A 56,023-nucleotide genomic window follows, 5' to 3' on the forward strand; every position below is an offset into this window, starting at 1 on the left:
TCGGCCGCCGCCCTGGCCTCGGCGAGGTCGGCGGGCAGGACGAGCCCGCGCCCGCTCAGCAGCCGCTCGCGGCCGACCAGCACCTCGTGGCCCTCGACGACACCGCGCACGCCGAGGCCGGGGACGTTCTCGAAGTCCGTGACCCGCGGCAGGTCACCGGCCGCCTCGCGCGCCCCGGCGGCGACGGCCCGCGCGATCGGGTGCTCGGAGGCGTCCTCCAGGGCGCCCGCCAGCCGCAGGACGTCGGCCTCCTCGGCTCCCGACACATGCACCCCGGTCAGCGTCATCGACCCGGTCGTGACCGTCCCGGTCTTGTCCAGCACGACCGTGTCGACGGCCCGCGTCGACTCCAGCACCTCGGGCCCCTTGATGAGGATGCCGAGTTGCGCGCCGCGCCCGGTGCCGACCATGAGCGCGGTCGGCGTGGCGAGCCCGAGCGCGCACGGGCAGGCGATGATCAGGACGGAGACGGCCGCGGTGAAGGCGGCGGTCGCGCCCTCCCCGGTCAGCAGCCAGAAGGCGAGCGTGCCGAGCGCCAGCACGATCACCACGGGCACGAAGACGGCCGAGATCCGGTCGGCGAGCCGCTGCGCGGCGGCCTTGCCGTTCTGCGCGTCCGCCACCAGCCGTGCCATACGGGCGAGTTGGGTGTCGGCGCCGATCCGCTCGGCCTCGACGACGATGCGCCCGCCCGCGTTGACGGTGGCGCCGGTGACCCGCGAGCCCGGCCCGACCTCGACCGGTACGGACTCCCCGGTGAGCATCGACGCGTCGACGGCCGAGCCACCGTCGCGTACGACGCCGTCGGTGGCGATCTTCTCGCCAGGACGTACGACGAAGCGGTCGCCGACCGCCAACTCGCCGACCGGGACACGTACTTCCTTCCCGTCACGGAGCACCGCGACGTCCCGGGCGCCGAGTTCGAGCAGCGCGCGCAGCGCCGCCCCCGCCTTCCGCTTGGCGCGGGCCTCGAAGTACCGCCCGGCCAGGATGAACGCGGTGACCCCGGCCGCCGCCTCCAGATAGATGTGGCCGCTGCCGCCGCCGCGCGAGACGGTGAGGTCGAAGGAGTCCTTCATGCCGGACATGCCCGCGTCGCCGAAGAACAGCGCCCACAGGGACCAGCCGTACGCGGCGAGCGTGCCGACCGACACCAGGGTGTCCATGGTCGCGGCGCCGTGCCGCAGATTCGTCCAGGCGGCCCGGTGGAAGGGCCAGCCGGCGTAGACGACGACCGGCGAGGCGAGCGTCAGCGCCAGCCACTGCCAGTTGTCGAATTGCAGCGCCGGGATCATCGACATCGCGACGACCGGCACGGCGAGGACGACGGCGGTGATCAACCGCTCGCGCAGGGAGGCCAGTTCGGGGTCGCGGGCCGTGGCTGCGGCGGTCCCGTCGGCGTCGGCCGGGGGCGCGAGCGGGGGCGGGGGGAGCGCGGCGGTGTACCCGGTGGCCTCGACGGTCGCGATGAGATCGCCGACCGCGACTCCCTCGGCGTACGCCACCTTGGCCTTCTCGGTCGCGTAGTTGACGGTGGCGCTGACGCCGTCCATCCGGTTGAGCTTCTTCTCGATCCGCGCGGCGCAGGACGCGCACGTCATGCCGCCGATCTCCAGCTCGACCGCCTGCCCGGCCGCCGCCGTCCCGCCGTCCTTCGCCGCCGTGGTCATCGCCACTTCCGCTCCCCTCGTGTCCCCTTCTCGCCTTCTTCTTACCTTCGGGACCCCCTGCCCCGGCCCCGCCGTGGGGGCCGCGAAGCGCCGGTCAGGCGCGGCCGACCAGTTCGTAACCCGCCTCGTCCACGGCGGCGCGCACCGACTCGTCGTCCACCGGCTGCTCGGACGCGACGGTCAGCAGACCGGTCGAGGCGACCGCCTTGACGGAGGTGACACCGGGAATCGCGGTGACCTCCTTGGTGATCGCGGACTCGCAGTGACCGCAGCTCATCCCGGACACGGAGTAGACGGCCTCGCTCATGGGGTTCTCCTCGATACGTGCGTGCGTGCGTGTATGCCTGCATGTGCGGACGTGCTTTCGCGGACGTACGTCCGCGGACGTACTTCTCCGTTCGTTGGGAACAACCTTATACCCCCTAGGGGTATTCCGCGAAGCTGAGATCTTCCGCACTCCGGGCGCCCGGCCGGTCCCGGTGCGCCGGGCGCTCGCCTAGGCTGGGCGCGTCGGCGCGTACCCGTGGCAGGGACGCGACCAGCTCTTTCACCAGGAGGCGGCAGCGTGCTGCGCACCATGTTCAAGTCGAAGATCCACCGGGCCACCGTGACCCAGGCGGATCTGCACTATGTGGGCTCCGTGACCGTGGACGCCGATCTGATGGACGCCGCGGACCTGCTGCCCGGCGAACTCGTCCACATCGTCGACATCACCAACGGCGCCCGGCTGGAGACCTATGTCATCGAGGGCGAGCGCGGCTCCGGCGTCATCGGCATCAACGGCGCCGCCGCCCACCTCGTGCACCCCGGCGACCTGGTCATCCTGATCAGCTACGCGCAGGTCGAGGACGCCGAGGCCAGGGCGCTGCGCCCGGCCGTCGTCCATGTGGACGCCGGCAACCGGATCATCACGGTCGGCGGCGACCCGTCGGAGCCCGCCCCCGGCGCGGACACGCTCCGCCCCCCGCACGCCGTGGCGCGGGTCTGACGTCCGAAGCCGGATGACTGGTGTGGCTGGTGCGGCCGGGTGCCCGCTCGCTGATCGCGGGGTGTGCGCGGACCGCTCGCGGTTCGTCGCGCGCCGTGCGTCCGGCGGTGAGCGTTGTGCGGCGGTGAGCGTTACGCGGCGGTGACGACCGCCGCGCCGCTCACCGGGCCGACGGCCGGGCCCTGGACCGGGCGTATCGGCATCTGGGTACCACGCGCGGCGGCGGTCCACTCGGCGCGCAGCCGCGCGAGCTCCGTGAGCTCTTCGGCCGTCCAAGGCCGGTCGCCGTGCTCCTGCACATAGGCGCGCAGGGCCGCGTTCGCTTGATCGAGACTTCCCCCGTACATGCGAACCACAGTAGACGGCGGCACTGACAATCCCGAATCCGTTAAACACCGCGCGTGACCGTGTCGATGCGGCACGACACCTTCCGTTTCGCCCGCCAAGGCGGTGACCTGCGCACGAACGGCGATTGTCGGGACCGGCTGCCATGCTGGGTGTGAGAGAGGACACTGCGTCCCAATCGGACAAAAGGCCCGGCACCCCCGATTGGCCCGGCGCCCCCCCGACGCGCCCGGCACCCGCCAGATCCGCCCCGCGCCCGCGATCCGCCCGGCAGCCCCGGCAGCCCCGGCGACCGCACGACAGCTCCAGGAGGAAGGCACCCATGCTCACCAACGACTACGTGCCCGGCGCGCCCGACTGGATCGACCTGGGCAGCCGCGACACCACGGCCGCCGCCGCGTACTACGGCTCGCTCTTCGGCTGGGAGTTCGAGCCGGGCGGCCCCGCGTCCGGCGGGTACGGCACCTTCGTACGGGACGGCGGGACGGTCGCCGCGCTGGGCCCGCTCCAGGACACCGGCGCGCACCCGGCCTGGACGGTCTACTTCGAGACCGCCGACGCCGACGCCACCACGGCTGCCGTCCAGGAGAACGGCGGTACCGTACGGGTGCCGCCGATGGACGTCTTCGACAAGGGCCGCCTCGCCGCCTGCACCGACCCGACCGGCGGCGAATTCGGCGTCTGGCAGCCCGGCACCAACAAGGGCCTGGACCACGTCGGCCCCTGGGGCCTGTGCTGGACCGAGCTGTACACACCGCAGGCCCAGCGCGCCAAGGACTTCTACGCCGCGGTCCTGGCCTGGGACTACGAGGACATGCCACTGCCCGGCGACGCGTCCGCCGACGTCTACACCGTGGTGTCCCGCTCCGGCGGCGGCCAGGACGGCTCGCACGGCGGCATCCTCCAGCTCGGCCCCGACCTGCTCCCCACCGGTACGGCCTACTGGCAGCCCTACTTCGGCGTGGACGACTGCGACGCCGTCGTCGCCAGGGCCACCGAGGGCGGCGGCACGGCCCTCATGCCCCCCACCGACATGGAGGGCGTCGGCCGCCTCGCCCTGCTGACCGACCCCGAGGGCGCCTTCTTCGCCGTGCTCACCCCGGCGGCCTCGATGACGTCCTGAGCCGTACAGCCAGCACAGCCCGTACACCTCGTACGGCCAGCACAGCCAGCACGGCCAGCACAGCCCGCGCACCGCTCAGGCCCGCGGGTCCTGGCCCGTGGAGGGGGCGGCCTGCTCGGCGACGGCCTGCTCGGCGGCGGACGGCTCCGCCGTACCGGCCCCGGTCGCGGGAGGCGCCGTCAGATGGGCGAGCGTGCCGGTGATCGTCAGCAGCCGCTCCAGCGCGGAGGACCGGTCGTCCAGGTGGAGCCGGACACCGGCCTCGTCGGTGCGGCGGCGGATCATCAGCAGGGCCGAGAGCCCGCTGGAATCCGTGCTGCCGAGCCCGGCGCAGTGCAGGTGCAGGTCCGCCAGGCGCGGGTTGTCGGCGAGCTTGTCGCTGACGACGGTCAGCAGCCGGTCGGCGTTGTCGTAGTCGAGGTCGCCGTGCAGGTCGATCCGCACGGTGGTCTCGGTGTCGACGGCCGTCAGCCGCAGATGGCTCGGGGGAATCGTGGTCATGCGGTGTTCCTGGCGGTGGTGAGTACGGACGAGGACAGACAGTCGGCGCCGAGCCGGAGAATCCGGACCGCGCGCGGGAAGTCCTTCAGTTCGTCGGACAGGATCCGCAGCGCGGGCGGCAGGCTGTGCGCGGGAACGCCGCGGGCGGCGAGGATCCCGGCGGTCCAGGTGAGGAAGTCGGCGAAGAGGTCCTCGTCGCCCGTGTAGAGGGCGATGGTGAGGAAGTCCACGATGTGCGCGAGGTCCTGCGCGGTGTGCTCGCGCTGGAGTTCGCTGTACGCGCGCATCGCGGGGAAGTCGGCCTCCAGCCCGCTGAAGACGGTCCGCACCAGGGCCGTACGGGCGCGCGCGACCATCGTGTACTCCTGGTCGGCCAGGTGCGGCAGATCGTCTATCGGCTGGTGCTCGGGCTGCGGGCTCGGCAGCGGGCCGCGCGCGAGGCGCTCCGCGGCCGTACGGGCGTCAGGGGCCCAGGCGTCGGCGCCCAGCAGCCGCGCGTGCCGGCCGTCCGGGCCGAAGGCGGCGCCGCCGACGAGGACCGGCACCCCGACGGCCTGGCAGGCGGTGATCGCGGCGTGCGCGGTCGGCAGCCGGGTGGCCAGCGAACTGGAGAGCGCCACCGCGTCGCACTTCGTGCGGTGCAGGTGGGTGATGAGGTGCGGTGTGGGCACCTGGGCGCCGAGGAAGTCGACGCGCCAGCCGCGCAGTTTCAGCACCTCGGCCAGTATCCGGGCGGGCAGCGCGTGCCACTCGCCCTCGACGCAGGCCACCGTGATCCTGCCCCGCCAGGGTTCGGTACGGACGGCCGGGTGCAGGGACAGCGCGGCCACGGCCCGGTCGTTGATCGCGGTGGCGGCGTGCTCCTGGGCGACGCTCAGCCGGTTGGCCGCCCACTCCTCGCCCACTTTGCCCTGCACGGGCGCGATGACGTCGAGCAGCACGCTCTCCGGGTCCACCCCCGTGTCCAGCGCGCCGAGCACCACACCGGCCGCCGCGTGCTCGTCGCCGTGCGCGACGGCCTCCCACAGCTCCGTCACGCGCCGCCCGAGCCCCTGGTCACGGCCGGAGCGGGCTCCGGACGGCAGTTCTGGCGGGGGTTCCGACAGCGGTTCTGACAGCGGTTCGTGCGGCGGTTCTGGCGGCAGTTCTGACGGCGACGCCGCGCGGTGCGGCGAGGGTGCGGACGGTTCGGTGTCGGTGCTCACGCTGTGTACCTGCCCCGAGTACGGCCGTTCACCGCACTCAGGTGATGCGTCCGGGGCGCGGAGATCACGACGACGGCCATGTCGTCGTGACGCCCCGCGCCGACCCACTCGGCGGCGAGCATCTGGACCCGCTCCACGATTCCCTCCGCGGGCATGCCCGCGCACTCCGACAGCACGCGCCGCAGCCGCTTCTCGCCGAACAGCGCACCGCCCAGGGGGCCGCCGCGCGCCTCGGTGATCCCGTCCGTGTACAGCACGCAGGTCTCGCCGGGCGCCAGGGACAGCGTGACGGTACGGGAGACGGCGTCGGGGATCGCGCCGACCAGGGTGCCCTTGGTGTCGGCCTCCTCCACCTCGCCGCCGGCCCGCACGATCAGCGGCGCGAGGTGCCCCGCGCTGGTCAGCCGCAGCCGCACCTGATGCCCGTCGCGGAGCGCGGAGGCCAGGATCAGCGTCGCGAAGCGGGTGTGGTGGGAGTTCAGCAGCGCCGTGTTCAGCAGGCTGAGCATCCGCTGGTGGTCGTCGGCCATGGGCAGCAGCGCGTGCAGGGTGTTGCGGATCTTGCCGGTCAGCACGGCCGCTTCGAGGCCCTTGCCGCACACGTCCCCCAGCACCGCCAGCGACGCCTCGCCCTCGGTCACCGACGGGTGCACGTCGTAGAAGTCCCCGCCGATCCGCTCGTGGTCCTGCGAGGGCCGGTAGCCACCGGCGAAGTCCACCCCGCCGACCTGGTGCAGCGACGGCGGCAGCAGTTCCCGCATCAGGACGTCGGTGATCGCCGACTGCTCCGCGTACAGCCGGGCCGCCGACATGGCGGCGCCCGCGCGCGCGGCGAACAGCCGGGCGAAGACCTCTTCGCGTTCGGTGAAGGCGGCCGTCTCCGAGCGCCGCAGCAGGACGAGGGCGCCCGCCGACACCCCGTGCCCCGGCAGCGGGGTGATCACTATCGAACCGAGCGTGCCGAATCCCTCGGGCACCAGCCACGCGGGCGCCGTCGCGGGGTCGAGCCAGCGCGAGGGCACCGGCGGGAAACCGCGCAGCGCCTCGCCGAGCCCCGGCACCTCGTCCGGATCGACGCCCAGGTGGAACTGCGACGGGCTGCCGCCGCGCACACAGGAGACCACCGGCAGCCGGTCGGCCCGCGACGGGGCGATGACCATGGCGGCGTCGGCCAGGTGCTCGGCGGCCATCTGCGCGGTGACGTCCATGCACCGGTCCAGGTTGAGCGAGGAGAGCAGCAGGTTGGACGAACGGCTGAGGAATTCGGTGCGCTCGCGTTCCATCCGCAACGCCTCGCGCGCCAGCCGCCGGTCGGTGTCCTCGACCAGCCACCACACGGCGCTTCCGTCGGCCAGGACCGTCGGATGCGCCTCGAAGGTGCGCCCGCCGACGGCGCCGGAGGCCACGTCCGTGCCCGCGGTCGCGGCCAGGCCCGGCGACGCGGTCGTGTCCGGTGACGCGGTCGTGTCCGGCGACGCGGCCGTGTCCGGCGACGCGTCCCTGTCCGCCGCGCCGTCCGCGTCGCCTTCCGGGGACTCCTCCGTCGGGGCGTGCAGCGTTTCGTGGGCCCGGGACAGCCAGCGTGGTGCCACGTCCGCGAGCGCCACCCCTTCCCCGGCCCCCGGCAGCAGGACCCCGGCCGCCTCGTTCGCGAGTATCAGCCTGCCGCCGGCCTCGACCACGAGCACCGGGTAGGGCGCCGACAGGGGGTACGGGGCATCGCTGCTCGAAACGCTCACCGGCGCGTCCGCACCGGCTGCCGTCGTGACGGGACCAACCACACATTCAGGATCCGCTGAGCGAATCCCTCACCTCATCGACTAGGGGACAGTTGCCGTTCGGCACCCACGAGACTGTTGCCGTCCAGCAACCATCCCGTACTTCCCCGCGGCCCCGCAACCAGCTCACCGGACCGTGATCGACCGGTCACAGGGCCTCCCGCCACCCCCCGAGCTCCCGCGCGCTGTCGAACCGCAGCGCCCGTCCGGTCACCGGATCGGTGAACTCCAGCGTCCGCGCGAGCAGTTGCAGCGGCCGGGTGAAGTCCTCCCGGCCGCCCTCCGGTTCCGGCTCGGGCAGCACCCGCGGATAGACCGGGTCGTACAGCAGCGGCAGGCCGAGCGCGCTCATGTGCAGCCGCAGCTGGTGGGTGCGGCCGGTCGCGGGCAGCAGCCGGTAGCGGCCCCACGCGCCGCGCCGCTCCAGCAGTTCGACCCGGCTCTCCGCGTTCGGCGGCCCCGGCTCCTCCCACGCCGCGATCCGCCCGCGCTCCTTCACGATCCGGCTCCGTACCGTCCTCGGCAGCTCCACCCGCGGGTCGTACGCGGCGACCGCCTCGTACTCCTTGCGCACCCGCCGGTCCCGGAAGAGCGTCTGGTACGCGCCCCGGTCCCCGGGGCGGATCACGAACAGCACCAGGCCCGCCGTCAGCCGGTCGAGCCGGTGCGCGGGCGACAGTTCGGGCAGCCCGCAGTCCCGCCGCAGCCGCGCCAGGGCGGTGTCGGTGATGTGCCGCCCGCGCGGGGTCGTCGCCAGGAAGTGCGGTTTGTCCGCCACCACGATCCGCTCGTCGCGGTACACCACCGTCACCTCGAACGGCACGGCCGTCTCGGGCGCCACATCGCGGTGGAACCATACGTACGCGCCCGCCTCGTACGCCGTCCCCGCCGTCACCGGGCCGCCGTCCGCGGTCACGAAACGCCCCTCGGCCAGCATCGATCCGACGCGCTCCGCGCCCACCGCCCCCGCGTACCGCTCCAGCAGATACTCCGCCACCGTCCGCGGCTCCCGGCCCCCGCCGGGCAGCCGCAGCCGCACCGGGTCCACGCCGTCCCGCTGCTCCAACGGCGACGGCGGCGCCTTGCGCCCGCCCCTGCCTGCCATGTCCCCGCCCCCCCCGTCAGCGCGCGACCGGGTAGCCGATCCGCTCCAGCTCCCCGGCCACCGCCTCGAAAGGAGCCGCCGGATTCAGCGCGGCGACGGCCTCACGGTCCAGTGGCCGCAGCCCGTACACCCCGCGCACGGCCCCGGCGGCAAGCCCGCTCTCGCGCGCGTACGCCTCGGGATCGGGATCGGTGAGCGGCGCGAACAGCCAGGCCGCGCCGTCCGGTTGGTCCCGCACGCCGGACTCGGCGGCCGGGAAGACGATGCCGTCGCCGGTACGCCACCGGTCGTCGTCCGCCGTACGCCACGCGCAGGCCGTGACCAGCGGCACCTCGGCGGCCAGGAACTCCGGCGGCTCCGCCGCATAGGGCGCGAACACCGGCGGCACCGCGTCCAGCACCCCCGGCCAGTTCCGCGGCGGCGGCCCCGAGGCGTACGGGCTCATCGGCGACTCGTGGTCGAAGCCCAGCACGATCGCTCCGTAACACGTGAACGCCACCGCATATCCGTCACCGCTCCCCGTCCGCCACACCCCCGCGTCGGCGCCCGTCCGCCAGCCGCGCACGAAATCCCGCTCCCGTACCCCCCGGCCGTCCCCCTGAACCTCCCCCGCCCCCGGATACCGCACGATCTCCAACGCGGCCAGCGCCCGGCACACATCCCGCAGCCCCGCGATCGACGGCAGCCCGCGGGCGACGTCATGGATCGTCACACGCTCAGTCATGCCCCATCCCTATCAAGCCGCACTGACAATCCCGCGCACACCTCGCACTCCCCGCACACCTCGCACCCCCGCACCGTCCCTCGCGTGTCACAGGCGCCCGCGCTGTCCCGTCCCGTGACAGAGAGCCCCGCGACGAGCCGGGGAACAACGAGCCGGGGAACGACCGGAAACAGAAGGACGGTGGCGGTCATGCGGGTGTTCGTGGCGGGCGGGAGCGGGGTATTGGGACGGCGGCTGGTGCCGCTGCTCGTGGACGGGGGCCACCAGGTGACGGCCACGACGACGAGCGCGGCCAAACTGGACTCGCTGAAGGCGCTGGGCGCCGACGGCGTCGTGATGGACGGCCTGGACGCGGCGTCGGTCGGCGAGGCGGTGGCCACGGCGCGGCCGGACGTCATCGTGCACCAGATGACGGCGATCGCCACCGAACACGCGGGCAAGCCCGACCTCAAGCACATGGACCGCTGGTTCGCCCCCACCATCCGGCTCCGCACGGAAGGCACCGACCACCTCCTGGCGGCGGCCCAGGCGACCGGCGTGAGCCATGTCGTCGCCCAGGGCTACGCCTCCTGGAACGGCGTCCGCGAGGGCGGCTGGGTCAAGACGGAACAGGACCCGCTCGACCTGATGGAGGGAACGCCCGCGCAGGCGGGGATGCGGGCGATCCGGCACGTCGAGGACGTGGTGGCGGACTTCGGCGGCGCGGTCATGCGCTACGGCAGTTTCTACGGCCCCGGCGTCACCGACGACATGGCCGAACTCCTGCGCAAGCGGCAGCTCCCGCTCGTCGGCGCCGGCGCGGGCCACACCTCGTGGATCCACCTGGACGACGCGGCGAGCGCCACCGCCCTGGCCGTCGAGCGGCGCGCGACCGGCCTGTTCAACATCGTCGACGACGAACCGGCGCCGGCCGCCGAGTGGCTGCCGTATCTGGCCCGGTGCGCGGGCGCGAAACGGCCGATGCGGGTGCCCGCGTGGCTGGCCCGTTTGCTCGCCGGGGAGGTGGCGGTGACGATGATGACCGAGGGCCGCGGCTTCTCCAATGCCAAGGCCCGGCGGGAACTGGGCTGGGAGCCGCGCTACGCGTCGTGGCGCGAGGGGTTCGAGAAGGGGCTGAAGTGATGCGGGCCGAATCGGCGCGGGCGGAATCGGTGGGGGCGGAATCGGCGCGGGCGGCGGAGTTCGAGGACCTGCGGCCGCTGCTGTTCTCGATCGCGTACCGGATCCTGGGCAGCGTGAGCGAGGCGGAGGACGCGGTCCAGGACACCTGGCTGCGCTACGAGGCCGCCGGGACCTCGCCCGCCTCGCCCAAGGCGTACCTGTCGGCCGCCGTCACCCGCGTCTCCATCGACGTGCTGCGCTCCGCCCGCTTCCGGCGCGAGGAGTACGTGGGGGAGTGGCTGCCGGAGCCGCTGCTCGCCGACCCCTACGACGACCCGGCGCGCTCGGCGGAACTGGCCGACTCCGTCTCGACGGCCGCCCTGTTGCTGCTGGAACGGCTCAGCCCGCTGGAGCGCGCCGTCTTCGTGCTGCGCGAGGTCTTCGGTTTCGGCTTCCCCGAGGTCGCCTCCGCCGTCGGCCGCTCCGAGGCGGCCTGCCGTCAGCTCGCGGTACGGGCCAGGCGGCACATGGACGAGGGCCGCCCGCGCTTCGAGGCCGACCGGCGGGAGCGGGAGAAACTGGCGGGACGGTTCTTCGACGCGCTGCGCGAGGGCGACGTCGAGGCGCTGCGTGACGTGCTTGCCGCGGACGTCCAGGTCGTCGGCGACGGCGGCGGCAAGACCCCGCAGTTCGCCCGCGCCATCAGCGGCGTCGAGAATGTGACGCGCCTGCTCGCCACCACCTTCCCCTGGTTCTTCCGCATCGACGTGACCATCGAGTCCCACGAGATCAACGGCCAGCCGGGCATGATCTTCCGCGACCGCGACCGCAAGGTGCTCAACGTGTGGACGCTCGACGTGCTCGACGGCCGCATCCAGATGATCAACTCCGTCAGCAACCCCGACAAGCTCGGGCACCTGGGCCCGGTCGGCGACGCGTGGGCGGTCTACCGCGAGTGGAACGCGGCCCGCCGCCCGTAGCGCCCCCGCCCTTGTCGCCCCCGCCCTTGTCGCCCCGGCTCCGTCGTCCCGGCTCCGTCGGCCCCCGTCACCTACGGTCCAGGTCGAGGTCGCGGCGCAGACGCGTCAGGGCGCTGCGGACACGGGACTTGGCCGTGCCCAGCGGGATGCCGAGCGTCTCCGCGACCTCCTGGTGGCTGCGCTCGGCGTAGAACGCGAGGTGGATCGCCTCCCGTTGCAGATCGGTCAGCACGCTCACCCCGCGCCGTACCGCCGCCTGCCGCATGCGCCGCTCGACGATGTCCAGGACGTTGTCGCCGGCCGGCAGCCGCGTCCTGCGGGCCGCCAGGTCCTCACTGCGCAGCAGTACGGCGTTGCGCCGGATCCAGTCGACGGCACGGCGGTGCGCGATGGTGACGATCCAGCCGCGTACGCTCCCCTGCTCCGGCCGGTACAGCGACGCCTTCGCCCACACCTCGGCCATGACGTCCTGGGCGATGTCCTCGGCTTCGGCGCGCAGCCGCACCCGCCGCTGGACCAGCGACCTGACCATGGGAAAGAGCAGCGTGTACAGCGCGGTGAACGCCTCCTGGTCGCCGCGCCCCGCCGCCAGCATGTGCTGTTCGAGGCCGTCGCTCTCCCAGGACGCCGCCTCCGGCGGCAACGGCGGACGCGTCGGACCTGCGTCCGGCATTCGGCTCACCTCCTCAGCGCCCGGCGCTGAACCGGGTGCCGTGCGGACCAAGGGGAGTTCGTAGCCCGGGTCCTCAGGTATGGCCGCTGCGCCCGATGGCCACCTGAAAGGAGGTACGGACGTACGGATGTACGGGCGCCGTGGCATGGTGCCCGTCGGCCGTCCGCCGGGGTCATGGGCGGAGTCGGGGGCCGGTGGCGCGCTCAGCGCCGGGTGAGGTCGCCGTAGAGGGTGTCCCAGGCGTCGTCCTGACGGCTGGCCGGTTTTCCGTCGCAATAGGGCAGCGCGTGCTGGGCCGTGTAGTAGCGGAGCATCGACAGTACGGCCATCGGGTCGCTGTTCTTGCCCGCCGTGTAGTCGCGGTCGGGCAGCGTCGCCTGGTGGACGCGGCAGGTCGGGCGCGGGCTCGCGGGGCCGGTGACCAGCGCTCCCGTGTGCCGGTCGGCGGTGCAGGAGGTGAGCGCGAGCGCGAGGACGGCGGCGGTCAGGGCGGCGCCGAGGAGGGCGGCCGGGCGGGAGGCCGTACGCGGTGTCGTACGCGTGGCCGTGCGGGAGGCCGTGCGGGTGGTCGTAGGCGAGGTTGTGCGCATGGTTCTGTCCTTGTGGCGTCCGTGGGACAACGGGTTCGGGTGTTGTCGATCCGTCAGAGGGGCATCGCACGCAGGGCGGTTCCCACGCCCACGGCGAGAATGAGCAGCGCGGTGCCCAGGGGGGTGAGGCGACCGCTCCACGCGCCGACGGCGTGCCATCTCCCGCCGTTCAGCGCGGGGAAGCGGTCCCTGAGCGTCAGCAGGAGCAGGCCCGCGGCGGCGAGGGTGGCGGCCATGCCGAGGCCGTAACAGACGACGAGCAGCACGCCGAACGCCGTACGGCCGAGGGCGATCGAGCCCAGCAGGACGACCAGCGCCGAGGGGCTGGGGACCAGGCCGCCCGCGATGCCGATGCCGATGAGACCGCCGCGCTTGCGGGTGCCGCCCGCGGAGTGGGAGTGGTGATGGTGGCCGTGGCCGAAGAGGCCGTGGCGGTGCGGGTGTTCGTGGGCGGTGTGATCGTCGGTGTGGTGCGGGTGGTGACCGTCGTGGCCGTGGCCGTGGTCGTGCTCGTGCTCATGGCCGTGGTCGTGTTCGGGGGCCTCCGGTTCGTCCAGGACCGCGACCGGCGTGGTGGCGACGGCCGTGGCCACCGTGGCCGCGCTCTGCTGGGTGACGACCTCGGCGCCCTCGGGGACCTCGACGAGCGGACCGGACGACGGGTGCGGGTGCTGGTGCTCAGCCCCGTGTCCGTGTCCGTGATCGTGGCCGTGGCCGTGGCCGTGCCCGTGCCCGTGGCCGTGTGAACCGTGAGCGCCGTCCCCCGCGTGCCCGTGCTCCGCCTGCCGCGCCCGGAAGACCCGGATCGCCGACGGCAGCAGCCACAGACCGGCCGCGGTGATGACGATCCCGCTGACCGTACCGAGCCAGGCCAGGACGTCCTCGCCGACGAGCGCGGAGGACACGCTGAGCGCGATGCCGAGGACGAGCACGGAGGCGGTGTGGGTCAGCGTCACGGTGCCCGCGACCGTGACGGCGTCGCGCGGACGTCCCTGACGGCCCGCCAGATACGCGGCCATGATGGTCTTGCCGTGACCGGGCAGCGCCGCGTGCCCCGCGCCCAGCACCATGGCCATCAGCACGGCGAGCAGCCCGACGGGAAGGGTGAGCCGGTCGTGGTCGGTGAGCGCGCCCAGCCGCCGGTCGAGGGCGGCGTACCAGGACGAGGGCCAGCCGGTGCCGGGCGCGACGGCCGCGGCGGCCCCGGGCCCCGAGCCCAGGACGAGCCGCGTACTGCGCTGGTCCAGCGGGTCGGCGAGCAGGTCCGCCGGATACGCGCGCAGCTCGCGCGAGACCGAGACGGCCGGGACGTCGGAGGAGCCGATGCGTACGCCGTCCCCGTGCGCGGTGATCTCGTGCCAGCCGATCCGGCTGCTGTCCACGCCGGTGGCCAGCGCGATCGTGTCACCGCGGCCGGGGGAGGCGGGCGCGGACAGCCGGCACTCCAGCCGTCCGGTGTCGAGCCCGGCCTGTCCGGGCACCAGCCGGAAGGACGCGGCCGTCAGCCCGAACCGCAGGGCCTTCGCCCGCCGCGCGTCCCCCGCGCCGCCCCCGTTCCCCGAACCGTCTGTCCCGCCGGTACCGTCGCTGAGCGTCGCGACGATGCCGCGCGCCAGGCCGGTGCAGGCGGTGTGCGCGTGGGCCGCGGCCTCCGCCGCGCTCAGGGTGCCGTCGTGGTCGGTGTCCATGGCGGCCTTGGCCTGGAGCGTGGGGATCTCGGCGGTGTCCACGACGGCGAGGTCGTCGATCCGGTCGGGGCGTACGGTCAGACCGTCGTACCGGTTGACGGTGAAGTTGCCCAGCGGGTGGGCGGAGACGGCCGGGGCGGCCAGCCACAGCAGCGAGGGCACCGCCACCAGCAGCAGGGCCGCGGCGCGCCGGGCACGGATCGGGGTCGTCATCGCTGTCCCTGCCGTCCTCGCGGTGGTTGTGCCGCCGGTTCCTTCTGATCCTTCCGAAGGGCGGTCAGCCGGGCGCGCGCGTCCGGCGCGTACAGCGGCGAGAAGGCCGGATTGGCGGCCAGCGCCCCGGCCAGGTCCGTACGCGCCGCCTCGTCGTCGCCGAGCGACTGCTCGATCACGCCCCGGTGGTAGCGCAGCAGCGCGTCCCGCCAGCCGAGCCGGTTCGCCTGCTCGGCCAGCGGCAGCGCGTCGCCGTCACGGCCCGCCCGGTGCAGCGCCCAGCTCAGCGCGTCCGCGACCAGCACACTGTGCCGCCGGTCCCACTCGGAACTCAGCAGCTTCACCGCGAGGTCCGCGTCGCCGTGATCGGCCTGGTACTGGCCGAGGTTGAGGTCGTCCACCACGCCATTGGCCGCGAACAGCTTCTGCTCCGCCTCCAGCACCCCGTACTGCGCCCTGGCTTCCGGCGCCCGGCCCAGCGACTCCAGCAATTCGCCGAACTCCAGCACATATTGCGGCTGCGGCACTCGGTCGATCGCCGTCCGGTAGTCCGTGACCGCCTGGTCCGTCCGCCCGAGCGCCGCCTCCGCCCTGGCCGCGCCCGCCAGCGACGCGGTGTACGTCGGATCCAGCGCGAGCGCCGTCCGGTACTCCCGCAACGCTTCACCCGTACGGCCGGTGTTGAAGGCCAGTTCGCCCAAGTAGTGGTGGCAGAAAGCCTGATCGGCCGCCGTCGTCGCGTCCTGGAGCGCCCGCCGCAGCGCCTGCTCCGCGTCCGCGGTCTGTCCGTGCAGCTCGAAGGTGTACGACGCCCGGGTGAACGACGCCGTCGACGGGTGCAGATCGAGCATCCGCTGTACGGCGTCCTGCGCCGCGCTGTCCTCACCCAACTGGGTGAGCGCGTCATTGAGCGCGCCGTACGGCGCCCAGGCGTACGGGTCGTCGCTGATCGCCTTGTCCGCCCACGTCCTGGCCTGCGCGAACTGGTGCCGTGCGTTGGCCAGTCCGGCCATTCCGGTGAGCGCGGCGGTGTTGTGCAGCGGCTGGAGCGCGAGCGACTTGCGCAGCGCCGCCTCGGACTTCGGGTACAGCGTCGGATCGACGTCGAGCCGGGCCTGTTCGACGTATTCGGAGCCGAGCTGGGCCCAGGAGGAGGCGTCGTTCGGCTGTGCGCGCAGCGTGCTCTGGAGCTTGGCGACGATGGCGTCCACGCTCAACGGCGCCGCCCGCGTGCCGGAGTCCTGGCCGGAACCCGTACCGGAACCCGTACCGGAACTCGTACCGGAGTTCTGGCCCGGGACCGCGTCGGAAGGCGGCGGGGACGAGGTGCCGCCCGAGCGCTCCAGCGCTGCGAAGCCGGTCAGGCCCGCACAGAGCACGGCGGTGGTGGCGATCAGGGCGAGGCGGCGCATGGGGGTCTGTTTTCTCCGCTCGGGACGAACAGGGGCTCCGGCCGGTCGGACGGGTGGGGCGGTCGGACCGGAGGAGAGGGACCCGGCGTGGGCCTGTCAGGTGCCCACGCCGGGTGGCTTGCTCAGCCGGCCTGGTTGACCGAGCCGGTGTAGGGCAGCGCGACGTACGGGAAGGTGCCGGCGAAGGGGACGCCGGGTCCGTTCACGCCGTCACCCGCGGCGAGCGCCTGGATCAGGTGGCCGGGGGTCGCGCCCTCCAGCGCCTGGATCGCGATGTCCACGACGTCGTCACCGAGGCGGCGGCCGTTGGGGTAGCCCTGGAAATCGCCGTTCAGCACGCCGAGACGGTCCGGCTTCGCGGTGACCGGGGTGGACATGTTCAGCCGCAGCTCCTCGGCGGGGACGAACCGCTTCTTGTTGACGTCCTGGTTCATGAGCTGCGAGTTGAGGTCCACGGCCAGCGGGCCGTTCGCCGCCTTCGCGATACCGGTCAGGAAGATCTCCTGAAGGTCCTTGCGCGGCGTCGCGGGCGCCGGGATCCCGTAGATCGACTGGATCAGCATCGGCAGCTCGGGGTCGAGCACCTTCGCCACGATCTTGGGCTGGTTGTGGTCCTGCGACGGCGGCAGCGCGTTGAACGCGTTCTTCAGACCCGCGGGCACCACCGCCTCGTTCACCAGCGGGTTGCCGAGCCGCGAGACCTGCACGTACGGGCCGCTGGCCGTCTGCTTGCCCGGGGAGAGGTTCATGGTGCGGCGCGAGGTGGTGCTCCACACGCCGATCACCGGGTTGCGCTTGGGGTTGCAGTTGAGCGCCAGCGCGGACTTCGGGACCTGGATCGCCAGGGTGTTGACGTTGTAGCCCTTGAGCGTGTTGTGCCCGGTCTCCGACAGATTCCCGCCGTAGAGCAGGTCGAAGACGCGCAGGTCGAGGAAGAACGGGTCCGCGGCCTGCGAGGCCACCGTCTGCCCGCCGCCGGGCAGCTTCCGCGTCGCCTGGCCGCGCAGCCGCCCGTAGTTCGGCATCGACGCCTTGCCGACGTTCGACGGCGTGGCGATGCCGTCCTTCACCAGCGTGACCGGGCGCTTGCCCGCGCGCAGTTCCTGGAGCGTGTAGTGCTGGCGGAACAGCAGCGTCTTGTCGTTGAGGTTGTTCACCACGCCGTTGTTGTACAGGAATGTCTTGTCACCGCGCCGGTCCTCGTTGCGGAAGGTCCAGCGGTACGTGAGGTCCGCCTTGCCGGTGCCCTGGCTGTCGATATTGATGTCGTACTGGGCGTCGGTGGCGAACGGGTAGAAGTTCGGCCCGCCGTTGGGCTCCTGGAACGGGTACCAGTTCGCGACCAGCGTCACCGTGTCCGACTTGTCAGGACTGGAGAACGCGTAGAGGTCGGTGTTGTCGACCTGTGGGTCCGCCGCGATCAGCGGCGCCTCGCGGTGGCTGGACGCCTGGCCGACGCCCGTACCGGGACCGGCCAGCGCCGCTCCCGCGATCGCCGTGCCGAGCGTCAGCAGCAGCGCTGCCGACTTCCACCGGCCGACGATGCCCGGTGTTCTGCGTGAACTCATGGGTGGTCTTTCTGTGGGGGTGAAGAGTCCGGCCTCGGGACCGGTCCCTGCACCCCGTTCGTCTCCAAGGGAGGTGCCGGATTGCCCGAAAGAGGTTTTTGTCCCCGATCGGGCGAATATGCGGATACGGATACCGGAGATGCGCCGTCCGGCTTGGCGATGGTGCCGACGTTGACGACGCGTCATGTCGTGCGCGGCGCAGGGCGTCTCCGGTGGTGCGCGGCGCAAGGCGCTCCGGGTGTCCCGGGCATACGGACATACGTATGCCATATGTCCGTATGCCCGAACGCGGAGTTACCACCGTAAAGAGGTCATGCGCACACCCGTACCAATCCGCGCCCCCCGCCGCTCCGAATGCCAGTGCGGAGGCACCCGCCTCCGGTCGCGGAGCCGACGCCACGCCGACTCCGCGGGTCCGCGAGTGAAGGGCAGCACCACCATGCGATCCACCAGCGCACGTGTCGTGACCGCGATAGCAGTCGCCGCGATCCCGTTGGCTTTCCCGGCGGCGGCGTGGGCGGCACCGACGGACACCGACGTCCCCTGGACCACGTACCAGGCGTCGCTGGACCCGATCACCGCCAACCACGTCACGGGCAGCGGTACGGCGATGATCCAGCTCTCCGGCAACACCGCGAAGATCACCGTCACCGCTTCGGGCCTGGTCGGCGGCGGCTCCCCGCACGCCATGCACGTCCACGTCGACGGCGCCGGTGTGTGTCCCAAGCCGTCCGAGGCCAAGGACCACAACGGCCACAGCTCGATCAACGTCGCCGACGCCATGAAGGACTACGGCATGATCGGCACCTCGCTCACCACCAGCGGCGACAGCACCCCCAAGAGCGCCCTGGCCGTCGACCGCTTCCCGGCCGGTTCGAGCTTCAAGTACAGCCGCACCCTCGAAGTCACCGACAACGTCGCCGCGAACCTCAAGTCCGGCAAGGCCGTCCTCGTCGTCCACGGCATCGACTACAACGGCAACGGCAAGTACGACAACGTGCTCGGCGCGAGCGAACTCGACAAGACCCTGCCCGCCGAGGCCACCGACCCCGCCCTGTGCGGCGCCTTCAACGTCTCCCAGATGACCTCGATGCCCGGCGGCGGCGCGGACACCGGTGACGGCGCCACGCAGGCCGGCACCGGCATCCACACCGGCATGGTCGCGGGCGGCAGCGCCGCCGCCCTGGTCGGCCTCGGCATCGGCGGCTTCGCCCTGCGCCGCAGGGGCGTCACGACCCGATGAGTGACGACGCCGCCGCTCCGCACGAGGACGGCCCGGACGACGCCGGCCGTACGGACGACACCGTACGTACGACCGGCGCCGGCCGCACCGGCCGTGTGGGCCGCACACGACGTACGGCGGTCATGCTCGTCGTCCTCGCGGTGGCCTGCGTCGCCGCGGGGGTCACCGCCGTACTCGCCGGGACCAGCGGGGGCGGCGGCAACCCGCCGCCGCAGCCGGGCCCGGCCGTCGCCGGGAGCACACCGCAGGACGACATGTCAGGTCACGAGATGTCCGGCCACGACATGACGGCGATGCCCGCCCCGCCGAGCGGCGGCGCCTCGGCCGACCCGGCCAGCCCGACACCCACCCGGCCCGGCACGCTGCCCGCGTCCAAGCCGGTCGCCCTCGACATCCCGTCCATCGGCGTCCACTCCGACCTGCTGGACCTGGGCCTCAACAAGGACGGCAGCCTGGAGGTCCCCTCCAAGCCGCTGCGCGCGGGCTGGTACCGCAACTCGCCCACCCCCGGCCAGACCGGACCCTCCGTCATCCTCGGCCACGTCGACTCCAAGGAGACCGGCCCCGCCGTCTTCTACCGGCTCGGCGCGATGAAGCCCAAGCAGCAGATCCGCGTCACCCGCGCCGACCACAAAGTCGCCGTCTTCACCGTTGACGCCGTCCGCTCCTACGAGAAGGCCCAGTTCCCGACCCTCGACGTCTACGGCAACACCGCCGACGCCGAACTCCGGCTCATCACCTGCTCCGACTGGAACGCGCGCACTCACTCGTACGAGGGAAACACCGTCGTCTTCGCACACCTCGCGACCTGACGCCCGTGCGACGCCGTATTGACATCCTCTGATCATCTGACCGCGTTGACCGCGGAGCACAACCAACCCGACGGGTCGACTGTCGGACGGGGTGGGACACCACGGGCGGTGTCCCACCCCGTTTCGCACAGGAGGAACGTTCCTTGGTCTCCTTGGTCTCCCTGGTCTGTCTGCTGTCTCTCCGCACCGGGCGCCGCCGTCTCGTCGCCGCGACCGCCACCGTCCTCGCCGCCACTCTTGGCGCGGGTGCGCTGACCGCCACGGCCACGGCCACGGCCTCCGTGGGTGCGACGCGGGCGCCCGCCGTGCCGTCCGGGGTGAGCGGCCCGCTCCCGCTGCCGATGACGCCCGGCGCCACGCTGGCGTCCGCGGGCACCCAGGGCTTCTGGACGTACATCCCGCACGACGCGGACGACGGCAAGCTCCGCTGGACCCCGTACGGCGGCGGCCCGATCCGCGACCTGCGCTTCGACACCGTCAACGGCATCGCCGAGATCTCGGGGGACACGGTCGTCACCACGAGCGACAGGCTCGGGAGCAACGTGCTGGACATGCCCACCGGCACCTCCTTCGCACTGCGGCCGGTCGGCGACGGAATCGACAGCCTCTACGGGGGCGTCGCGGGCCGGGCGCTGTTCGTCCGCGGCGCCACGAAGCTGTGGGTCGAGACCGCGGACGGGTCAACCCGCGCCGTGCGGGGCCTGCCCGAGGGGACCGACTACGGGCGGGTGCGGCCGGGCGACGCGACCCACGGCCTGGTCCCCACCGGGACCGGGGAGGGCGAACGGCGCGTCGGCCTCATCGACCTGACCACCGCTGCCCTCACCTTCCCCTACCCGCGGCAGGCGCGGAATCCGGTGATCTCCGGCAACCGCCTCGCCTGGGTCGAGGACGACACCGCCGCGAACACGCTCCGGGTGGTCGTCCGCGACCGGACCACCGGCACCGACACCACGGTCCCCGTGCCGGGCGTGAAAGCCGGTACGGACCTGGCCGTCGGACTGCTCGGCGACTGGGTGACGTACGGGACGACGGCCCTGCGCGTCGGGACCGGCCAGAAGGTCGCCTTCCTCGACCGCGCCGACGCCTCGTACGCCGTCCCCGACGGCGCCGCGCGGATCGTCCAGGGCAGCGACTCCGCCCAGGGAGCGGGCGTCTTCCGCGTCGCCCTCGACCCGAACGGCCGGCCGGCCGCGCGGCTCCTCGCGCACGCGGGTACCCCGACCTCCGCCCTGCACGACTTCGACAACGACGGTCTCCCCGACCTGCTGGGCCGCGACGCCTCGGGCGGGCTGTGGCGGGACAGCGCAGCGGACGGGCGCCGGCGGGCGCGGATCGGCGGCGGCTGGCAGATCTACGACAAGCTCGAGACCGTCGGCGACATCGCGGGGAAGAACAGCCCCGACTACCTTCCCGAACTCGTCGCCCGCGACAAGGACGGGGTCCTCTGGCTCTACTCGGGCCGCGAGGACGGCGGTCTCACCCCGCGCGTCCGCGTCGGCGGCTGGCAGACGTACACCCGTCTCACCGGCGGCAGCGACCTCACCGGCGACGGCCGCCCGGATCTCGTCGCGGTCGACACGACCGGAATCCTCTGGCTCTACCGCAGCACCGGCAGCACGGCGCGCCCCTTCGAGCCCCGCGTGCGCGTCGGCACCGGCTGGACCGGCTACGACCAGCTCACCGCCGTCGGCGACCTCGCGGGCGGACCCGCGGGCGACCTCGTCGCCCGCGACAAGGACGGCGTCCTGTGGCTCTACCTCGGCACGCCCGACGGCACCTTCGAACGCCGCACCCGGATCGGCTCAGGCTGGCAGACGTACTCCCAGCTCATCGGCGCCGGCGACGTCGACCACGACGGCAAGGCCGACCTCTTCGCCTACCAGGCCGCCACCAAAACCGTCTTCCTCTACTCCGGCACCGGCGACCCCGCCCGCCCCTTCGCCCCCCGCGCGATCTCCGACGCCCACACGGGCAACGCGTACGACAACATGAGCTGACCGGCCGGATCCCCCTACGGCGGGCAGCCTCCGTGCGGACTTCGTGCAGCCTCCGTGCAGCCTTCCGCGATCAAAAAGGCCCTCCCGCTCGCCAGCGGGAGGGCCTCTCATGGCTGTGACCTGCTACTTCCGATGTGCCCCAGGCAGGATTCGAACCTGCGACACCAGCTTTAGGAGAGCTGTGCTCTATCCCCTGAGCTACTGGGGCGGGGACAGGCGCCAGTGTAGCGGGTCGGCGGTGGCCGGTCGGGGGCCCGGGGGCGGGGGCGGAAGGCCGGTTCGTCAGCCGAGGGCCTTGAGGATTTCGGCGGCCAGGGGACCGGCGGAGGCGGGGTTCTGGCCGGTGTGCAGATTGCGGTCGGTGACGGTGTGCGGCGCCCAGGGCGCGCCTTCCTGGAAGTCGGCGCCGAGCTGGACGAGCCGGTCCTGGAGGAGCCAGCGGGCCTTGTCGGCGAAGCCCGCCTGGGTCTCCTCGACGTTGGTGAAGCCGGTCAGCCGGTAACCGGCGAAGGGGGAGGCGCCGCCGGGCCCCGTGGCGGTGGCGAGCAGCGCGGCGGGCGCGTGGCAGACGATGCCGAGCGGCTTGCCCGAGGCGAGGGCCGCGTTGAGCAGGGCGCCGGACACGGCGTCGGCCGACAGGTCCTCCATCGGGCCGTGGCCGCCGGGGTAGAAGACGGCGTCGTAGCCGTCGAGCGAGACGTCCGCCAGCTCCACGGGGTGCTGGAAGGCGGCGATCCCGGCCAGTTCGGCCTCCATCGCCGCCGCGCCCTCCTCACCGCCGTTGAACTCGGGCGCGAGGCTCCCCCGGTCCACCGTCGGTACGACCCCGCCCGGCGTCGCGGCGACGACCTCGTGGCCCGCCTCGGTGAAGACCCGGTACGGGACCACGGCCTCCTCGGCCCAGAAGCCGGTCGGGTGCGCGCTGCCGTCTGCGAGCGTCCAGTGGGTGGCTCCGGTCAGGACGAACAGGATCCTTGCCATGGAGGTGGTTCTCTCTTCCGTGTCGCTGGGGGCGGGTGGGCTGGGTGGGGGCGGCCGTTCCCAACGTACGCCGAGGCGGGGGCTTACGCCGGGGGTGGCGGGGGCCAGGGTGCGGCGGGGCCCGGGTGCGGGGGGCCGGGTGCGGCGGGGAGGGGGGAATAGGTAGGGTGGCCGGAATGTTCGGGATGTTGAATGCTCAACCAAACAGGGTGAGTGGGACAGGACGGTGGGTGTGATGCAGTTCGGGATCTTCACGGTCGGCGACGTCACGACGGACCCGACCAACGGACGGACGCCGAGCGAGCACGAGCGGATCAAGGCGATGGTGACCATCGCGCGCAAGGCCGAGGAGGTCGGCCTGGACGTCTTCGCGACCGGCGAGCACCACAATCCGCCCTTCGTGCCGTCCTCGCCCACCACCATGCTCGGCTACATCGCGGCCCGCACCGAGCGCATCGTGCTGTCCACCTCCACCACGCTGATCACCACGAACGACCCGGTGAAGATCGCCGAGGACTACGCGATGCTCCAGCACCTGGCGGACGGCCGCGTCGACCTGATGATGGGCCGCGGCAACACCGGGCCGGTCTACCCGTGGTTCGGCAAGGACATCCGGCAGGGCATCCCGCTCGCCGTCGAGAACTACGCGCTGTTGCACAAGCTGTGGCGCGAGGACGTCGTCGACTGGGCGGGCAAGTTCCGTACGCCGCTCCAGTCGTTCACCTCGACGCCCCGCCCGCTGGACGGCGTGCCCCCCTTCGTCTGGCACGGCTCCATCCGCAGCCCGGAGATCGCCGAGCAGGCCGCGTACTACGGCGACGGCTTCTTCCACAACAACATCTTCTGGCCCATGGAACACACCAAGAAGATGGTCGACCTCTACCGCCGCCGCTTCGCGCACTACGGGCACGGCACCGAGCAGCAGGCCGTCGTCGGCCTCGGCGGCCAGGTGTTCATGCGCCGCGACTCCCAGGCCGCGGTACGGGAATTCCGGCCGTATTTCGACAACGCCCCGGTCTACGGGCACGGGCCGTCGCTGGAGGACTTCGCCGAGCAGACACCGCTGACCGTCGGCTCCCCGCAGCAGGTCATCGAACGCACCCTGACCTTCCGCGACGCCGTCGGCGACTACCAGCGCCAGCTCTTCCTCATGGACCACGCCGGTCTGCCCCTCAAGACCGTCCTCGAACAGCTCGACCTGCTCGGCGAGGAGGTCGTCCCCGTCCTGCGCGCCGAATTCGCCAAGGGCCGCCCGGCCGAGGTGCCCGACGCCCCCACCCACGCCTCGCTGCTCGCCCGCCGCGACGCCGACACCACCGACGACGTCCTGGAGGTCCGGGCATGACGCACCACCCGATCGAGCGCCGCCAGCTCGCCGTCGTCACCGCCGGTCTCAGCCAGCCGTCGTCCACCCGGCTGCTGGCCGACCGGCTGACGGAGGCGGTACGCCGCCACGTAGACGTCGACGGTGCCGTGGACAGTGACGTGGACGTACGGGTCATCGAGCTGCGGGGCCTGGCCAACGACATCGCGCACAACATGCTCACTGGCTTCCCGGCGCATCATCTGCGCGACGCAATCGATTCGGTGACCGGCGCTGACGGCCTGATCGCCGTCACCCCGGTGTTCACCGGTTCCTACAGCGGCCTGTTCAAGTCGTTCTTCGACATTGTCGACAAAGATGCACTGGCGGGCACCCCGGTACTGGCCGCCGCCACCGGCGGCACCGCCCGCCACTCCCTCGTCCTCGAACACGCCATGCGCCCGCTGTTCGCCTACCTGCGCGCGATTGTCGTACCGACCGCCGTATACGCGGCCTCCGAGGACTGGGGCACGGCAGACAGCGGCAGCGGCAATGGGAGCAGCAGCGCCATCGACGGCACCCTCGCCGCCCGCATCGACCGCGCGGGAGCCGAACTCGCCGCACTGATGAACTCCCGACCGTCCCGCCCGGCGCAGGCCGGGGGCGCGACCGCGGACGCCGATACGGGCGCCGATACGGACGCCGGCACGGATGCCGGTGCCGACGACGAGGTCGTGCCGTTCGCCGAGCAGTTGGCGGCACTCGGCGTGCGAGGGTGACGGCGCCACAAGGGTGACCGCGCGACGGACCCGGGGCGATGGATACGACGACGGCGTCAACTACGACGTCAACGCCCCGGATCCGCGCTCAGCCCCGTCGGTCGTATCAACGGCCGGACGCTCGTCCAGGAACTCGATGACCGCGAGCCCCGCCACCGCCACCACCACGATCCAGAAGATCACCATGCCGGTCGGATACGGCCACAGCGCCAGGACCACCGACGCGACCGCGACGACGACCCACCGCAGCCAGACGCGGAAACGGCCCACCCACGGCCCCACCGGCCCGGTCGACCGCACCCCCGCCGCCTCCCGCACCGCCGCGATCCCCGACTCCCACATCGTCCGCACCCGTACCGCCCACTGCCCCGAACCGCTCAGCCACGCCCCCAGCGCCACCACCACCCCCAGTGTGATCACCATCCGAACGCTCGCCCGCAGAAAACGCACCACCTGGTCGTAGATCGCCGCGGCGGCCGCATGGTGCACATCGGGAGAGAGGTGGTCGAGGTAGAAGGTGCGGAAGAGGGCGAGCGCGATGCCGAGCACGGCCACCCCCGCCGCGACGCCCAGCGCGGCGGCGACCAACGCGCGGCGACGCCGGGCGGCCAGCAGCACCCCGACGCCCGCGATGACGACGGTGATCACCGGCAGCCAGTCCCCGGCCAGTTGCAGCGCCCGGAAACCGGTCTTCACCCGCCCGATCTCGTCCGACTTCAGCAACGTGAAGTCGGTGTGCACGTCGGGCAGCCGCCCGGCGACCTTCAGCCCGCGGTCCACCAACTGCTGCTTCACCCCGGCCACCACCGGCGCGAGATCGAGCGTCACGGTGTTGTGCTCGACCTGCACCGCCGAATCGTTACTGCCGGTCAGCGCGTCGACGACCGTCGCATGCGCCTTCCGGTTCAGCTCCTCCCAGATCGTCGAGAAGGCACTGCTCGACACGAACGTCGCCACCGTGCCGTGCACGAAATCCGTCACCCCCGACGAGATCGGGCCGCTGATTCCGCCCAGCGCCGCCTTCACCCCCGGCAGATCCGAGGGCGCCACGCTCGACAACAGCGAGTCGAGATCGATCCGCTCCATGACGGCCGACGTCACCTGATCGGTGACGGCCGCCCGCACCTGCGGGTTGTCGGCGAGCGGCGCCATCGTCGCCACATAGCGGTCGGTGTCGCCGACAATGTCGGCGGCCCACACCGCCACCGCGCTGAGCGGCGCCAGCACCGCGGCCAGTGTGATGAGCAGCGCGGAGAAGAACGACCGCACCCGGTGCCGCGACCGCGTCCCCGCCAACCGCGCCCGCAGCGCCGTCAACTCCGCGCGCTCGTCGTCACCCAACGGCCCCGACCCTGACGCGCCGTCCCCGGCGGCGGGTCCGTCGGCGGTCGCCGCCATCCACGTACCCCCTGCCTGTGCGGTTGCCGCCCGACCGGGCCGGTTCCTCTCAGGGAACGTGCTGCCGGGCGGGTGCGCGCGCGGAGCTGGTACGTCAGGGTTGTCGCTAAATCGCCTTTCGCGCGGTGTGTGACGGTGTGCGGCGCTACCTCAGCGCACGCGGTCGCGCTCATCGGGTCGCGCCATCCGGGTGACGCAGCGTTAGTCGTATGGGATGGGCGGTTACTGATCGTTGTGTCGGTGCCGCAGACCCGGTGAAGCGCGGGTCGCGCGGCGGTCAGGTTCGTGAAGGGCGTACCGCGTGATCACCACCCGTCTGCTGCTGGACAGGACAGGCACGGCCACCGCCGTGCGGGTCCCGGCCGTGCGGACGACGCCCGCCCACGCCGCCACCGCGGACCGCGGAGCGGCCGACCACTCCGTGACCGTCATCGCCACCCGGGACGGTCGTCCGATGGCGGTCGCGGTGGACTCCGAGGCCCGGCGGGCGACCACCGCCGCGGACGCGACGACCGACACCGAAGACGGAGGAGCCGCCGCGGCTCCGGTACGGGGATCGGACCGCGGCGGCTCCTCGGCACTCTCCCGGGGCCCTTGCGCCTTCCGGGCGACGGCTTCCCGCGTGGCGAGGCCGCTGAGCTGCGCCTAGCGTGGAATCGCCGGGGGGTGGTCGCGCCAAGGGAGATCTCCGTCATGGCCCGTAGCAGCCCGGACACCTCCGCTTCCGCCGCCGGCCTCGGCGGCGGCCCGCAGCCCCGTGGGAAGCCGGGCCGCAGCAGTGTCGTCGGCACCCCCTCCCACCGCTGGTGGGTGCTCGGCGTGATCGGCCTGGCGCAGCTCATGGTGGTCCTCGACGCCACCATCGTGAACATCGCGCTGCCCTCCGCCCAGACGGCCCTCGGCTTCACCGACGGCAACCGTCAGTGGATCGTGACGGCGTACGCCCTCGCCTTCGGCTCGCTGCTGCTGCTCGGCGGCCGTCTCGCCGACCTGGTCGGCCGCAAGAGAATCTTCCTGATCGGCCTGACGGGCTTCGCGCTCGCCTCCGCGATCGGCGGCGCCGCCCCCAACTTCGGCGTGCTGGTCACCGCCCGCGCCCTCCAGGGCATGTTCGGCGCCCTGCTCGCCCCCGCGGCCCTCTCCTTGCTCACCACGACCTTCACCATCCCCAAGGAGCGCGCCAAGGCGTTCGGCATCTACGGCGCCATCGCGGGCGCGGGCGGCGCCGTAGGTCTGCTGCTCGGCGGTGTGCTGACCGAATACCTCGACTGGCGCTGGTGCCTGTACGTCAATCTGATCTTCGCCACGATCGCGTTCATCGGCGGCGTACGACTGCTGCAAGGCGGCACCCTGCCCGACCGTCCCAAGCTCGACATCCCCGGCACCGCCCTGGTGTCGGCCGGCCTGTTCTGCATCGTCTACGGCTTCTCCAACGCCGAGAAGCACCCTTGGAGCTCGCCGCAGACCTGGGGCTTCCTGGTGGCGAGCGTCGTCCTGCTGCTCGCCTTCGTCACCTGGCAGCGCCGTGCGGCGCACCCCTTGCTGCCGCTTCGGGTGGTGACCGACCGGGACCGGGGCGCGTCGTTCCTGGCGATGTTCATCTCCGGCGGCGGGATGTTCGGCGTCTTCCTGTTCCTGACGTACTACCTCCAGCAGAGCCTGCACTACTCGCCGGTCTCCACCGGACTCGCCTTTCTTCCGATGATCGCCGTGATGGTGGTGACATCGGTGACCACCACCAATGTGCTGGTGCCGCGCTTCGGCGCCAAGCCGATCGTGCCGACCGGCATGGCCCTGGCCGGCATCGCCATGGCGTGGATGACCGCGCTCGACCTGCACAGCACCTATCCCGCGCACGTACTGCCGCCGCTGCTGATCCTCGGCCTCGGCCTCGGCTCGATCTTCGCCACGGCGATGAACCTCGCCACCGCGGGCGTACAAGCGCGGGACGCCGGTGTCGCGTCCGCCATGGTGAACACCTCGCAGCAGGTCGGCGGCTCCGTCGGCACCTCGCTGTTGAACACCCTCGCCACCAGCGCCGCCGCTAGCTACGTGGTCGGCAAGCAGAACACTCCCGCCGTCGCCGCGCAGGCTCAGCTGCACAGCTATTCGACCGCCTATTGGTGGGCGGCGGGCTTCTTCGCCGTCGGCACCGTGGTGACGGCCTTCCTCTACCGGCGCGGCAAGCCGCGCGCCCTGGCGCAGCCCAGCACGCTGCCCGACGATTCGCCCGCACCTGGTGACGCCGAACCCGACGCCCCGCCCGCCGCACATATGTGACGCCTCCCTCCCGCGTACAGCCGCTCACATCGTGGAATCCCGGGGCGGGAAGGTGGCGGATACAGCTACCGTGCCGTCATGACAGCCAACACCGTCGTGGCCGCTCTCGACGCCGTCAGCGTCCGCCGCTTCACCACCGGCCAGGTCATCCTCGACGACGTCAACTGGACCGTACGGTCCGGCGAGCACTGGGCGCTGCTCGGCGCCAATGGCGCGGGCAAGACGACGATGCTGCGCCTCATCGGCGCCCTCATGCATCCCACCTCCGGCACGGTCGACGTGCTCGGCCACCGTCTCGGCCGTGTCGACATGCGCGAATTGCGCGCGCACATCGGCCTGGTGTCGTCCTCGCAGAAGGTGCCGCTCGACGCCACCGCCCACACCGTCGTCCTGACCGGTCACACGGGCACGGTGCAGCCGCTGTGGCGCAAGTACGACGACGAGGTCCGCGAGCGCGCACACGAACTGCTGGCGGAGCTGGAGATCAAGGATCTGGCGGACCGGGCGTACGGGGTCTGCTCCGGCGGTCAGCGGGCCCGCGTCCTGGTGGCGCGGGCGCTGATGGCCGACCCGGCGCTGATGCTCCTCGACGAGCCCTTCAACGCGCTCGACCTGCCCTCCCGCGAGGACCTGATCGACGCCATGCACCGCCTCGCGCTCACCCGTACGGGTCTGGCGACCATCACCGTCACCCACCACCTGGAGGAGCTGTCGCCCGCGATCGGGCACGTACTGCTGCTCAAGGAAGGACGGGTGCTGACCTCGGGGTCCGCGCGGCAGGTGCTCACGGCCGAGTCGATGACCCACTGCTTCGGGCGGCCGATCGAGGTCAGCAGGCACGAGGGACGGTGGCTCGCCCGCTCCGGACGGCGCTGACCGTATGGGGTGACTTCACGGGCGCGAGGTTGACGTTCCCGCGGGTCGGTGACCGACCGTTTCAGCGCAGCCAGGGCAGGTCCGCCCGGTCCGGCTGGTGCAGGCCCTCGGCGATGACGCGGGAGATCTCCCCGAGTTGCGCCGTCTGCTCGGGGGTGAGCCGGTCGAAGATCGCGGAGCGGACGGCGGCGACGTGACCGGGCGCCGTACGCACCACCTCGTCGTAACCGGCGTCGGTGAGGACCGCGATCTGCCCGCGGCGGTCGGAGGGGCAGTCCTCGCGGCGCAGCCAGCCGTTCCCCTCCAGGCGGGCGACGGCGTGCGACAGCCGGGAGCGGGTGATCTTGGCGCGCTCGGCGAGCTCTGTCATGCGCATACTGCGGCCGGGCGTCTCGGAGAGCGTGCTGAGCAACGCGTAGTACATGTGCGGCATGCCCGCGTCGCGCTGGAGCTGACGGTCGAGGTGGTCTTCCAGCAACGTCGTGGCGTGCAGGTACGCCCGCCAGGTCGCCTGCTCGTCTTCGGTCAGCCATGTCATGGCGTTCATGGTACGTGCACTTCTTGAAGCTTCAATAAAACAGCGTGTCACGCCGTCGGTTCGCGACCGGGCGCGTCCGGCTCGCGCGACCGGACACCTCTCTGGTGAAGCCTTCCATCAAACCTGCCGGTGGTGTGACGTAGGTCACAAGCGTGACGGGAAATATCCGGGGACGCGCTCCCCGTTTAGACCAGGTGACCGCGAAACGGGGAGTGCTTGTCCGTTTCAACTGCGGGGCCCGTACCCCGTGAACGACCGCTGGATCGATCGGAAGGAGCCGCCCGCCGTGAGCCTCGACACTGTTGGTACGACCAGCGCCACCGCAACAACCAGCAGCACCAGGCCGCGTGCCGTGCGGCTGCGCGCGGACGCCACACGCAACCGCGAGCGCATCGTCGCCGCCGCCCGCGAGGCCATCGTGGAGTTCGGCCCGGACGTGCCGCTCGACGACGTGGCGCGCCGCGCGGGAGTGGGGAACGCCACGCTCTACCGGCACTTCACCGACCGCGCCGAACTGATCCGCCAGGTCACGCTCACCGTCATGGCCACGACCGCCGAGCGGGCCGAAGACGCCCTCGCTCAGGAGCCCGACGCCTTCGCCGCGCTGCGCCGCTTCGTCTTCGAAGCGGCCGAAGAGCGGATCGGGGCGCTGTGCCCGATGCTGTCGGACGCCTTCGACCGCCAGGACCCCGCCGTCACCCAGCAGATGGAACGGCTGGAGCGGTCGGTCAACGCCATCATGGAACGCGCGCAGAGCGCGGGCCTGCTCCGTACCGACATCGCCGTCGGTGACCTGATGGTCGCCCTGACGCAGCTCACCCGGCCGCTGCCGGGCACCGGCTGCATGGGCTTCGACCGCTTCGTCCACCGCCACCTGCAGCTCTTCCTCGACGGGCTGCGTGCCCCCGCCGGATCGGTACTCGCCGGGACGGCGGCCACCCTGGAGGATCTCAAAGCCGGAAACAAATAGTTCGCAACGCCCATGAACCGGGCGATAACGTAGGGAAGTTCACCGACTTACCGAAGCGCAGTTCACGGCCGCTCGACCGATGAACACCGCGACCGGACCCCGGATCCCGGACCACGATCCGCATCGTCCGGCGCCAGCTCGCTGACACACGTCCCCACGTCCTGTCACTCCGCATCCATTAGTGAGATCAGTTATGCCTGAAACACGCTTGCCCGATCCGAAGCGCTGGACAGCGCTGATATTCATCGCCATCGCTCAGCTCATGGTCGTGCTCGACGCGACCGTGGTGAACATCGCACTTCCCTCCGCCCAGGCCGACCTCGGCATCTCGGACGGCAACCGCCAGTGGGTCGTCACGGCCTACACCCTCGCCTTCGGTGGCCTGCTGCTATTCGGCGGCCGGATCGCGGACCTGTGGGGACGCAGGAACACCTTCATCGTCGGTCTGCTCGGCTTCGCCGCGGCCTCCGCACTCGGCGGCGCCGCCGTCAACACGGCGATGCTGCTCGGCGCCCGCGCCCTCCAGGGTGTCTTCGGCGCCCTGCTCGCGCCCGCCGCGCTGTCCCTGATCTCGGTGATGTTCACCGACGCCAAGGAGCGCGCCAAGGCGTTCGGCATCTACGGCGCCATCGCCGGCGCCGGCGCGGCCGTCGGCCTCATCCTCGGCGGTGTCCTCACCGAGTACCTGAACTGGCGCTGGGCGCTGTTCGTCAACATCTTCTTCGCCGTTGCCGCCGTCCTCGGCGCCATCGCCTTCATCCGCGAACCCGCCGAAGGCCGCAACCGCAACCGCCTGGACATCCCCGGCGTGGTCCTCGCCAGCACCGGTCTGGTCGCGCTCGTCTACGGCTTCAGCCGCGCCGAGTCCGACGGCTGGTCGTCCGGTGTGACCATCAGCCTGTTCGTCGCCTCCGTGGTGCTGCTCGCCTCGTTCGTGGCTGTCGAAGGCCGCGTCAAGGCCCCGCTGCTGCCGCTGCGCGTCATCACCGAGCGGAACCGGGGCGGCGTCTACCTGTCGCTGGGTCTCGCCATCATCGGCATGTTCGGCCTGTTCCTGTTCCTGACCTACTACCTCCAGCAGGTCATGGGCTACTCGGCGCTCAAGTCGGGCTTCGCGTTCCTGCCCATGGTCGGCGGTATGATCATCGGCTCCACGCAGATCGGCACCCGGCTGATGCTGCGGGTCCGGCCGCGCTTCCTGATGGCGCCCGGCTTCCTCGTCGCCGCCGTCGGCATGGGCATCCTCGCCCAGATCAAGGTCGACTCCAACTACGCCGAAATCCTGCTGCCCGGCCTGGTCCTGATGGGCCTCGGCATGGGTACGGCGTTCATGCCCGCCATGAGCCTTTCCGCGCACGGTGTGCGTCCCGAGGACGCGGGCGTCGCGTCCGCCATGGTCAACACCTCGCAGCAGGTCGGCGGCTCCATCGGCACCGCGCTGCTGAACACCCTCGCGGCCAGCGCCACCACCACGTGGATCGGCTCGCACGCCAAGAGCCCGGCCGACCTGAAGAACCAGTTGTTCGTCAACCAGGCCGCCGTCCACGGCTACTCGGTCGCCATCTACTGGGCCACCGCCATCCTGGCGCTCTCCGCCGTCCTGGCCTTCGTCCTGGTCGACGCGGGTGTCCAGAACACCGGAGAGAGGGTCGCCGAAGGCGACTCGATCGAGGACATGCCGATCCCGGTCATCGCACACTGACCCGGCACGGCACTCACCCGATGGGGTGAGCGCGTGAAAACGGCAGGGCCGCGCCTCGTGAAGCACGAGGCGGGGCCCTGCCGTTGGTCATTCGTCATTCCATACGCAGCCCTGCGCGGCGACCGTCAGAGCCCCTCGGGCCACTTGTACGAGCTGGGCACCGTCACCTTGTCCGAAGGCGCGCCGTACACGAGTGCGATCTCCTCGTGCGCGGCCAGCTTGATCGCCGCCGGGTCGCCGGTCTGCTCCTTGCCGTTCACGTATACGTGCAGCTCCTTGCCGCCGCCGGTCTTGAGCGACCCGACCGTGTCCTTCGTGAGCGGCACGTTCCACTCGGTCATGAACTCGCCGAGCGTGAAGTCGGCCTGCACCGGCGACTCGATGTGCACGACGCCACTGGTGTCGTGCGTGTGCAGCGGGCTGATCGACTGCTTCGCCTCGTCGATGCCGATCAGGGCGGGCACGACGACGGCCTTGCCGTCCACGAACACATCCAGGTGACTGTGGATGTGCAACACCTGCCCCTCCTGCCCGAGCATTGGCAGCCCCGCCGCCTTGACCTGCGCGGAGGCGTCGGCGGGCGCGGGCCACGAGACGGCACTGGCCGCTGGCTTGCTGTCACCGCCGCCCGCGGTCGTCGCCGTGTCGCTCGCCCCCTTGCCGCTGGCGGAGCTGGATCCGGAGCCGCAGGCGGCCAGCGTCACCGCGCTGACCACTACGGCCACGCCGATCCCGATGCGTCGTTTCTGCATGAGCGTGGGGTCTCCCTGTTCAGCCGAACTGGACGGAACGCTTGGCGAGCCCCATCCAGAATCCGTCGATGATGCTGCGCTGGCTGCCGAGCTCGGACTCGGCGGCGCCGAGCGTAACGAACAGCGGGGCGAAGTGCTCGGTCCGCGGGTGCGCCAACCGCCCGGCGGGCGAGGTGTGTTCAAAGTCCAGCAGCGCGTCCACGTCCTGGGCGTCCAGCGCCCGGTGACCCCAGTCGTCGAACTCCGCCGACCAGCTCGGCGGCTGCGGACCCGCGTTGCGCAACGCCGCCAGATTGTGCGTGAAGAATCCGCTGCCCACGATCAGCACACCCTCGTCGCGCAGCGGCGTCAACTTGCGGCCGATGTCCAGCAGCTTCTCCGGGTCGAGCGTCGGCATCGACACCTGGAGCACCGGAATGTCGGCGGCGGGGAACATCTCCACCAGCGGTACGTACGCGCCGTGGTCGAGACCGCGGTCAGGCACGTCCTGCACGGGATTACCTGCGCCGCGCAGCAGTTTCCGTACGGAGTCGGCGAGCGCGGGCGCGCCGGGCGCCGTGTACCGCACCTGGTAGTAGTGCTCGGGGAAGCCCCAGAAGTCGTACACCAGGGGGACGGTGGTGGTCGCGCCGATCGCCAGCGGGGCCTCCTCCCAGTGCGCCGAGACCATCAGGATCGCCTTGGGGCGCGGCAGGCCGGCCGACCAGGCCGCCAGCTCGCCGGGCCACACCGGGTCGTCGGCGAGCGGCGGGGCGCCGTGCGAGAGGTAGAGCGCGGGCATGCGCTCCGGGGTTGCCGTGGTCATCGCGCACCCTCCTTGAAGTTTCAAGCGTACGGGAGCACTACCGTAACTCCATATCCTTGAATCTTCAAATAAGCCGTGCGTGTCCGCACTGTCCGCACGTATCAGCATGCGAGAACGGCGTCAGCCCAGGCGCTTCTCGAACCACGCCACATCGTGGTAGTCGCCGAATTTGTGGCCGACCTCCTCGTGCACCCCGACCGGCCGGAAGCCGAAACGCTCATGCAGGCGTAGCGACGCCGCATTCGGCAGCGTGACGCCCGCGTACGCGCGATGCAGGTTCTCCTCCGCCAGCGCCTCGAAGAGCCCCGTATAGAGCAGCGTGCCGATGCCGCGCCCGCCCGCGTCGTGCGCGAGATAGATCGTCGTCTCCACCGACGTCGCGTACGCGGCCTTCGGTCGGAAGGGGCTGCTGGTCGCATAACCCAGGATTCGTCCCGACGGGCCGGGAAAGTGAGCAACCAAGAGCCGGTGCGGGCCGTCTTTCGGGTGGGAGAGCAACCACGGACGACGTTGTTCGACCGTGAAGGGAACTACGTCGAACGTGATCGACGTTTCACGAATGTAGTGGTTGTAGATGTCGGTAAGAGCGGCCAGATCGCCCTCGCTACCTGGTCTGACCTGGACTTCTGGACGTTCCGGCACCCTTTGGCCTCCCTGTGTGGCGAGACAGGGTACTGCATGATCACAAAATTCAGGTCACGAGATGGGAATTGTGTCCGGATTCCAATCGTTATCCCGATCAGGACGGGGCAACCGCAAGGCAAGAGCCGCACCTGACGGAACCATCCGGCAAGCGGCCCGACCGCCCGGTCCGACCGAGACCCGACCGCACCTTCGTAAGGGAGCACGCATGGCAACCCGTGCCGTCGCCCGTCGTCACGCTGGCGGGACCAGTAGCGTTCGCGCCGCAGGCGGGGAAGTCGCCGACCGCGACCTCGTCGGCATGTACCTGGACGAGATCGCGCGCACCCCGCTGCTCGACGCCGCCAGGGAAGTGGAACTGTCCCGCGACATCGAAGCGGGCGTCTACGCAGAACGCATACTCGCAACCGATCCCGGACTGCCCGCAAAGGCCGGCGGTGACGCCCGCCGCGAGGAGCTCGAGGCCATCGTCGCCGCGGGCGAGCAGGCCAAGGACGTCTTCATCCGTTCCAACCTCCGGCTCGTCGTGGCCGTGGCCCGCCGCTACCCGCGCAGCGGACTGCCGCTCCTCGACCTGATCCAGGAGGGGAACGCGGGCCTGGTACGCGCCGTCGAGAAGTTCGACTACGCCAAGGGCTTCAAGTTCTCCACCTACGCGACCTGGTGGATCCGTCAGGCCATCACCCGCTCCATCGCCGACCAGTCCCGCACCATCCGGCTGCCCGTCCACCTCGTCGAGGAACTGGGCCGCATCCGCCGCGTGCAGCGCGAGTTCAACCGCGAGCACGGCCGCGACGCGGAGCCCGCGGAGATCGCCACCGAGCTGGCATCCACTCCCGGGCGCGTCACCGACGTCCTCGACTGGGCCCGCGACCCGGTGTCGCTCAACATGTCCGTCGACGCCGAGGGCGAGACCGAATTCGGTGACCTGGTGGAAGACGGCGCCGCGCCGTCCCCCGAGGACTCCGTGCTCGTCATGCTCCGCCGCGAGGAACTGGACGGACTGATCGACCGCCTCGACGACCGCACCGCCTCCATCATCCGCGCCCGCTACGGCATCGTCGACGGCCGCGAGCGCACCCTCACCGAGGTCGGCAAGCAGCACGGACTGACGCGCGAGCGCATCCGGCAGATCGAGAAGCACGCACTGGCCGACCTCAAGCGGATGGCCCGCGCGACCGGCCTCGACCAATACGAAGCCGCCTGACCGGCTCGCTTCCCCACAGACCCGAACCCCGGTGCATTCCCCCCCGCACCGGGGTTCGGCCTGTCCGCGACACCCACAACCGCCTGACCGGGCACTGCCGCCGCGGGTGAGACGCTTCCGCCTATGGACGATCAGACCGACGCCGAAGCCGGGCCCCACAAGAACGAGCCCCACCACGACGGACTCGGCACCCGGCTCAACTGGCTGCGAGCCGCCGTACTCGGCGCCAACGACGGCATCGTGTCCACCGCGGGCCTGGTCGTCGGCGTCGCGGGAGCCACCGACTCCCGCTCCACACTCCTGACCGCGGGCATGGCCGGACTCCTCGCGGGATCCCTGTCCATGGCAGCGGGCGAATACGTCTCCGTCAGCACACAACGCGACTCCGAACAGGCCGCCCTCGCCCTGGAACGCGAAGAACTCGCCACCACCCCCCAAGCCGAACTCGACGAACTCACCGGCCTCCTCGAAGACCGCGGCATCAGCCAGGAACTCGCCCGCGAAGTTGCCGAGCAACTCACCGAACGCGACGCCCTCGGCGCCCACGCCCGCGTCGAACTCGGCATCAACCCCGATGAACTCGCCAACCCCTGGCACGCCGCCGGCGCCAGCTTCGTCTCCTTCACCATCGGCGCCCTGCTCCCGCTCCTGGCCATCGTCCTGCCACCCACCTCATGGCGCCTGGCCGTCACAGTCGTCTCCGTCCTGCTGGCCCTCGTCGGCTGCGGCTGGGCGAGCGCCCGCCTCGGCAGCGCACCGACCGGCCCCGCCATCCTCCGCAACGCCGCTGGCGGCGCCATCGCGATGGCCATCACCTACGCAGTCGGCGAGCTCCTCGGCGCGACCGGCGCCGTCTGACCACCCCGCGCCTGCAATGTCACCGCCACCGCCACCGTGACCGCACACACCACCCCCGCCCACAACACGGCATGCGACCCCGTGAAGGTGCACGCCAACACCACCACCCCCGAGACCGGCAGCGTGAGCTGCTGCGCGAGACCCCGCTTGTAGTGCCGTGAGTGCAACAGCCAGACGGTGATGAGAAACACCGCGGCGGGAACCGTGACCCAGGCCGCTGCCACCCTTGTCGAGATCTCCGCTTTCCCGACCGCCTGCTCGACGGCGATCTCCATCCCCGCCCCGATCGCCGCCGCCGAACCGAACACCGCGAAGTGGCCGTAACCCCACAGGAATGCCTGCCTGTTGGACACCAGGTGGTCATGGATCGGCACCGCGAAGTAGATCCACCATGCGGCGAATACAATCAGCAACCCACCGACCGCGATCGGCAACAACTCACCGAGCGCGTCGTGCTCGTCGGCCGCCGACTGTACGGCGATGGTCGCCGAGGACACCGACTCCCCGAGCACGATGATCGTGAACAATCCGTACCGCTCCGCGATGTGATGCGGATGCCACGTCGTCGGTGCCGCCCGCTCCGCCAGCACAGGAACCGACATCTCCGCCACCGCCAACAGCACGAATGCCCACACCGGCGGCGCCCCGTGCGGCAACAGCAGTGTCATCCAGCCCACTTGGCACAATGTCACCCCGAACGCGTAGCGCAGAGCCGTCCCCCGGGCCGCGCCCGTCTCGGCCCTGGCCGCCCGCAGCCACTGCGTCACCAACGCCAGCCGCATTACCGCGTATCCGCACACCGCCAACCGGAAGTCACCGCTGTCGAAGGCGCGCGGCACACCCGCCGCAAGCATCAGCACACCGACGATCTGCACCAGCGTGGTGATCCGGTATGGCACATCGTCCGTGTCGTACGCGGAGGCGAACCATGAGAAGTTGACCCACGCCCACCAGATGGCGAAGAAAACCAACAGGTAACCAGTCACGCCGTGCCCCGGATGCCCCTCCACAGCGGCATGCACCAGCCGGACGCCCGCCTGCGCGACCGCGACCACGAAACACAGGTCGAAGAACAGTTCAAGTGGCGTCGAGGCACGGTGTTCCTCATCGCGGCTGCGTGCCGTCATCCGGCGCAACGCGCCGCTGGTCCTGGCCACCGGACCTGCCGGATTCGTCGGTTCAGTCATGGAGGACACCATGGAGGACGGCAGGCACTACGCGCAGCGCGCCGCGCGGAATTCCAGGCCGCTCAGCCCCGACTCGCCTGCCCGCTCGGCGAATCCGCCCGCGCCAGCTCCCCCGTGGTCAGGAAACGCTCGACGCGCTCCACATAAGGGCCGATCCGGATGCCTTGCTCGGCCAGCCAGCCATCCGAGTAGTACTTCTCCAGGTAACGCTCACCCGGATCACACAACAGGCCCACCACGCTGCCCTGTTCACCGCGTTCGCGCATCTCGGAGATGATCCGGAAAGCGGCCCACAACCCGGTGCCGGTTGACGCGCCCGCCCGGCGGCCGAGCAGGCGCTCCAGGACGCGCACGCACGCGACGGAAGCGGCGTCCGGGACCCGCATCATGCGGTCGATCGCGCCCGGCACGAAACTCGGCTCCACCCGCTGGCGGCCGATCCCCTCGATACGCGACCCCGCTCCGGTCGTCACCGCCGGATCGTGATCCCGCCAGCCCGGAAAGAACGCTGAGTTCTCCGGATCCGCGACGCAGATCCCCGTCGTCGCCTGGGCGTACCGCACGTACCTGGCCAGTGTCGCCGACGTCCCCCCGGTGCCGGCCGTCGCCACGATCCACGTCGGGACTGGGAACCGCTCGACCGCCATCTGCCGGAAGATCGACTCGGCGATGTTGTTGTTGCCCCGCCAATCCGTCGCCCGCTCCGCGTACGTGAACTGATCCATGTAGTGGCCGCCGGTCTCCCGCGCCAGCCGCGCCGCCGTCCCGTACACCTCGCACGGGTCGTCGACCAGATGACATCGGCCCCCGTGGAACTCGATCAGCTCGATCTTCGACCGCACCGTCCCATGTGCCATCACGGCCACAAAGGGGACACCGATCAGCCGGGCGAAGTACGCCTCCGAGACCGCCGTCGATCCACTGGACGCCTCGATCACCGGCCGCCCCGGCCGGATCCAGCCGTTGCACAGGGCGTACAGGAACAGCGAGCGCGCCAGGCGGTGCTTCAGCGAGCCTGTCGGGTGCGTGGACTCGTCCTTCAGATAGAGGTCGACGCCCCAGTCCGCCGGGAGCGGAACTGACAGCAAATGGGTATCGGCGGACCGATTGGCGTCGGCATGGACCTTCCCCACAGCCTCGCTCAACCAGCGACGGTACGCGAGGTCGCTTCGGTCGAGATCCTGTTCTCGCGCCTGCGCCTCTACGTGGTCCCGCTCCGGTACGTGTGTCTGTGCGCGTTGCTGTTCCACGCTCTCCGCGTCCGGGCGTACGGCTGCCGGTGCGGGCGAGGGCGTCGAGTCCGGTGTCTGCATGCGGCCAGGTATATCCGGCCCTTTGCCTCAAACGGACACTTGGGGTATCTCCCTCCGGCAGCTTGAGCAGGGACGACAGCCCGGCCGCCAGCGCCCCGCCGTATCCTGGGGGCATGAGCAGCGCCCCCGATCGCACCTCGGCCGAGAACCCAGGCGACGAGCCCGCCCCGGCCGTCGTACCCCCGGTGGGACCCTCGGGCCTCGTCTTCGACGATCCGCTCGACCGCCCCTCGTCTGACGACACCGACCGTGGCTGGGGCGAGCGGCCCTCCGGTTCGGCGGCCGATGACGACGACTTCACGCGCTTCCTGAACGAGAAGCCGCCGCACCACCTCTGAGCCGAGCGGACGATCAGTTCCCGCCCCCGCTGCGCGGCGAGACCAGCGCGTCGCGGATGTCGCGCAGCAGTGTGATCTCCTCGACCTCGGCCGCCTTCTCCACCACCTCGTCGTGCTTGCGCTTGCTCGCCTGCCGCGCCAGGTAGCGGGACATCGGTACGACCATCAAGAAGTACACGACCGCCGCGGTGATCAGGAACGTCAGGACGGCGCTCAGCACCGAGCCCCACAGGATGTGGATCCCGCTGATCGTCTCGCCCTTGTCGTTGACGACGCACGGGCCTTTCAGACAGGACGAGTACCCAACGAGATCCTTCGTACCGAAGGCACCGACCAGGGGATTGATCACGCCGTTCACCACGGAGTTCACGATGTTGGTGAACGCGGCACCGATGACGACCGCGACCGCGAGGTCGATCACGTTCCCACGCGTGATGAATTCCTTGAAGCCTGCCAGCACGCCCGGCTTGTTCTTGTCGGTCACCGCTTTGCCTCTTCCGTGACGCCGATGTGGCGGAATGATGGGTTCCGCCATAGAAGGCAATGCGGGTTCGGCGTGTCCAATCGCCTTCCACGAACGGGTGATTCAGCACAAGGTCACCGCCAGAGGTGACGAGACGGCCGCGCCGGAGAGTGCCGCCGCCGTAAGGCGTGGCACGGCGAGGACGACCAGCGCCCCGCCGCCTCCACTGCCACTGGCATCGGGCGCGGCGGACTCTCCTGCGGGCTTCGAGTCGTCCGCGCGGCCCGGCACGGCCACAACGGTCGCGTTCGACGCCACCACCCGCGAACTGGCCAGCACATCGATCCGATCGCCGGGATGCAGCAGGGCAACGGCCGCTGCGTCGGCGATCCGCACCGGTGCCCTGACCAGCACCTCGGCCACGTCATGGGGCACCGGTACCGTCGTTGCGTGGGCGCTGCCGCTGTCCGTCGCCAGCGCGGGTCCGCGTGGGGCCGCCGCGTCATGACGCGGGCCGGTCCCGTGCGCCGCGGACGCCGCCAGCGCGGCGGCCGTCAGCGCCAGACCGAAGGCCAACGAGCGTCGTCGGCGCCCCGGCGACCGCCGCAGGAACTGCCGTCGGCCGCCCGCCCGGATCGGCGGGAAGTCCGGCACCGCGCAACGCGGCGGCGTGTACGGCTCGGGGGATGCCGGAGCCGAATAGGGAGTGGGGGAGCAGGACATGACGGACCACCGCCTGATGTGAGGTGCTCGATACCGGGAAGTCCGGTCGTTGCATCCACCATCGCGCACGGCGCCGACAGCGCTTCGATCCCTGTGGACAACTCCCGGCTTGTGGATAACTCGGCCACCCAGAGGCGTGAATTACCGCTTCTCGGAAGCCAGGAGCTATGGGATACGGGAGTCCGCGTGCTAGGGGAGGATGATCCCCGGGTCCTGGCCCCCCAGCGAGTCCACGCACAGACAGTCCCGCGCGTCGTTGTTCGGCAGTTCGCCGATCAGGTCGAAGAGCACGTCCCGCATCCGGCCGACATTAGCCGCGAAGACCTCCAGCACCTCCTCGTGGGAGACGCCCTCTCCGGTGTCGGCGCCCGCGTCCAGATCGGTGACCAGTGTCAACGACGTGTAGCAAAGCCCCAGTTCGCGGGCGAGCACGGCCTCGGGGTGGCCGGTCATCCCGACCACGGACCAGCCCTGTGCCGCGTGCCAGAGCGATTCCGCGCGGGTCGAGAAGCGAGGACCCTCGACCACCACCAGCGTTCCGCCGTCGACCGCCTCCCAGCCGCCCGACCGTGCCGTGTCGACGGCGGCCTTCCGGCCCACCGGGCAGTACGGGTCGGCGAAGGTCACATGCACCACGTTCGGTACCTGACCGTCGGCTCGTGTCTCGCCGTCGAAGTACGACTGGGCGCGCCACTTCGTACGGTCCACGAGTTGGTCGGGCACCAGCAGCGTGCCGGGACCGAACTCGGTGCGCAGACCGCCCACCGCGCATGGACCGAGCACCTGGCGCGCGCCGACGGACCGCAACGCCCACAAATTGGCGCGGTAATTGATCTTGTGCGGTGGTAGATGGTGCTTGCGGCCGTGTCGGGGCAGGAACGCCACCCGGCGCCCCGCTACCTCACCGACGAACAGCGAGTCGCTCGGCGGGCCGTAGGGAGTCTCGACCGTGATTTCGCTCACATCGTCGAGGAAGGAGTAGAAGCCGGATCCGCCGATGACGCCGATCTCGGCCTGCGCGTCCGTCGCACTGCTGCTCTGCACCATGTCGATCACCCTATTGCGGTGCCGGGCACACCACGAAACCCCCACCGTGAAAACGGCGGGGGTTCGTAAAATCCGCGGAAGCCTCGGAAGGGCTCAGGCCGCCGACGTGCTGTTCGAGGACGAGGAGCCCGTGCCGGAACCCGAAGAGGAGCCGGACGATGAACCCGACGACGAGCCGGAGGACGGCTTGCTGTCGGACTTGCTCTCCGAGTTGCCGCTCTTGGCGGCAGGCGCGCTGCTCGTGGACGAGCCGCGGCTGTCGGTCCGGTAGAAACCGGAGCCCTTGAAGACCACGCCCACGGCGGAGAAGACCTTGCGCAGGCGTCCGCCGCAGTTGGGGCACTCGGTCAACGCGTCATCGCTGAACTTCTGCACCGCCTCGAGGCCCTCGCCGCACTCGGTGCACTGGTACTGGTACGTCGGCACTTGCTCCTCCTGGCACTCTCACTCATTGAGTGCTAACGACGCTCAATAGTGCAGTATTTCCCGGCGTCAGTCCACCGGGACCGCCGCACGGTGACCGATCACACCCGACGTGACCACTCCTCGCGATTGTGGCACCAGCCTCTCGCGGAGCCCCACCAGCACCACGAGTGCCAGCGCGGTACCGGCCAACGGCACCGTGAAACCGGCGTGCGAGCCAGCGTGGTCGGCCAGCAGCCCGGCCGTCGTGACGGCGGCCGCCTGCCCGAGCGCGACCGCCCCCGTCAGCCACGTGAACGCCTCCGTCCGGGACTCGCCCGGCACGAGGGCGTCCACCATCGTGTAGCCAGTGATGAGCGTGGGTGCGATGCACAGGCCCACCAGCAGCCCGAGCGGCGCCAGCACTGGTACGGCGTGGACGGCCCACAGCGGGGCGCAGGCGAGTGTCAGGGCCGCGTATGCCGCGAGCAGCCGGGCACGGGGGCTGCGGCGCCAGGCGACCGCGCCGTAGACGACGCCCGCCAGCATGTTCCCTGCCGCGAAGGTCCCGTACAGCAGGCCGCTGATGCCGGGCCGGCCGATTTCCTGGGTGAAGGCGGTCAGCGACACCTGCATGCCGCCGAAGACGGCGCCGATGCCGAGGAAGGCGACGGCAAGCGCGCGCACTCCGGGTACGGACAAGGCGGAGACGGGCTTTGCGCTGACGCCCGCTCTGGTGGGGTGCGGGCGCGGCGCGGTACTTCTCTGCGCGGCGAAGAGGATTCCTCCCCCAAGGGTCAGCGCCGCCTCGGTGATCAGTCCGGCGGCCGGGTGCACCGCGGTGCACAGCGCGGTGGCGAGTACAGGGCCGATGACGAAGGTGAACTCGTCGGTCACCGACTCGAAGGCCGCGGCCGTTGTCATCAGGGGAGAGGCAGCGCTGGACGGCGCGGTGGCCGAGCCGTTCAACGCCACCGCCCAGCGGGCGCGCACCATGGGCCCGATCTGCGGCACGGTGGCACCCGCGGGCACGGCCGCCGCGAACAGCGTCCAGGTAGGCGCATGGGTCAGCGCGAGAGTCACCAGCCCGATGACGGAGGCGGTGTGCAGGGCGACGCCTGGTACGAGGACGGCGCGTTGCCCGAAGCGGTCGGCCAATCGGCCGCTCCTCGGGGCGCACAGGGCCATCGCGACCCCGGTGACGGCTGCGGCGGCTCCCGCTGTGCCGTAGGAGCCAGTGGTGTGCTCGACGAGCAGCACCATGCCGATGGTGAGCATCGCGAATGGCTGCCGGGCGGCGAAGCCGGGGAGCAGGAAGGCCCACGCGCCGGGGGTGCGCAGTAGTTGCCGGTAGCCGGTCTTTGCTTCGACAGCGGACGGCGTGGGCGTTGTCCCGGGTGGGGACGTGGACGGTGAGGTGGGCACCTTGGATGCCACAGCCTGGACTTTCTGCCGCCTGGTAGCGCGTGCGCGGATCCAGGTCCGCGAATGACCGCGCCGAGAGCCGTCCGCTCAGCGCGGAAATCCGCGCCGGCTCTGCGTCAGACAGAGGTTGAACTCGACAAATACCTCACCATGATACGCGGAGACCGAAGCCGTTTTCGCGCACCTGGTGCGGTCCGGACGTTGATCGGATTTATCGGTCGCCTGGTCGGCCGCGTTGCCGACCAGGCGACTTCTCCCCGAGCCACCCGGCGAGTTTGCCGCCTCGGCCCACGGCCCGCAGCCGGTCCTCGGCAGCGTCCCGTACTGGATCGGTGGTCACGACGAGCAGTTCGTCGCCGCGCCGCAGCACGGTCGACGGCAGCGGTACGAAACTGGAGCCCTCGCGTACCACCAGGGTGACGGCAGCTCCGGTAGGCAGCCGCAGTTCGTCCACCTCGACGCCGTGCATGCGCGAGCCGTTGGGGATGGCGACGGACAACAGGTGACCCTGGAGCCGTTCCAGCGGAGCGGATTCGATGCCGAGGTCGGCGGCGTCGCCGTTGCTGTCGCCGGACAGCCGCAGTCGGCGGGCGACCCATGGCAAGGTCGGCCCCTGCACGATGGTGTAGACGATCACCAGGACGAAGACGATGTTGAAGATCCGCTTGCTGTCGGTGATTCCCGCCACCATGGGGATGGTGGCGAGCACGATCGGCACCGCGCCGCGCAGCCCCGCCCAGGACATCAGCGCCTGTTCGCGCCAGGGGATGCGGAAGGGGAGCAGGCTGGCGATCACGGAGGCGGGCCGGGCGACCGCGGTCAGGAACAGTCCGATGATCAGGGCGGGGACGACATCGTCACCCAGCTCGTGGGGTGTGATGAGCAGACCAAGCAGGACGAACAGGCCGATCTGAGCGATCCAGCCGAGTCCTTCGGCGAAACCGCGAGTCGCGGGCCGGTGGGGAAGTTTGGCGTTGCCCAGGATGAGTGAGGCGATGTAGACGGCGAGGAAACCGGAGCCATGTGCCATGGCACCTGCGGCGTAGGCGGTGACGGCGATGGCCATGACGGCGATCGGATAGAGGCCGGAGGCGGGCAGGGCGACGTGTCTGAGGCCGTAGGCGCCGCACCAGCCGACCGCGAGCCCGATCGCCGCACCGATGACCAACTCCAGCGCGATCTCGCCCACCAGGTGGTACCAGTGGTCGACAGGGCCCGCCGCGGAGAAGGCGACCACCAGGATCACGACAGGGGCGTCGTTGAAGCCCGACTCGGCTTCCAGGACGCCGGTCACGCGCTTGGGGAGCGCCACATTGCGGAGCACGGAGAAGACTGCGGCCGCGTCCGTCGATGACACCACCGCGCCGATGATCAGCGCCTGCCGCCAGTCGAGGCCCACCAGATAGTGCGCGGCGCCGGCCGTGACCAAGACGCTCAGCATCAGGCCGAATGTCGACAACACCGCGGCGGCGGGCAGTACCGGTTTGATTTCCTGCCATTTCGTACCAAGTCCGCCTTCGGCGAGGATCACCACCAGTGCGGCATAACCCAGGACTTGGGTGAGCTGGACGTCGTTGAAGGTGAAGCCGAAAACGCCGTCCTGGCCCATGATGACGCCAATGCCCAGGTAGATGAGCAGAGTGGGAAGGCCACTGCGTGAGGCGAGGCGCACGGCCACGACCGCGACCAGCAGTACTGAGGCGCCGACCAGCAGGATCTCGTTGAGATGGTGGACAGTCAGGGTGCCGGTCCTTTCAACTTCGTTGCCTTACCTAACATTTTACGCTCTCTTGACATTCCACGGCCCACCGGCCGCCGACCGCTGGGCTGCCCCTATGGTTGCCCTTGCACAACGAGCACCTTGATCACCGGTCCGCCCTGCCCCTCGAAGGACAGCGATGCCCGCACGGAAGAAATCCCGCCGCGTACGCTTCATCGTGATCGCGTTCGTGCTGCTGCTCGTAGCGGGCATCGGATTCGGGTCCTACTGGAGCGTGAGCACCGTCCGCGCCTCCTTCCCGCAGACATCGGGCTCCCTGAAGCTCAAGGGCCTGTCAGGGCCCGTCGACGTCATGCGCGACGCGAACGGCATCCCCCAGGTCTACGCCGACAGCCCCGAGGACCTTTTCCGCGCCCAGGGCTTCGTCCAGGCGCAGGATCGGTTCTACGAGATGGACGTACGCCGCCACCTCACCTCGGGGCGGCTGTCCGAGATGTTCGGCAAGGGCCAGGTCGAGACCGACGCTTTCCTGCGCACCCTGAACTGGCGCGGCGTCGCGCAGAAGGAATACGACACCAAGCTCGACGCCACCACCAAGAAGTACCTCCAGGCGTACTCCGACGGTGTCAACGCCTACCTCAAGGACCACAGCGGCGCCGGACTGTCGGTCGAGTACGCGGCGCTGTCGTTGAGCAACGACTACAAACCCGCGCCCTGGACACCGGTCGACTCCGTTGCCTGGCTCAAGGCGATGGCCTGGGACCTGCGCGGCAACATGCAGGACGAGATCGACCGCGCCCTGATGACCAGCCGCCTCAGCCAGGCGCAGATCAAGCAGCTCTACCCGGCGTATCCGTACGACCGCAACCGGCCGATCGTGGACGGCGGTTCCGTCAACAAGATCACCGGCGCGTATGAGCCCGCGTCGTCCAGCGGCCCGCAGGGACTCAGCAGCTCGGTCAACACGCAGCTTTCGGGGATCTCGCAGATCATTGACCAGATGCCGGCGCTGCTCGGTCCGTCGGGTGACGGCATCGGCTCCAACTCATGGGTGGTGTCCGGCACCTACACCACCACCGGCAAGCCGCTGCTGGCCAATGACCCGCACTTGGCACCGCAGCTTCCCTCGCTCTGGTACCAGATGGGCCTGCACTGTCGGGTGGTGAACGCTGCCTGCCCGTACGACGTCGCCGGTTACACCTTCTCAGGAATGCCAGGGGTCGTCATCGGCCACAACCAGAGCATCGCCTGGGGAATGACCAACCTGGGTGCGGACGTCACCGACCTCTACCTGGAGAAGGTCACGGCGGGCACCTATCTCTACGACGGCAAGCAACTGCCCTTCAAGACGCGCCAGGAGACCATCAAGGTCGCGGGCGGTAAAAGCCGCACTATTACGGTGCGCGAAACCAACAACGGCCCCGTGATCTCCGACCGCAGCGACGAGATCCGTATCGTCGGACAGACCGCACCCGTCACCGATCCACCGGGCGGCGTCAACAGTGGTTACGCCGTCGCTCTGAGGTGGACAGCGCTCGAGCCTTCGAAGACCATGGACGCCGTCTTCGAACTCGACAAGGCGACGAACTTCGACCAGTTCCGCGCCGCTGCCGCCGACTTCGCGGTCCCGTCGCAGAATCTGATCTACGCCGACACCAAGGGCAACATCGGCTACCAGGCGCCGGGCCAGGTGCCGACGCGCGCCGACGGTGTGGACGGTACGTACCCGGTGCCCGGCTGGGACTCGCACTACGACTGGACGGGCACGATCCCGTTCAAGTCGATGCCGTACGAGTACAACCCCTCCCGCGGATACATCGTGACTGCCAACCAGGCCGTCATCGATCAGAGCAAGTACCCGTACCTGCTGACCGAGGACTGGGGGTACGGCACCAGGAGTCAGCGCATCAACGACCTCATCGCGTCCAAGATCAAGGACGGCGGCAAGGTCTCCATGGACGACATGCAGTCGATGCAGGGCGACAGCAGCAGTGAGATCGCCAAGCTTCTCGTTCCGTATCTTCTGAAGATCAACATTACGAACGACAAGGGTGACTACGTACGCAAGGCGCAGCAACTGCTGGAGGGCTGGGACTTCAACCAGGACGCCGACTCCGCCGCCGCCGCGTACTTCAACGCGGTGTGGCGTAATGTCCTGAAGCTCGCCTTCGGAAACAAGCTGCCCAAGGAACTGCGTCCTGCGGGCCAGTGTCTGCGTGTGCCCCCAGCGGGTCAGACCGGGCCGGTCGACAATCTCGACGGCAGCACCGGCACGGTCCAGGAGTGCGGCGAGCGGGACGCCGACGAGGCGCAGCCGGACGGCGGCGACCGGTGGTTCGAGGTCGTTCGCAAGATGTTGCCGCAGCAGAACAGCCCCTGGTGGACGATGTCGACAACAGCGTTCTTCAGCGGCGACCCCGACAAGAAGCACCACAGCGACCGTGACCAGCTCCTTGAACAGGCCATGAAGGACGCCCGCTACGAGTTGACCGCCAAGCTCGGCAAGGACATCGACACCTGGAGCTGGGGCCGCCTCCACAAGCTGGAGCTGAAGAACCAGACGCTGGGAACCGAAGGCCCCGCCGTGCTCAAGTGGCTGCTCAACCGCGGCCCCTGGCAGCTCGGCGGCGGTGAGGCGGCCGTGAACGCGACCGGCTGGAACGCGGCGGGCGGTTACGACGTCGTCTGGGTCCCGTCCATGCGGATGATCGTCAATCTCCAGGACCTCGACAAGTCCCGGTGGATCAATCTGACCGGCGCGTCAGGACATGTCTACAACGCGCATTACACCGACCAGACCAATATGTGGGCCAACGGCGAACTTCTCCCCTGGGTGTTCTCCGCCGAGCAGGTGGACAAGGCCACCAAGGCGAAGATGGCACTCACTCCGTAAATCACACCGGCTATCGCGCACCTGGTGACGGAAAACGTCAAGCGCGAATGACGTCACCTGGTGAAGCGGTGTACTCCTTCCGGCGTCACCGCCAGGTGGACGAGGTGGTCGTGCGGCTCCTGCGGGACCCGTTCGACCACCTCGTGCGCGTAGAGCAGCACCATGAGAAGCGGATCGACTGCGGCCGCCCTCAGTCGCCCGAGGACGCGGTCGTACGAGCCGCCGCCGCGGCCAAGACGTACACCGCGCGCGTCCACGGCGAGGCCGGGCAGCAGGACGGCCCGCGCCTTGGTGACGGCTTGGGGGCCGAGACGCTCGCCGGTCGGCTCGAACAGGCCGCGCCCGGTGCGTCGCAGGGCGTCGCGGCCGTCGTATGCGGCCCAGTCCAGGTCGTTGTCGTTGAGCAGGACGGGCAGCAGGACGTGCGTACCGGCGTTCCGCAGGGCCTCGATCAGCTCCCTGGTGCCGGGTTCCGCGCCGATCGACACATAGGCGGCTACTGGTCCGGGCCCAGCCAGCTCGGGTAGGCCGCGTACTGTCTGCGAGAGCGCTGTGGCTGCGGCGGCGCGGTCGGCGGCGGTAAGGTCGCGTCGGGTGCGCAGGAGCCGGGTCCGCAGTGCTGCTTTTCGCTCGCGGGCGTCGCTCATACCACACGCATCCGTCACCAATCCGTCACAACCAGTCGGACCTTCGTCTTCGGGCAAATACTTGCCCGCTATGGTGCACGGCATGACGCAATCACATCCCCGTACCCGGATCAGCAAGGCTGTCATCCCTGCCGCCGGTCTTGGTACCCGCTTCCTGCCGGCGACCAAGGCGACGCCCAAGGAAATGCTTCCCGTGGTCGACAAGCCGGCTATTCAGTACGTGGTCGAGGAAGCCGTGTCCGCACAGCTCTCCGATGTGCTCATGATCACAGGACGCAACAAGCGCGCCCTGGAGGACCATTTCGACCGCAACTACGAGCTGGAGGAAGCACTCACCCGCAAGGGTGATGAGTCCCGGCTCGCGCGGGTGCGCGAATCCAGCGGTCTGGCGACCATGCACTATGTGCGCCAGGGTGATCCGAAGGGCCTCGGTCACGCGGTGCTGTGCGCCGAACCGCACGTCGGTGACCAGCCGTTCGCCGTTCTGCTCGGTGATGACCTCATCGACCCCCGCGACCCGTTGCTGGCGCGCATGGTGGAGGTCCAGGAGCGACACGGCGGCAGTGTCGTCGCGCTGATGCGGGTCGACCCTTCGCAGATTCACCTCTATGGCTCCGCCGCCATAGTGCCGACGAGTGACGACGATGTCGTGCGCGTCACGGACCTGGTGGAGAAGCCGCACCCCGACCAGGCGCCGTCGTCGTTCGCGGTCATCGGCCGCTATGTGCTCGACGCCGCCGTCTTCGATGTGCTGAAGAAGACCGAGCCGGGGCGTGGCGGCGAGATCCAGCTCACCGACGCGTTGCGTGAGTTGTCGCACCGGGACGACACCGGCGGGCCGGTGCATGGTGTGGTGTTCACCGGGCGGCGTTACGACACCGGTGACCGCGGTGACTATCTGCGTGCGATTGTCCGACTGGCATGCGAACGTGATGACCTGGGGCCAGATTTCCGGACCTGGCTGCGTTCGTACGTCACCGAGGAGATGCAAGAGTGAGTCATGACGCCGACCGGGTGTGGTCCGTCTCCGAACATCTCGACAGCATCCTGGGCCAACTGACCCCGCTGGAACCGATCGAGCTGCAGATCCTCGACGCGCAGGGGTGTGTGCTGGTCGAGGACGTCACGGTGCCGGTTGCGCTGCCACCGTTCGAGAACAGTTCCATGGACGGCTACGCGGTACGGGTCGCCGACACCAAGGCGGCGACCGAGGAGCACCCGGCGGTGCTCGACGTGGTCGGCGATGTGGCGGCGGGGAGCGGCGAACTGCCCACGGTGGGACCGGGTCAGGCCGCCAGGATCATGACAGGCGCCCCGCTGCCGCCCGGAGCTGAGGGTGTCGTGCCGGTGGAGTGGACCGACGGCGGCACCGGTGGCGGCCCGGCGGTGAGTATGACCGCGCACAGCGCCGACCCGGCCGGCGCGGCGGGTGAGGTGCGGGTGCACCGGCCGGTGGAGCACGGGCAGTTCGTGCGGGCTCGTGGCAGTGATGCCGCCGCGGGGGAGCTGGCGTTGGCCGCCGGTACGATTCTCGGCCCGGCGCAGATCGGGCTGCTCGCGGCGATCGGGCGCGGCGCCGTCAAGGTGCGGCCCCGGCCGCGGGTGGTCGTGGTGTCCACCGGCAGCGAGTTGGTGCAGCCGGGTGAGGACCTCGGGCCCGGTCAGATTTACGACTCCAACAGTTTCGCGCTCACCGCCGCCGCGTGGGCGGCCGGCGCCATCGCGTATCGCGTCGGCGCTGTCGCCGACGAGGTGGAGACGCTTCGCGCCACCATTGAGGACCAGCTCATCCGCGCCGACATCATCGTCACCAGCGGTGGGGTGAGCGTCGGCGCGTACGACGTCGTCAAAGAAGCGCTGTCGTCGATCGCGGACGGCAGTGAGATGAACGTCAACGGCGACGACGGTGAGGGTGACATCTCCGCACCAAGTGGATATGTCGACTTCCGCAAACTCGCGATGCAACCGGGCAAGCCGCAGGGCTTCGGGCGGATCGGCCCCGACCGCACGCCGCTGCTCGCGCTGCCCGGCAATCCGGTGAGCGCGTACGTGTCCTTCGAGTTGTTCGTCCGCCCCGCGATCCGCACGCTGATGGGTGCCGGGTCGGTGCACCGGGAGGTCGTGCGCGCGGTGTGCGTCACCGCGATCGAGAGATCGCCGGAAGGCAGGCGGCAGTTCTTGCGCGGTCACTACGACCGGGCGTCCGGTACGGTCACGGCGGTCGGCGGTTCCGGGTCGCACCTGGTCAGGGCGCTCGCGCACGCCGACGCGCTGATTGTCGTACCGGAAGCCGACACCTCGGTCGAGGCCGGGGCGGACGTCGAAGTGGTGGTGCTGGAGCCGTAGGCGGTCGGCCACCGGGCGGTCCGCGCGCACGCCGGCGCGGACCCGCGGGCCGCGCGGAGGTCCCTGCCGGTACGGTGTCTGCCCAAGAGACCGCACCGGGAGAACGATGAGCAGCGCGCAGCAGCACCTCACCCACCTCGACGAGGCAGGCGCGGCCCGAATGGTCGACGTCTCCGCCAAGGACGTCACCGCGCGCACGGCCAGGGCGACAGGACGGGTCCTGGTCGATCCCAGCGTCATCAAACTTCTGCGCGGCGCAGGCGTTCCGAAGGGTGACGCCATCGCCACCGCGCGGATCGCCGGGATCATGGGCGCCAAGCGCACCCCTGACCTGATCCCGCTCTGTCACCCGTTGGCGGTGTCCGGTGTGACAGTCGACCTGGTGGTCGCCGACGACGCCGTGGAGATCGCCGCCACCGTGAAGACCACCGACCGCACCGGGGTGGAGATGGAGGCGCTGACCGCGGTCACCGTCGCCGCGCTCACGGTCATCGACATGGTGAAGGCCGTCGACAAGGCGGCGGTCATCACCGATGTGCGGGTCGAGGAGAAGACCGGCGGCAAGTCCGGCGACTGGCACCGCGCATGACCGCCCCCGCCGTACCGCAGGCCGCGCAGGGCCGCACTCTGCGCGCGCTCGCCGTCACCGCGTCCAACCGCGCCTCCGCAGGCGTGTACGAGGACCGCGGCGGCCCGCTGATCGTCGCCGCGCTCCAGGAGCTGGGTTTCGCCGTGGACGGCCCGCGGGTCGTACCCGACGGCGCGCCCGTCGGCGAGGCGCTGCGGGAGGCGGCCGAGGCCGCGTACGACGTGGTGGTGACCACCGGCGGCACCGGTATCTCGCCGACGGACCGTACCCCCGAGGTCACCAGGGAACTGCTCGACTACGAGATCCCCGGTATCGCCGAGGCGATCCGTGCGGCGGGCCGGGCGAAGGTGCCGACCGCCGTGCTCTCCCGTGGCGTGGCCGGGGTGTGCGGACGCACGCTGGTGGTGAACCTTCCCGGTTCGAGCGGCGGGGTCAAGGACGGCCTCGCCGTACTCGCCCCGCTCCTGGTGCACGCCGTCGACCAGATCCATGGCGGCGATCATTTGAATGACCAAACGACTTCAGTCCCTGGGAGACCGAGCTGAACGGGTCCTGGCCGGTTGAGTTGGTGGACGGTGACATCACCCTCCGCCCGATCCGGATGCGTGACCAGCGCGCCTGGCGCGAGGTCAACCGACGCAACCGCGACTGGCTGCGTCCGTGGGAGGCGACCGTGCCGCCCGCCCCGCCCGGCCATGTCGCGCAGCGCCCTACGTACCGTCAGATGGTGCGGCACCTGCGGTCGGAGGCGAGCGCGGGCCGGATGCTGCCGTTCGTCATCGAGTACCAGGGGCGGCTCGCGGGTCAGCTCACTGTCGCGGGCATCACCTGGGGGTCGATGTGCTCGGCGCACGTCGGTTACTGGGTGGATGAGGCGGTCGCCGGGCGAGGTGTGATGCCGACGTCCGTGGCGCTCGCCGTCGACCACTGCTTCCGGCGCGTCGGACTGCACCGCATCGAGGTGTGCATTCGCCCGGAGAACGGTCCCAGCCGCAGAGTGGCCGAAAAGCTCGGCTTCCGGGAGGAGGGGCTGCGTCCGCGCTATCTGCATATCGACGGTGGATGGCGGGACCATCTGGTCTACGCGCTGACGGCGGAGGAAGTCCCGGAGGGGTTGCTGAACCGCTGGCGGCAGGCCAGGCCCGGTACGCACCAGAAATAAAACAATTGTTCGAAAATGAAGCCAATCGCAAAAAAATCTCGGCATATCAGCCAGATCGTGCGACACACCGGGCCAAATTGCGTATGGCGTGTCTCGATCACCCCTACCGTGTAGCGCGTGAGCAGTAGTGGCCTCATCTACGCAGTCATCGTCGGGGCCTGGGCTGCCTACTTGGTGCCCATGTGGCTCCGTAGGCAGGATGAGCTCAACGAAGCGCGTCCGACGGAACGCTTCAGCACCGCCATCCGGCTTCTGTCCGGGCGCGCGGCGATGGAGCGGCGTGTCGCGAAGGCGCGAGGTGAGAGCGTCGAACCCGCGGAGGGCGCAGCCGACGACGTATCCGAGGACGACCTCGCCGGAACGGTGGACGTCCGCGGACTCGCCGTGCCCGCGACCGAGGTGCGGCCGGGCATCCCGCAGGCCGCGCACGGCGCCCACGGCGTCCACGGAGCACGCGGTACTCAGGGCGCGTCCGGCGCACATGGTGCGCACAGCGCGCACGGTGCCCGCTCCGGCGTGCCCAACCCGCGCGCCAAGGTGCTCGCGCGCCGTCGCCGCACCACGACACTGCTGTTCCTCGGCTTCACCGTCGGCGCCGTCGCGGCGGCTGTCGGCGGCGTCGCGCTGCTCTGGGCGCCCGCCGTCCCGGCCGTTCTGCTGACGGTCTACATCGGCCAGATGCGTCGCCAGGAGCGGCGTCGCTTCGAGGTGCGCATCGACCAGCGGTACGCCGCCGAGGCCGCCCGACGCCTGCGCGCCCGGCCGGAACCGGCCGCCGAGGAGCACCAGCATCAGCATCAGCACCAGGCGGCGCCCGCCGAACGCCCCGCGCCCTCGCCGCGCACGGCCGACCGGCGCGCTCTCGTCGAGCAGACCGACCATGCCGAGTGGGTCGACCAGCAGCGCGCGCAGCAGAACAACGACGACGGCTGGGAGCCCGTACCGGTCCCGCTGCCCACCTATGTGACGGCTCCGGTCGCCCCCCGTACGCCGGGCGGCGTCGACCCCGGCGCGCCTGACACGTGGAGCGCCGCCAGGTCCGGCACCGCCGCCGCGGAATCCGCCCCGGCGGCTGCCGCGCAGGAGTCGGCCCCGGCCGCACCCCAGCCGCGCCGCCCGCGCCCGCGCACCCCCCGCACCCCGCTCTTCGACCAGTACGCCGATCCCTCCGACCGCCCCCGCGCCGCCAACGAGTAGCCCTGCCAGGCTTCCCGGCCATCCGGACCAGCGCGAATCACGTTCACGACCACCCGTCTCGGGATGCTAGAGTTTTCCTCGTTGCAAGGGCCTGTGGCGCAGTCCGGTAGCGCACCTCGTTCGCATCGAGGGGGTCAGGGGTTCGAATCCCCTCAGGTCCACCGCAGCTCAAAGCCCCTCCCGGGTGTTCTTCGGGAGGGGCTTTTTCGCGCTGTACAGCAGCAAAGTACAGCAGCTACTTTTGAGCCTGCTGGCCCAGGTGTTCGCCGAGCTTGCGCAACGCCTTCCGGGTCGCCTCGGACGGTATGTGCGTGTAGACCTCCATCGTGACCGCGATCTTGCTGTGCCGGAGGATCTGCATCGCGACCCGGGGGTGCACGTCGAGCGCGGCCAGGAGCGAGCCGCAGGTGTGGCGAGTGTCGTGCAGCCGAATCCGCCGCACCCCAGCCTTGTCCGACCGGGAGGCGAACGAGCGGTTGAAGTTGCGGGGTTCGACCGGCGTTCCGTACCGCGTGGTGAAGACGAAGTCGGACTCGGTCCACAGCTCACCGGCCGCTTGCTTGGCCGCCTCCTGTTCCTTCTGCCGCAGCCGCAGGGCGGTCACGCAGATCTGCGGCAACGGCAGCACCGCCGACGATGCCTCGGTCTTGGTCTCGTCGTGCACGAGTTGGCGTCGGATGCGCTGCAACTGGAGGTCTACAGTCACCTCTCCTGCGTCGAGGTTCACGTTCTTCCACGTCAGCCCGAGTACCTCACCGCGTCGGAAGCCGAGGACCAGGATGAGCACGTAGGCCGTGTACAGCGGATCACGAACGCTCCGGGCTGCTTCGAGGAACTCGCGCGCTTCTTCTACCGACCACGGATGACGCTTGACCTTGCGCCCCGAGCGCACCTTGACCAGGGCCGCGACGTTCTTCGGGATCAGCTCCTCGGTGATGGCGTTGGTCAGGGCCGACCGCAGCACAGCACGCGCGTCCTGGACTGTCCTGCGGGAGGCGAGCTGTTTGCAGCAGGCTCCGGCCGCACAGCAGCGGGGCCTGTCCCGCTTCGCGTCCTTGCCCTGAGCGCAGCATTGGCACTGAGCGAGCAGGGTGTTCACCCAGGTGCGGATGTCCCGCACGGTGAGCTTGTCGAGCCGCTTCGCCCCAAGGCCGGGGGTGATGTAGAGCCGGACGTGCATGGCGTACGTCTCGGCCGTCTTGGGCTTCAGGTCCGGGTCCACGACCTCGGCCAACCACCGGGTCAGATAAGGGCCCAGGGTGGGCGAAGAGGTGCTCACCGGTCCGTTCTTCGCCTCGGCATGCAGCCTGATCCACTTGTCGTGCACCTCGTCACGGGACTTGCCGTAGACGTACTTGCGGGCGCGCTTGCCGTCCGGCTTGGTGACCCAGACGTAGGCCGCGTGGCCGTTCTTGTACGGGTAGATGGAGCCTTCGCCGTTGCTGCGCTTGGTACTCACGCTGCCTCCTCGGCGGTGGCGACGACGTGTGCGACGTACTCGTCGACCCAGGCAGGGAGGATGCGGCGGTTGCGGCCGATGACGACGGAGCGGATCTCGCCGGTGAGGACCAGCATCTTGGTCTTGGACAGGCCGAAGCCGAGCATGTCGGCGACCTCGGCGGTGGTGAACCATTTCCGCTCCATGGCGGATATGGGGGTGGGCATGGAGTCTCTTCTCTCGGCGGCGCGGGGCAACGCGCTGCCGTGCTGACTGGTGGGATGGGCGGTGGTGACGCGTACCGCTTGGCTGTCCTCGGCGTT

54 protein-coding genes and 2 tRNA genes are annotated in these 56,023 nt (G+C 70.6%); 25 read left to right on the forward strand and 31 right to left on the reverse strand.

Going from position 1 to position 56,023, the window contains the following annotated elements; translation table 11 throughout:
- Both BGM09_RS02510 and BGM09_RS02515 read right to left on the reverse strand, forming a co-directional pair.
- Positions 1-1,670: heavy metal translocating P-type ATPase (locus tag BGM09_RS02510; protein ID WP_188279745.1), on the reverse strand; the 1,670-nt coding region annotated here is incomplete at its 3' end.
- A 94-nt stretch (positions 1,671-1,764) separates the two neighbouring features.
- Positions 1,765-1,977: a heavy-metal-associated domain-containing protein gene (locus tag BGM09_RS02515; RefSeq protein WP_188279701.1), complete on the reverse strand. Its 213-nt coding sequence runs from the start codon at positions 1,975-1,977 to the stop codon at positions 1,765-1,767.
- Positions 1,978-2,235: 258 nt separating this feature from the next.
- Between BGM09_RS02515 and panD the strand changes: the two genes are divergently transcribed.
- Positions 2,236-2,658, forward strand: coding sequence for an aspartate 1-decarboxylase (gene panD, locus BGM09_RS02520; RefSeq protein WP_188279702.1), 423 nt, complete (start codon positions 2,236-2,238; stop codon positions 2,656-2,658).
- A 131-nt stretch (positions 2,659-2,789) separates the two neighbouring features.
- On the opposite strand, the gene BGM09_RS02525 is transcribed toward panD, so the two are convergent.
- Positions 2,790-3,005, reverse strand: a complete 216-nt coding sequence (locus tag BGM09_RS02525) for a hypothetical protein (protein WP_188279703.1) — start codon at positions 3,003-3,005, stop codon at positions 2,790-2,792.
- 320 nt (positions 3,006-3,325) lie between these two features.
- Between BGM09_RS02525 and BGM09_RS02530 the strand changes: the two genes are divergently transcribed.
- Positions 3,326-4,126 (forward strand): VOC family protein, encoded by an 801-nt coding sequence (locus tag BGM09_RS02530; protein ID WP_188279704.1) that lies wholly within the window; start codon positions 3,326-3,328, stop codon positions 4,124-4,126.
- A gap of 75 nt (positions 4,127-4,201) precedes the next feature.
- On the opposite strand, the gene BGM09_RS02535 is transcribed toward BGM09_RS02530, so the two are convergent.
- The 5 genes from BGM09_RS02535 to BGM09_RS02555 form a co-directional block, all read right to left on the reverse strand.
- Positions 4,202-4,627, reverse strand: a complete 426-nt coding sequence (locus BGM09_RS02535) for an STAS domain-containing protein (protein ID WP_188279705.1) — start codon at positions 4,625-4,627, stop codon at positions 4,202-4,204.
- Complete coding sequence (locus BGM09_RS02540; RefSeq protein ID WP_188279746.1) at positions 4,624-5,712, reverse strand: cobalamin-dependent protein; 1,089 nt, start codon at positions 5,710-5,712, stop codon at positions 4,624-4,626. The genes BGM09_RS02535 and BGM09_RS02540 overlap by 4 nt, the downstream gene beginning before the upstream one ends.
- A 116-nt stretch (positions 5,713-5,828) precedes the next feature.
- Positions 5,829-7,571, reverse strand: coding sequence for a PP2C family protein-serine/threonine phosphatase (locus tag BGM09_RS02545; protein WP_317452499.1), 1,743 nt, complete (start codon positions 7,569-7,571; stop codon positions 5,829-5,831).
- A 187-nt stretch (positions 7,572-7,758) separates the two neighbouring features.
- The gene (locus tag BGM09_RS02550; RefSeq protein WP_188279706.1) at positions 7,759-8,715 is read right to left on the reverse strand and encodes a pseudouridine synthase; all 957 of its coding nucleotides are present in this window, start codon (positions 8,713-8,715) and stop codon (positions 7,759-7,761) included.
- Positions 8,716-8,731: 16 nt separating this feature from the next.
- Entirely contained in the window at positions 8,732-9,439 is a 708-nt protein-coding gene (locus BGM09_RS02555) for a hypothetical protein (protein ID WP_188279707.1), read from the reverse strand.
- 189 nt (positions 9,440-9,628) lie between these two features.
- Here BGM09_RS02555 and BGM09_RS02560 point away from each other — a divergent pair, with 189 nt between their 5' ends.
- Both BGM09_RS02560 and BGM09_RS02565 read left to right on the forward strand, forming a co-directional pair.
- Positions 9,629-10,561 carry an NAD-dependent epimerase/dehydratase family protein gene (locus BGM09_RS02560; protein ID WP_188279708.1) on the forward strand — a complete coding sequence of 311 codons (933 nt, stop codon included), beginning with the start codon at positions 9,629-9,631 and terminating at the stop codon, positions 10,559-10,561.
- Entirely contained in the window at positions 10,561-11,520 is a 960-nt protein-coding gene (locus BGM09_RS02565) for an RNA polymerase sigma-70 factor (protein ID WP_188279709.1), read from the forward strand. Before BGM09_RS02560 ends, BGM09_RS02565 begins: the two co-directional genes overlap by 1 nt.
- Positions 11,521-11,587: 67 nt before the next feature.
- On the opposite strand, the gene BGM09_RS02570 is transcribed toward BGM09_RS02565, so the two are convergent.
- The 5 genes from BGM09_RS02570 to BGM09_RS02590 form a co-directional block, all read right to left on the reverse strand.
- Positions 11,588-12,193, reverse strand: coding sequence for a sigma-70 family RNA polymerase sigma factor (locus tag BGM09_RS02570; RefSeq protein ID WP_188279710.1), 606 nt, complete (start codon positions 12,191-12,193; stop codon positions 11,588-11,590).
- Positions 12,194-12,396: 203 nt separating this feature from the next.
- Complete coding sequence (locus BGM09_RS02575) at positions 12,397-12,783, reverse strand: hypothetical protein (RefSeq protein WP_188279711.1); 387 nt, start codon at positions 12,781-12,783, stop codon at positions 12,397-12,399.
- Between the two features lie 53 nt (positions 12,784-12,836).
- Positions 12,837-14,684: a hypothetical protein gene (locus BGM09_RS02580; protein WP_188279712.1), complete on the reverse strand. Its 1,848-nt coding sequence runs from the start codon at positions 14,682-14,684 to the stop codon at positions 12,837-12,839.
- Complete coding sequence (locus BGM09_RS02585) at positions 14,681-16,096, reverse strand: tetratricopeptide repeat protein (protein WP_188279713.1); 1,416 nt, start codon at positions 16,094-16,096, stop codon at positions 14,681-14,683. Before BGM09_RS02585 ends, BGM09_RS02580 begins: the two co-directional genes overlap by 4 nt.
- Positions 16,097-16,218: 122 nt before the next feature.
- A complete protein-coding gene (locus BGM09_RS02590) occupies positions 16,219-17,664 on the reverse strand; it encodes a DUF4331 domain-containing protein (RefSeq protein ID WP_188279714.1) in 1,446 nt (481 codons plus the stop codon).
- A gap of 463 nt (positions 17,665-18,127) precedes the next feature.
- On the opposite strand from BGM09_RS02590, the gene BGM09_RS02595 reads away from it, so the two are divergent.
- From BGM09_RS02595 to BGM09_RS02605, 3 genes are all read left to right on the forward strand, one after another.
- Entirely contained in the window at positions 18,128-18,907 is a 780-nt protein-coding gene (locus tag BGM09_RS02595) for a hypothetical protein (RefSeq protein WP_188279715.1), read from the forward strand.
- Positions 18,904-19,719, forward strand: a complete 816-nt coding sequence (locus tag BGM09_RS02600) for a class F sortase (RefSeq protein ID WP_223186196.1) — start codon at positions 18,904-18,906, stop codon at positions 19,717-19,719. Before BGM09_RS02595 ends, BGM09_RS02600 begins: the two co-directional genes overlap by 4 nt.
- Positions 19,720-19,862: 143 nt before the next feature.
- Positions 19,863-21,719: an FG-GAP repeat domain-containing protein gene (locus BGM09_RS02605; protein ID WP_188279716.1), complete on the forward strand. Its 1,857-nt coding sequence runs from the start codon at positions 19,863-19,865 to the stop codon at positions 21,717-21,719.
- Positions 21,720-21,854: 135 nt separating this feature from the next.
- Here the strand turns inward: BGM09_RS02605 and BGM09_RS02610 are convergent.
- A tRNA-Arg gene (locus BGM09_RS02610) sits at positions 21,855-21,927 on the reverse strand.
- A gap of 74 nt (positions 21,928-22,001) precedes the next feature.
- On the reverse strand, positions 22,002-22,700 hold the full coding sequence (locus BGM09_RS02615) for a type 1 glutamine amidotransferase domain-containing protein (RefSeq protein ID WP_188279717.1): 699 nt from the start codon (positions 22,698-22,700) through the stop codon (positions 22,002-22,004).
- A gap of 235 nt (positions 22,701-22,935) precedes the next feature.
- Here BGM09_RS02615 and BGM09_RS02620 point away from each other — a divergent pair, with 235 nt between their 5' ends.
- Both BGM09_RS02620 and BGM09_RS02625 read left to right on the forward strand, forming a co-directional pair.
- The gene (locus BGM09_RS02620; RefSeq protein ID WP_188279718.1) at positions 22,936-24,045 is read left to right on the forward strand and encodes an LLM class flavin-dependent oxidoreductase; all 1,110 of its coding nucleotides are present in this window, start codon (positions 22,936-22,938) and stop codon (positions 24,043-24,045) included.
- Positions 24,042-24,782 (forward strand): FMN reductase, encoded by a 741-nt coding sequence (locus BGM09_RS02625; protein ID WP_188279719.1) that lies wholly within the window; start codon positions 24,042-24,044, stop codon positions 24,780-24,782. Before BGM09_RS02620 ends, BGM09_RS02625 begins: the two co-directional genes overlap by 4 nt.
- 60 nt (positions 24,783-24,842) lie before the next feature.
- Here the strand turns inward: BGM09_RS02625 and BGM09_RS02630 are convergent, their stop codons facing one another.
- Complete coding sequence (locus BGM09_RS02630; RefSeq protein ID WP_223186197.1) at positions 24,843-26,180, reverse strand: hypothetical protein; 1,338 nt, start codon at positions 26,178-26,180, stop codon at positions 24,843-24,845.
- Positions 26,181-26,481: 301 nt separating this feature from the next.
- Here BGM09_RS02630 and BGM09_RS02635 point away from each other — a divergent pair, with 301 nt between their 5' ends.
- The 3 genes from BGM09_RS02635 to BGM09_RS02645 all read left to right on the forward strand — a co-directional run bounded on the left by BGM09_RS02635 (position 26,482) and on the right by BGM09_RS02645 (position 29,336).
- Complete coding sequence (locus BGM09_RS02635; protein ID WP_188279720.1) at positions 26,482-26,829, forward strand: hypothetical protein; 348 nt, start codon at positions 26,482-26,484, stop codon at positions 26,827-26,829.
- A 44-nt stretch (positions 26,830-26,873) separates the two neighbouring features.
- Entirely contained in the window at positions 26,874-28,460 is a 1,587-nt protein-coding gene (locus BGM09_RS02640; protein WP_188279721.1) for a DHA2 family efflux MFS transporter permease subunit, read from the forward strand.
- A gap of 78 nt (positions 28,461-28,538) precedes the next feature.
- On the forward strand, positions 28,539-29,336 hold the full coding sequence (locus BGM09_RS02645; protein WP_188279722.1) for an ABC transporter ATP-binding protein: 798 nt from the start codon (positions 28,539-28,541) through the stop codon (positions 29,334-29,336).
- Positions 29,337-29,397: 61 nt separating this feature from the next.
- Here BGM09_RS02645 and BGM09_RS02650 read toward each other — a convergent pair whose 3' ends face one another.
- The gene (locus tag BGM09_RS02650) at positions 29,398-29,883 is read right to left on the reverse strand and encodes a MarR family winged helix-turn-helix transcriptional regulator (protein WP_188279723.1); all 486 of its coding nucleotides are present in this window, start codon (positions 29,881-29,883) and stop codon (positions 29,398-29,400) included.
- Positions 29,884-30,160: 277 nt separating this feature from the next.
- Here BGM09_RS02650 and BGM09_RS37375 point away from each other — a divergent pair, with 277 nt between their 5' ends.
- Positions 30,161-30,844 (forward strand): TetR/AcrR family transcriptional regulator, encoded by a 684-nt coding sequence (locus BGM09_RS37375; RefSeq protein ID WP_411158244.1) that lies wholly within the window; start codon positions 30,161-30,163, stop codon positions 30,842-30,844.
- Positions 30,845-31,037: 193 nt separating this feature from the next.
- Positions 31,038-32,546: an MFS transporter gene (locus tag BGM09_RS02660; protein WP_188279724.1), complete on the forward strand. Its 1,509-nt coding sequence runs from the start codon at positions 31,038-31,040 to the stop codon at positions 32,544-32,546.
- 125 nt (positions 32,547-32,671) lie between these two features.
- On the opposite strand, the gene BGM09_RS02665 is transcribed toward BGM09_RS02660, so the two are convergent.
- The 3 genes from BGM09_RS02665 to BGM09_RS02675 all read right to left on the reverse strand — a co-directional run bounded on the left by BGM09_RS02665 (position 32,672) and on the right by BGM09_RS02675 (position 34,745).
- Positions 32,672-33,298: a hypothetical protein gene (locus BGM09_RS02665; RefSeq protein ID WP_188279725.1), complete on the reverse strand. Its 627-nt coding sequence runs from the start codon at positions 33,296-33,298 to the stop codon at positions 32,672-32,674.
- A 19-nt stretch (positions 33,299-33,317) separates the two neighbouring features.
- Positions 33,318-34,103, reverse strand: a complete 786-nt coding sequence (locus BGM09_RS02670; protein WP_188279726.1) for a dioxygenase — start codon at positions 34,101-34,103, stop codon at positions 33,318-33,320.
- A 120-nt stretch (positions 34,104-34,223) separates the two neighbouring features.
- Positions 34,224-34,745: a GNAT family N-acetyltransferase gene (locus BGM09_RS02675; RefSeq protein WP_188279727.1), complete on the reverse strand. Its 522-nt coding sequence runs from the start codon at positions 34,743-34,745 to the stop codon at positions 34,224-34,226.
- Between the two features lie 208 nt (positions 34,746-34,953).
- Here BGM09_RS02675 and BGM09_RS02680 point away from each other — a divergent pair, with 208 nt between their 5' ends.
- Both BGM09_RS02680 and BGM09_RS02685 read left to right on the forward strand, forming a co-directional pair.
- Positions 34,954-35,952, forward strand: a complete 999-nt coding sequence (locus BGM09_RS02680; protein ID WP_188279728.1) for an RNA polymerase sigma factor RpoD/SigA — start codon at positions 34,954-34,956, stop codon at positions 35,950-35,952.
- 123 nt (positions 35,953-36,075) lie between these two features.
- Complete coding sequence (locus BGM09_RS02685) at positions 36,076-36,810, forward strand: VIT family protein (protein WP_188279729.1); 735 nt, start codon at positions 36,076-36,078, stop codon at positions 36,808-36,810.
- On the opposite strand, the gene BGM09_RS02690 is transcribed toward BGM09_RS02685, so the two are convergent.
- Both BGM09_RS02690 and BGM09_RS02695 read right to left on the reverse strand, forming a co-directional pair.
- On the reverse strand, positions 36,768-37,997 hold the full coding sequence (locus tag BGM09_RS02690; RefSeq protein ID WP_188279730.1) for a low temperature requirement protein A: 1,230 nt from the start codon (positions 37,995-37,997) through the stop codon (positions 36,768-36,770). The genes BGM09_RS02685 and BGM09_RS02690 overlap by 43 nt on opposite strands.
- 62 nt (positions 37,998-38,059) lie before the next feature.
- Positions 38,060-39,142: a PLP-dependent cysteine synthase family protein gene (locus tag BGM09_RS02695; protein WP_223186198.1), complete on the reverse strand. Its 1,083-nt coding sequence runs from the start codon at positions 39,140-39,142 to the stop codon at positions 38,060-38,062.
- Between the two features lie 281 nt (positions 39,143-39,423).
- Here BGM09_RS02695 and BGM09_RS02700 point away from each other — a divergent pair, with 281 nt between their 5' ends.
- Positions 39,424-39,648 (forward strand): hypothetical protein, encoded by a 225-nt coding sequence (locus BGM09_RS02700; protein WP_188279732.1) that lies wholly within the window; start codon positions 39,424-39,426, stop codon positions 39,646-39,648.
- A gap of 13 nt (positions 39,649-39,661) precedes the next feature.
- Here the strand turns inward: BGM09_RS02700 and mscL are convergent, their stop codons facing one another.
- The 6 genes from mscL to BGM09_RS02730 form a co-directional block, all read right to left on the reverse strand.
- Positions 39,662-40,132 carry a large conductance mechanosensitive channel protein MscL gene (mscL, locus tag BGM09_RS02705; RefSeq protein WP_317452500.1) on the reverse strand — a complete coding sequence of 157 codons (471 nt, stop codon included), beginning with the start codon at positions 40,130-40,132 and terminating at the stop codon, positions 39,662-39,664.
- Positions 40,133-40,234: 102 nt separating this feature from the next.
- Positions 40,235-40,834, reverse strand: a complete 600-nt coding sequence (locus tag BGM09_RS02710; protein ID WP_188279734.1) for a hypothetical protein — start codon at positions 40,832-40,834, stop codon at positions 40,235-40,237.
- A 189-nt stretch (positions 40,835-41,023) separates the two neighbouring features.
- On the reverse strand, positions 41,024-41,881 hold the full coding sequence (locus BGM09_RS02715) for an S-methyl-5'-thioadenosine phosphorylase (RefSeq protein WP_188279735.1): 858 nt from the start codon (positions 41,879-41,881) through the stop codon (positions 41,024-41,026).
- A 93-nt stretch (positions 41,882-41,974) separates the two neighbouring features.
- Positions 41,975-42,307, reverse strand: a complete 333-nt coding sequence (locus BGM09_RS02720; protein WP_188279736.1) for an FmdB family zinc ribbon protein — start codon at positions 42,305-42,307, stop codon at positions 41,975-41,977.
- 66 nt (positions 42,308-42,373) lie between these two features.
- On the reverse strand, positions 42,374-43,624 hold the full coding sequence (locus BGM09_RS02725; protein WP_223186206.1) for an MFS transporter: 1,251 nt from the start codon (positions 43,622-43,624) through the stop codon (positions 42,374-42,376).
- Between the two features lie 295 nt (positions 43,625-43,919).
- Positions 43,920-45,449 (reverse strand): potassium/proton antiporter, encoded by a 1,530-nt coding sequence (locus tag BGM09_RS02730; protein ID WP_188279752.1) that lies wholly within the window; start codon positions 45,447-45,449, stop codon positions 43,920-43,922.
- 157 nt (positions 45,450-45,606) lie between these two features.
- On the opposite strand from BGM09_RS02730, the gene BGM09_RS02735 reads away from it, so the two are divergent.
- On the forward strand, positions 45,607-48,321 hold the full coding sequence (locus tag BGM09_RS02735) for a penicillin acylase family protein (RefSeq protein ID WP_188279737.1): 2,715 nt from the start codon (positions 45,607-45,609) through the stop codon (positions 48,319-48,321).
- 53 nt (positions 48,322-48,374) lie between these two features.
- Here BGM09_RS02735 and BGM09_RS02740 read toward each other — a convergent pair whose 3' ends face one another.
- Positions 48,375-48,968 (reverse strand): 5-formyltetrahydrofolate cyclo-ligase, encoded by a 594-nt coding sequence (locus BGM09_RS02740; RefSeq protein WP_188279738.1) that lies wholly within the window; start codon positions 48,966-48,968, stop codon positions 48,375-48,377.
- 82 nt (positions 48,969-49,050) lie between these two features.
- Between BGM09_RS02740 and galU the strand changes: the two genes are divergently transcribed.
- The 7 genes from galU to BGM09_RS02775 all read left to right on the forward strand — a co-directional run bounded on the left by galU (position 49,051) and on the right by BGM09_RS02775 (position 54,423).
- On the forward strand, positions 49,051-49,965 hold the full coding sequence (galU, locus tag BGM09_RS02745; RefSeq protein ID WP_188279739.1) for a UTP--glucose-1-phosphate uridylyltransferase GalU: 915 nt from the start codon (positions 49,051-49,053) through the stop codon (positions 49,963-49,965).
- The gene (gene glp, locus BGM09_RS02750; protein WP_188279740.1) at positions 49,962-51,314 is read left to right on the forward strand and encodes a gephyrin-like molybdotransferase Glp; all 1,353 of its coding nucleotides are present in this window, start codon (positions 49,962-49,964) and stop codon (positions 51,312-51,314) included. The genes galU and glp overlap by 4 nt, the downstream gene beginning before the upstream one ends.
- 106 nt (positions 51,315-51,420) lie before the next feature.
- Positions 51,421-51,903, forward strand: a complete 483-nt coding sequence (gene moaC, locus BGM09_RS02755) for a cyclic pyranopterin monophosphate synthase MoaC (RefSeq protein ID WP_188279741.1) — start codon at positions 51,421-51,423, stop codon at positions 51,901-51,903.
- Entirely contained in the window at positions 51,900-52,448 is a 549-nt protein-coding gene (locus BGM09_RS02760; RefSeq protein ID WP_188279742.1) for a molybdenum cofactor biosynthesis protein B, read from the forward strand. The genes moaC and BGM09_RS02760 overlap by 4 nt, the downstream gene beginning before the upstream one ends.
- Positions 52,445-53,065, forward strand: a complete 621-nt coding sequence (locus tag BGM09_RS02765) for a GNAT family N-acetyltransferase (RefSeq protein WP_188279753.1) — start codon at positions 52,445-52,447, stop codon at positions 53,063-53,065. Before BGM09_RS02760 ends, BGM09_RS02765 begins: the two co-directional genes overlap by 4 nt.
- 117 nt (positions 53,066-53,182) lie before the next feature.
- On the forward strand, positions 53,183-54,262 hold the full coding sequence (locus BGM09_RS02770) for a hypothetical protein (protein ID WP_188279743.1): 1,080 nt from the start codon (positions 53,183-53,185) through the stop codon (positions 54,260-54,262).
- Positions 54,263-54,349: 87 nt separating this feature from the next.
- Positions 54,350-54,423, forward strand: a tRNA-Ala gene (locus BGM09_RS02775).
- 74 nt (positions 54,424-54,497) lie between these two features.
- Here the strand turns inward: BGM09_RS02775 and xerC are convergent.
- Together xerC and BGM09_RS02785 are read right to left on the reverse strand one after the other, a co-directional pair.
- Positions 54,498-55,721: a tyrosine recombinase XerC gene (gene xerC, locus BGM09_RS02780; RefSeq protein ID WP_188279744.1), complete on the reverse strand. Its 1,224-nt coding sequence runs from the start codon at positions 55,719-55,721 to the stop codon at positions 54,498-54,500.
- Positions 55,718-55,927, reverse strand: coding sequence for an excisionase family DNA-binding protein (locus BGM09_RS02785; protein WP_223186199.1), 210 nt, complete (start codon positions 55,925-55,927; stop codon positions 55,718-55,720). The genes xerC and BGM09_RS02785 overlap by 4 nt, the downstream gene beginning before the upstream one ends.
- Positions 55,928-56,023 lie beyond the last annotated feature (96 nt).

Origin of the sequence: Streptomyces sp. CBMA29, from assembly GCF_014596445.1 — a bacterium.
Classification (GTDB): Bacteria; Actinomycetota; Actinomycetes; order Streptomycetales; family Streptomycetaceae; genus Actinacidiphila.

Coding starts and splice junctions, on each gene's coding strand:
- BGM09_RS02670 (WP_188279726.1), bottom strand. CDS start 34,103: ATGACCACGGCAACCCCGGAGCGCATGCCCGCGCTCTACCTCTCGCAC.
- BGM09_RS02740 (WP_188279738.1), bottom strand. CDS start 48,968: ATGAGCGACGCCCGCGAGCGAAAAGCAGCACTGCGGACCCGGCTCCTG.
- BGM09_RS02565 (WP_188279709.1), top strand. CDS start 10,561: ATGCGGGCCGAATCGGCGCGGGCGGAATCGGTGGGGGCGGAATCGGCG.
- BGM09_RS02590 (WP_188279714.1), bottom strand. CDS start 17,664: ATGAGTTCACGCAGAACACCGGGCATCGTCGGCCGGTGGAAGTCGGCA.
- BGM09_RS02680 (WP_188279728.1), top strand. CDS start 34,954: ATGGCAACCCGTGCCGTCGCCCGTCGTCACGCTGGCGGGACCAGTAGC.
- BGM09_RS02625 (WP_188279719.1), top strand. CDS start 24,042: ATGACGCACCACCCGATCGAGCGCCGCCAGCTCGCCGTCGTCACCGCC.
- BGM09_RS02550 (WP_188279706.1), bottom strand. CDS start 8,715: ATGGCAGGCAGGGGCGGGCGCAAGGCGCCGCCGTCGCCGTTGGAGCAG.
- BGM09_RS02515 (WP_188279701.1), bottom strand. CDS start 1,977: ATGAGCGAGGCCGTCTACTCCGTGTCCGGGATGAGCTGCGGTCACTGC.
- BGM09_RS02570 (WP_188279710.1), bottom strand. CDS start 12,193: ATGCCGGACGCAGGTCCGACGCGTCCGCCGTTGCCGCCGGAGGCGGCG.
- moaC (WP_188279741.1), top strand. CDS start 51,421: ATGAGCAGCGCGCAGCAGCACCTCACCCACCTCGACGAGGCAGGCGCG.
- BGM09_RS02535 (WP_188279705.1), bottom strand. CDS start 4,627: ATGACCACGATTCCCCCGAGCCATCTGCGGCTGACGGCCGTCGACACC.
- BGM09_RS02615 (WP_188279717.1), bottom strand. CDS start 22,700: ATGGCAAGGATCCTGTTCGTCCTGACCGGAGCCACCCACTGGACGCTC.
- BGM09_RS02760 (WP_188279742.1), top strand. CDS start 51,900: ATGACCGCCCCCGCCGTACCGCAGGCCGCGCAGGGCCGCACTCTGCGC.
- galU (WP_188279739.1), top strand. CDS start 49,051: ATGACGCAATCACATCCCCGTACCCGGATCAGCAAGGCTGTCATCCCT.
- BGM09_RS02600 (WP_223186196.1), top strand. CDS start 18,904: ATGAGTGACGACGCCGCCGCTCCGCACGAGGACGGCCCGGACGACGCC.
- BGM09_RS02525 (WP_188279703.1), bottom strand. CDS start 3,005: ATGTACGGGGGAAGTCTCGATCAAGCGAACGCGGCCCTGCGCGCCTAT.
- BGM09_RS02555 (WP_188279707.1), bottom strand. CDS start 9,439: ATGACTGAGCGTGTGACGATCCATGACGTCGCCCGCGGGCTGCCGTCG.
- BGM09_RS02620 (WP_188279718.1), top strand. CDS start 22,936: ATGCAGTTCGGGATCTTCACGGTCGGCGACGTCACGACGGACCCGACC.
- BGM09_RS02685 (WP_188279729.1), top strand. CDS start 36,076: ATGGACGATCAGACCGACGCCGAAGCCGGGCCCCACAAGAACGAGCCC.
- BGM09_RS02710 (WP_188279734.1), bottom strand. CDS start 40,834: ATGTCCTGCTCCCCCACTCCCTATTCGGCTCCGGCATCCCCCGAGCCG.
- BGM09_RS02660 (WP_188279724.1), top strand. CDS start 31,038: ATGCCTGAAACACGCTTGCCCGATCCGAAGCGCTGGACAGCGCTGATA.
- BGM09_RS02735 (WP_188279737.1), top strand. CDS start 45,607: ATGCCCGCACGGAAGAAATCCCGCCGCGTACGCTTCATCGTGATCGCG.
- BGM09_RS02585 (WP_188279713.1), bottom strand. CDS start 16,096: ATGCGCCGCCTCGCCCTGATCGCCACCACCGCCGTGCTCTGTGCGGGC.
- BGM09_RS02530 (WP_188279704.1), top strand. CDS start 3,326: ATGCTCACCAACGACTACGTGCCCGGCGCGCCCGACTGGATCGACCTG.
- BGM09_RS02580 (WP_188279712.1), bottom strand. CDS start 14,684: ATGACGACCCCGATCCGTGCCCGGCGCGCCGCGGCCCTGCTGCTGGTG.
- BGM09_RS02575 (WP_188279711.1), bottom strand. CDS start 12,783: ATGCGCACAACCTCGCCTACGACCACCCGCACGGCCTCCCGCACGGCC.
- BGM09_RS02665 (WP_188279725.1), bottom strand. CDS start 33,298: ATGCAGAAACGACGCATCGGGATCGGCGTGGCCGTAGTGGTCAGCGCG.
- BGM09_RS02650 (WP_188279723.1), bottom strand. CDS start 29,883: ATGAACGCCATGACATGGCTGACCGAAGACGAGCAGGCGACCTGGCGG.
- BGM09_RS02700 (WP_188279732.1), top strand. CDS start 39,424: ATGAGCAGCGCCCCCGATCGCACCTCGGCCGAGAACCCAGGCGACGAG.
- BGM09_RS02640 (WP_188279721.1), top strand. CDS start 26,874: ATGGCCCGTAGCAGCCCGGACACCTCCGCTTCCGCCGCCGGCCTCGGC.
- BGM09_RS02715 (WP_188279735.1), bottom strand. CDS start 41,881: ATGGTGCAGAGCAGCAGTGCGACGGACGCGCAGGCCGAGATCGGCGTC.
- BGM09_RS02785 (WP_223186199.1), bottom strand. CDS start 55,927: ATGCCCACCCCCATATCCGCCATGGAGCGGAAATGGTTCACCACCGCC.
- BGM09_RS02690 (WP_188279730.1), bottom strand. CDS start 37,997: ATGACTGAACCGACGAATCCGGCAGGTCCGGTGGCCAGGACCAGCGGC.
- BGM09_RS02560 (WP_188279708.1), top strand. CDS start 9,629: ATGCGGGTGTTCGTGGCGGGCGGGAGCGGGGTATTGGGACGGCGGCTG.
- BGM09_RS02645 (WP_188279722.1), top strand. CDS start 28,539: ATGACAGCCAACACCGTCGTGGCCGCTCTCGACGCCGTCAGCGTCCGC.
- BGM09_RS02630 (WP_223186197.1), bottom strand. CDS start 26,180: ATGGCGGCGACCGCCGACGGACCCGCCGCCGGGGACGGCGCGTCAGGG.